This is a genomic window from Qipengyuania oceanensis, assembly GCF_009827535.1.
Taxonomy (GTDB): Bacteria; Pseudomonadota; Alphaproteobacteria; order Sphingomonadales; family Sphingomonadaceae; genus Qipengyuania_C; species Qipengyuania_C oceanensis.
Map to the genome: position 1 here is coordinate 2091444 of NZ_WTYN01000001.1, position 54592 is coordinate 2146035.

The 54592-nt window shown below is 62.9% G+C and carries 60 protein-coding genes and 1 tRNA gene (2 of these 61 only partly in view); 26 read left to right on the forward strand and 35 right to left on the reverse strand.

Going from position 1 to position 54592, the window contains the following annotated elements:
* Positions 1–1261: the 3' portion of a bifunctional phosphopantothenoylcysteine decarboxylase/phosphopantothenate synthase gene (locus GRI48_RS10155; RefSeq protein WP_419956949.1), read on the forward strand. 608 nt of this gene lie to the left of the window's left edge; 1261 of the gene's 1869 nt are visible here — the last part of the coding sequence; the start codon falls outside the window, past its left edge; the stop codon is at positions 1259–1261.
* A complete protein-coding gene (dut, locus tag GRI48_RS10160; RefSeq protein WP_160674928.1) occupies positions 1254–1718 on the forward strand; it encodes a dUTP diphosphatase in 465 nt (154 codons plus the stop codon). Before GRI48_RS10155 ends, dut begins: the two co-directional genes overlap by 8 nt.
* A gap of 28 nt (positions 1719–1746) precedes the next feature.
* Here dut and GRI48_RS10165 read toward each other — a convergent pair whose 3' ends face one another.
* Complete coding sequence (locus GRI48_RS10165; RefSeq protein ID WP_160674931.1) at positions 1747–1923, reverse strand: hypothetical protein; 177 nt, start codon at positions 1921–1923, stop codon at positions 1747–1749.
* A gap of 151 nt (positions 1924–2074) precedes the next feature.
* Between GRI48_RS10165 and GRI48_RS10170 the strand changes: the two genes are divergently transcribed.
* The 3 genes from GRI48_RS10170 (at position 2075) to GRI48_RS10180 (ending at position 4735) form a co-directional block, all read left to right on the forward strand.
* Positions 2075–2728, forward strand: a complete 654-nt coding sequence (locus GRI48_RS10170) for a TrmH family RNA methyltransferase (protein ID WP_160674934.1) — start codon at positions 2075–2077, stop codon at positions 2726–2728.
* A gap of 179 nt (positions 2729–2907) precedes the next feature.
* Positions 2908–3735 (forward strand): sterol desaturase family protein, encoded by an 828-nt coding sequence (locus GRI48_RS10175; protein ID WP_160674937.1) that lies wholly within the window; start codon positions 2908–2910, stop codon positions 3733–3735.
* A gap of 34 nt (positions 3736–3769) precedes the next feature.
* Positions 3770–4735 (forward strand): phosphatase PAP2 family protein, encoded by a 966-nt coding sequence (locus GRI48_RS10180; RefSeq protein ID WP_160674940.1) that lies wholly within the window; start codon positions 3770–3772, stop codon positions 4733–4735.
* Positions 4736–4805: 70 nt separating this feature from the next.
* On the opposite strand, the gene GRI48_RS10185 is transcribed toward GRI48_RS10180, so the two are convergent.
* From GRI48_RS10185 to secB, 4 genes are all read right to left on the reverse strand, one after another.
* Entirely contained in the window at positions 4806–5489 is a 684-nt protein-coding gene (locus tag GRI48_RS10185; protein ID WP_160674943.1) for a DUF4136 domain-containing protein, read from the reverse strand.
* Between the two features lie 156 nt (positions 5490–5645).
* Positions 5646–6677, reverse strand: a complete 1032-nt coding sequence (gene trpS / locus GRI48_RS10190) for a tryptophan--tRNA ligase (RefSeq protein ID WP_160674946.1) — start codon at positions 6675–6677, stop codon at positions 5646–5648.
* Between the two features lie 22 nt (positions 6678–6699).
* Complete coding sequence (murJ, locus tag GRI48_RS10195) at positions 6700–8310, reverse strand: murein biosynthesis integral membrane protein MurJ (RefSeq protein WP_160674949.1); 1611 nt, start codon at positions 8308–8310, stop codon at positions 6700–6702.
* A 39-nt stretch (positions 8311–8349) separates the two neighbouring features.
* Complete coding sequence (secB, locus tag GRI48_RS10200) at positions 8350–8889, reverse strand: protein-export chaperone SecB (RefSeq protein WP_160674952.1); 540 nt, start codon at positions 8887–8889, stop codon at positions 8350–8352.
* A 244-nt stretch (positions 8890–9133) separates the two neighbouring features.
* Here secB and GRI48_RS10205 point away from each other — a divergent pair, with 244 nt between their 5' ends.
* From GRI48_RS10205 to GRI48_RS10215, 3 genes are read left to right on the forward strand one after another with little or no spacing between them, the layout of a single operon-like run.
* Positions 9134–9784 (forward strand): Tim44/TimA family putative adaptor protein, encoded by a 651-nt coding sequence (locus tag GRI48_RS10205; RefSeq protein WP_337190804.1) that lies wholly within the window; start codon positions 9134–9136, stop codon positions 9782–9784.
* A gap of 11 nt (positions 9785–9795) precedes the next feature.
* Entirely contained in the window at positions 9796–11016 is a 1221-nt protein-coding gene (mltA, locus tag GRI48_RS10210) for a murein transglycosylase A (protein ID WP_160674955.1), read from the forward strand.
* A complete protein-coding gene (locus tag GRI48_RS10215) occupies positions 11013–11564 on the forward strand; it encodes a Smr/MutS family protein (RefSeq protein ID WP_337190805.1) in 552 nt (183 codons plus the stop codon). Before mltA ends, GRI48_RS10215 begins: the two co-directional genes overlap by 4 nt.
* 132 nt (positions 11565–11696) lie before the next feature.
* On the opposite strand, the gene katG is transcribed toward GRI48_RS10215, so the two are convergent.
* The 3 genes from katG to aroC form a co-directional block, all read right to left on the reverse strand.
* Positions 11697–13928, reverse strand: coding sequence for a catalase/peroxidase HPI (katG, locus tag GRI48_RS10220; protein ID WP_160674961.1), 2232 nt, complete (start codon positions 13926–13928; stop codon positions 11697–11699).
* A 254-nt stretch (positions 13929–14182) separates the two neighbouring features.
* Entirely contained in the window at positions 14183–14701 is a 519-nt protein-coding gene (locus GRI48_RS10225; protein ID WP_237451810.1) for a GNAT family N-acetyltransferase, read from the reverse strand.
* Positions 14702–14772: 71 nt separating this feature from the next.
* On the reverse strand, positions 14773–15876 hold the full coding sequence (gene aroC, locus GRI48_RS10230; protein ID WP_160674964.1) for a chorismate synthase: 1104 nt from the start codon (positions 15874–15876) through the stop codon (positions 14773–14775).
* Between the two features lie 118 nt (positions 15877–15994).
* On the opposite strand from aroC, the gene ruvA reads away from it, so the two are divergent.
* From ruvA to ruvB, 3 genes are all read left to right on the forward strand, one after another.
* Positions 15995–16600: a Holliday junction branch migration protein RuvA gene (ruvA, locus tag GRI48_RS10235; RefSeq protein WP_160674967.1), complete on the forward strand. Its 606-nt coding sequence runs from the start codon at positions 15995–15997 to the stop codon at positions 16598–16600.
* Positions 16601–16751: 151 nt separating this feature from the next.
* Entirely contained in the window at positions 16752–17114 is a 363-nt protein-coding gene (locus GRI48_RS10240; protein ID WP_160674970.1) for a hypothetical protein, read from the forward strand.
* Positions 17114–18145: a Holliday junction branch migration DNA helicase RuvB gene (ruvB, locus tag GRI48_RS10245; protein WP_160674973.1), complete on the forward strand. Its 1032-nt coding sequence runs from the start codon at positions 17114–17116 to the stop codon at positions 18143–18145. Before GRI48_RS10240 ends, ruvB begins: the two co-directional genes overlap by 1 nt.
* Here ruvB and GRI48_RS10250 read toward each other — a convergent pair.
* The 3 genes from GRI48_RS10250 to acnA all read right to left on the reverse strand — a co-directional run bounded on the left by GRI48_RS10250 (position 18128) and on the right by acnA (position 21571).
* On the reverse strand, positions 18128–18331 hold the full coding sequence (locus GRI48_RS10250) for a helix-turn-helix transcriptional regulator (protein ID WP_160674976.1): 204 nt from the start codon (positions 18329–18331) through the stop codon (positions 18128–18130). The two genes, ruvB and GRI48_RS10250, sit on opposite strands and share 18 nt — an antisense overlap.
* On the reverse strand, positions 18324–18752 hold the full coding sequence (locus tag GRI48_RS10255; protein ID WP_160674979.1) for a hypothetical protein: 429 nt from the start codon (positions 18750–18752) through the stop codon (positions 18324–18326). The genes GRI48_RS10250 and GRI48_RS10255 overlap by 8 nt, the downstream gene beginning before the upstream one ends.
* Before the next feature lie 143 nt (positions 18753–18895).
* Positions 18896–21571 (reverse strand): aconitate hydratase AcnA, encoded by a 2676-nt coding sequence (acnA, locus tag GRI48_RS10260; protein ID WP_160674982.1) that lies wholly within the window; start codon positions 21569–21571, stop codon positions 18896–18898.
* 220 nt (positions 21572–21791) lie between these two features.
* Between acnA and GRI48_RS10265 the strand changes: the two genes are divergently transcribed.
* Positions 21792–21953 carry a hypothetical protein gene (locus tag GRI48_RS10265; RefSeq protein WP_160674985.1) on the forward strand — a complete coding sequence of 54 codons (162 nt, stop codon included), beginning with the start codon at positions 21792–21794 and terminating at the stop codon, positions 21951–21953.
* Between the two features lie 2 nt (positions 21954–21955).
* Here the strand turns inward: GRI48_RS10265 and GRI48_RS10270 are convergent, their stop codons facing one another.
* Positions 21956–22873: a DMT family transporter gene (locus GRI48_RS10270; RefSeq protein ID WP_237451811.1), complete on the reverse strand. Its 918-nt coding sequence runs from the start codon at positions 22871–22873 to the stop codon at positions 21956–21958.
* 101 nt (positions 22874–22974) lie between these two features.
* On the opposite strand from GRI48_RS10270, the gene GRI48_RS10275 reads away from it, so the two are divergent.
* On the forward strand, positions 22975–24360 hold the full coding sequence (locus GRI48_RS10275) for a L,D-transpeptidase family protein (RefSeq protein ID WP_419956950.1): 1386 nt from the start codon (positions 22975–22977) through the stop codon (positions 24358–24360).
* Positions 24361–24379: 19 nt separating this feature from the next.
* On the opposite strand, the gene GRI48_RS10280 is transcribed toward GRI48_RS10275, so the two are convergent.
* The 4 genes from GRI48_RS10280 to ispG are packed head-to-tail and all read right to left on the reverse strand — an operon-like array spanning position 24380 to position 27925.
* Positions 24380–25060, reverse strand: a complete 681-nt coding sequence (locus GRI48_RS10280; RefSeq protein WP_160674989.1) for a murein L,D-transpeptidase catalytic domain-containing protein — start codon at positions 25058–25060, stop codon at positions 24380–24382.
* A gap of 42 nt (positions 25061–25102) precedes the next feature.
* Positions 25103–26044, reverse strand: coding sequence for a histone deacetylase family protein (locus GRI48_RS10285; RefSeq protein WP_160674992.1), 942 nt, complete (start codon positions 26042–26044; stop codon positions 25103–25105).
* 1 nt (position 26045) lies between these two features.
* Positions 26046–26786 (reverse strand): hypothetical protein, encoded by a 741-nt coding sequence (locus GRI48_RS10290; protein WP_160674995.1) that lies wholly within the window; start codon positions 26784–26786, stop codon positions 26046–26048.
* The gene (gene ispG, locus GRI48_RS10295) at positions 26783–27925 is read right to left on the reverse strand and encodes a flavodoxin-dependent (E)-4-hydroxy-3-methylbut-2-enyl-diphosphate synthase (protein ID WP_160675682.1); all 1143 of its coding nucleotides are present in this window, start codon (positions 27923–27925) and stop codon (positions 26783–26785) included. Before ispG ends, GRI48_RS10290 begins: the two co-directional genes overlap by 4 nt.
* A 91-nt stretch (positions 27926–28016) precedes the next feature.
* On the opposite strand from ispG, the gene GRI48_RS10300 reads away from it, so the two are divergent.
* The gene (locus GRI48_RS10300) at positions 28017–29024 is read left to right on the forward strand and encodes a zinc transporter ZntB (RefSeq protein ID WP_160674999.1); all 1008 of its coding nucleotides are present in this window, start codon (positions 28017–28019) and stop codon (positions 29022–29024) included.
* Positions 29025–29028: 4 nt separating this feature from the next.
* Here GRI48_RS10300 and GRI48_RS10305 read toward each other — a convergent pair whose 3' ends face one another.
* The 3 genes from GRI48_RS10305 to GRI48_RS10315 form a co-directional block, all read right to left on the reverse strand.
* On the reverse strand, positions 29029–29991 hold the full coding sequence (locus tag GRI48_RS10305; RefSeq protein WP_160675002.1) for an SDR family NAD(P)-dependent oxidoreductase: 963 nt from the start codon (positions 29989–29991) through the stop codon (positions 29029–29031).
* A gap of 15 nt (positions 29992–30006) precedes the next feature.
* Positions 30007–30522: a GNAT family N-acetyltransferase gene (locus GRI48_RS10310; protein WP_160675005.1), complete on the reverse strand. Its 516-nt coding sequence runs from the start codon at positions 30520–30522 to the stop codon at positions 30007–30009.
* A gap of 83 nt (positions 30523–30605) precedes the next feature.
* A complete protein-coding gene (locus GRI48_RS10315; protein ID WP_237451812.1) occupies positions 30606–31733 on the reverse strand; it encodes a mechanosensitive ion channel in 1128 nt (375 codons plus the stop codon).
* Between the two features lie 390 nt (positions 31734–32123).
* On the opposite strand from GRI48_RS10315, the gene GRI48_RS10320 reads away from it, so the two are divergent.
* On the forward strand, positions 32124–32570 hold the full coding sequence (locus GRI48_RS10320; protein ID WP_160675008.1) for a DUF2059 domain-containing protein: 447 nt from the start codon (positions 32124–32126) through the stop codon (positions 32568–32570).
* An 86-nt stretch (positions 32571–32656) separates the two neighbouring features.
* Here GRI48_RS10320 and GRI48_RS10325 read toward each other — a convergent pair whose 3' ends face one another.
* A complete protein-coding gene (locus GRI48_RS10325; protein WP_160675011.1) occupies positions 32657–33565 on the reverse strand; it encodes a prephenate dehydratase in 909 nt (302 codons plus the stop codon).
* Positions 33566–33688: 123 nt separating this feature from the next.
* Between GRI48_RS10325 and GRI48_RS10330 the strand changes: the two genes are divergently transcribed.
* Positions 33689–34384, forward strand: a complete 696-nt coding sequence (locus GRI48_RS10330; protein ID WP_160675014.1) for a c-type cytochrome — start codon at positions 33689–33691, stop codon at positions 34382–34384.
* A gap of 38 nt (positions 34385–34422) precedes the next feature.
* On the opposite strand, the gene GRI48_RS10335 is transcribed toward GRI48_RS10330, so the two are convergent.
* Both GRI48_RS10335 and GRI48_RS10340 read right to left on the reverse strand, forming a co-directional pair.
* A complete protein-coding gene (locus GRI48_RS10335; protein WP_160675017.1) occupies positions 34423–35085 on the reverse strand; it encodes an RlmE family RNA methyltransferase in 663 nt (220 codons plus the stop codon).
* A 7-nt stretch (positions 35086–35092) separates the two neighbouring features.
* Positions 35093–36286 (reverse strand): Ppx/GppA phosphatase family protein, encoded by a 1194-nt coding sequence (locus GRI48_RS10340; RefSeq protein ID WP_160675020.1) that lies wholly within the window; start codon positions 36284–36286, stop codon positions 35093–35095.
* Positions 36287–36455: 169 nt separating this feature from the next.
* On the opposite strand from GRI48_RS10340, the gene GRI48_RS10345 reads away from it, so the two are divergent.
* Positions 36456–36529: transfer RNA gene (locus GRI48_RS10345), tRNA-Gln, on the forward strand.
* A gap of 237 nt (positions 36530–36766) precedes the next feature.
* Here GRI48_RS10345 and GRI48_RS10350 read toward each other — a convergent pair.
* Positions 36767–37411 (reverse strand): hypothetical protein, encoded by a 645-nt coding sequence (locus tag GRI48_RS10350; protein ID WP_160675023.1) that lies wholly within the window; start codon positions 37409–37411, stop codon positions 36767–36769.
* Between the two features lie 365 nt (positions 37412–37776).
* Here GRI48_RS10350 and GRI48_RS10355 point away from each other — a divergent pair, with 365 nt between their 5' ends.
* The 4 genes from GRI48_RS10355 to GRI48_RS10370 all read left to right on the forward strand — a co-directional run bounded on the left by GRI48_RS10355 (position 37777) and on the right by GRI48_RS10370 (position 39553).
* Positions 37777–38040 carry a DUF1902 domain-containing protein gene (locus GRI48_RS10355; protein ID WP_160675026.1) on the forward strand — a complete coding sequence of 88 codons (264 nt, stop codon included), beginning with the start codon at positions 37777–37779 and terminating at the stop codon, positions 38038–38040.
* A gap of 67 nt (positions 38041–38107) precedes the next feature.
* Positions 38108–38242 carry a type II toxin-antitoxin system HicA family toxin gene (locus tag GRI48_RS14555; RefSeq protein WP_419956961.1) on the forward strand — a complete coding sequence of 45 codons (135 nt, stop codon included), beginning with the start codon at positions 38108–38110 and terminating at the stop codon, positions 38240–38242.
* A 504-nt stretch (positions 38243–38746) separates the two neighbouring features.
* Positions 38747–38974: a hypothetical protein gene (locus GRI48_RS14560; protein WP_160675032.1), complete on the forward strand. Its 228-nt coding sequence runs from the start codon at positions 38747–38749 to the stop codon at positions 38972–38974.
* Between the two features lie 177 nt (positions 38975–39151).
* On the forward strand, positions 39152–39553 hold the full coding sequence (locus tag GRI48_RS10370; RefSeq protein ID WP_160675035.1) for a GFA family protein: 402 nt from the start codon (positions 39152–39154) through the stop codon (positions 39551–39553).
* Between the two features lie 344 nt (positions 39554–39897).
* On the opposite strand, the gene GRI48_RS10375 is transcribed toward GRI48_RS10370, so the two are convergent.
* The 6 genes from GRI48_RS10375 to GRI48_RS10400 all read right to left on the reverse strand — a co-directional run bounded on the left by GRI48_RS10375 (position 39898) and on the right by GRI48_RS10400 (position 49546).
* Positions 39898–41943, reverse strand: coding sequence for a hypothetical protein (locus GRI48_RS10375; RefSeq protein ID WP_160675038.1), 2046 nt, complete (start codon positions 41941–41943; stop codon positions 39898–39900).
* Complete coding sequence (locus GRI48_RS10380; protein ID WP_160675041.1) at positions 41940–42794, reverse strand: hypothetical protein; 855 nt, start codon at positions 42792–42794, stop codon at positions 41940–41942. Before GRI48_RS10380 ends, GRI48_RS10375 begins: the two co-directional genes overlap by 4 nt.
* Before the next feature lie 130 nt (positions 42795–42924).
* A complete protein-coding gene (locus GRI48_RS10385) occupies positions 42925–43113 on the reverse strand; it encodes a hypothetical protein (protein WP_160675044.1) in 189 nt (62 codons plus the stop codon).
* 17 nt (positions 43114–43130) lie between these two features.
* The gene (locus GRI48_RS10390; RefSeq protein WP_160675047.1) at positions 43131–47747 is read right to left on the reverse strand and encodes a hypothetical protein; all 4617 of its coding nucleotides are present in this window, start codon (positions 47745–47747) and stop codon (positions 43131–43133) included.
* 185 nt (positions 47748–47932) lie between these two features.
* Positions 47933–48916 (reverse strand): hypothetical protein, encoded by a 984-nt coding sequence (locus tag GRI48_RS10395; RefSeq protein ID WP_160675050.1) that lies wholly within the window; start codon positions 48914–48916, stop codon positions 47933–47935.
* Between the two features lie 54 nt (positions 48917–48970).
* Positions 48971–49546 (reverse strand): hypothetical protein, encoded by a 576-nt coding sequence (locus GRI48_RS10400; protein WP_160675053.1) that lies wholly within the window; start codon positions 49544–49546, stop codon positions 48971–48973.
* Positions 49547–49653: 107 nt separating this feature from the next.
* On the opposite strand from GRI48_RS10400, the gene GRI48_RS10405 reads away from it, so the two are divergent.
* On the forward strand, positions 49654–49959 hold the full coding sequence (locus tag GRI48_RS10405) for a hypothetical protein (RefSeq protein ID WP_160675056.1): 306 nt from the start codon (positions 49654–49656) through the stop codon (positions 49957–49959).
* Here the strand turns inward: GRI48_RS10405 and GRI48_RS10410 are convergent.
* Positions 49956–50405: a hypothetical protein gene (locus tag GRI48_RS10410; protein WP_160675059.1), complete on the reverse strand. Its 450-nt coding sequence runs from the start codon at positions 50403–50405 to the stop codon at positions 49956–49958. The two genes, GRI48_RS10405 and GRI48_RS10410, sit on opposite strands and share 4 nt — an antisense overlap.
* Positions 50406–50491: 86 nt before the next feature.
* Complete coding sequence (locus GRI48_RS10415; protein WP_160675062.1) at positions 50492–50836, reverse strand: hypothetical protein; 345 nt, start codon at positions 50834–50836, stop codon at positions 50492–50494.
* A gap of 175 nt (positions 50837–51011) precedes the next feature.
* Here GRI48_RS10415 and GRI48_RS10420 point away from each other — a divergent pair, with 175 nt between their 5' ends.
* From GRI48_RS10420 to GRI48_RS10435, 4 genes are all read left to right on the forward strand, one after another.
* The gene (locus GRI48_RS10420) at positions 51012–51263 is read left to right on the forward strand and encodes a hypothetical protein (protein WP_160675065.1); all 252 of its coding nucleotides are present in this window, start codon (positions 51012–51014) and stop codon (positions 51261–51263) included.
* Positions 51260–51898, forward strand: a complete 639-nt coding sequence (locus tag GRI48_RS10425; RefSeq protein ID WP_160675068.1) for a hypothetical protein — start codon at positions 51260–51262, stop codon at positions 51896–51898. Before GRI48_RS10420 ends, GRI48_RS10425 begins: the two co-directional genes overlap by 4 nt.
* Complete coding sequence (locus GRI48_RS10430; protein ID WP_160675071.1) at positions 51898–52206, forward strand: hypothetical protein; 309 nt, start codon at positions 51898–51900, stop codon at positions 52204–52206. Before GRI48_RS10425 ends, GRI48_RS10430 begins: the two co-directional genes overlap by 1 nt.
* Before the next feature lie 80 nt (positions 52207–52286).
* Positions 52287–53069, forward strand: coding sequence for a hypothetical protein (locus GRI48_RS10435; protein WP_160675073.1), 783 nt, complete (start codon positions 52287–52289; stop codon positions 53067–53069).
* Positions 53070–53074: 5 nt separating this feature from the next.
* Here the strand turns inward: GRI48_RS10435 and GRI48_RS14565 are convergent, their stop codons facing one another.
* From GRI48_RS14565 to GRI48_RS10450, 4 genes are all read right to left on the reverse strand, one after another.
* Positions 53075–53251 (reverse strand): hypothetical protein, encoded by a 177-nt coding sequence (locus GRI48_RS14565; RefSeq protein ID WP_419956951.1) that lies wholly within the window; start codon positions 53249–53251, stop codon positions 53075–53077.
* Positions 53178–53984 (reverse strand): hypothetical protein, encoded by an 807-nt coding sequence (locus GRI48_RS10440; RefSeq protein WP_160675076.1) that lies wholly within the window; start codon positions 53982–53984, stop codon positions 53178–53180. Before GRI48_RS10440 ends, GRI48_RS14565 begins: the two co-directional genes overlap by 74 nt.
* Positions 53981–54253 (reverse strand): hypothetical protein, encoded by a 273-nt coding sequence (locus GRI48_RS10445; protein ID WP_160675079.1) that lies wholly within the window; start codon positions 54251–54253, stop codon positions 53981–53983. The genes GRI48_RS10440 and GRI48_RS10445 overlap by 4 nt, the downstream gene beginning before the upstream one ends.
* A 188-nt stretch (positions 54254–54441) precedes the next feature.
* Positions 54442–54592, reverse strand: partial view of a DUF3987 domain-containing protein gene (locus GRI48_RS10450; RefSeq protein WP_160675082.1) — the final stretch only. Its footprint extends 1352 nt past the window's final position; the window shows 151 of its 1503 coding nt (coding positions 1353–1503); its start codon lies beyond the right edge, outside the window; its stop codon occupies positions 54442–54444.

Genomic DNA, 54592 nt, shown 5'->3' on the forward strand with positions numbered 1-54592 from the left:
TCCGGTCAAGGCTGCGCCCGCACCCGCGATGGCGAAGGCCGCCAGCGACGAAGCAGTCGAGACGCTCGAGATCGAGGAACAGCAGGACGCGGACGAGAATCCCGACGCGCTGCGCAGGATCCGCGACGCCGAGCCGGAAGAAGAAATCTACGAGGAAGAACCCGTCCGCGGGACGCTCAGCAGCCTCTTGTCCGCGATCATTCCGCGCTCCACGAGGAAGCGTACCCACGAGGAAGTCGAGGAAGCCGAGATGGCCGAACTCGAAGCCTTCGAGGAAACCGAGGAAGCGCCGGTCGACGAGATCGCTGACGAACCCGTCGCCGATCTGGCCGATGGGGCCGAGCCGGATGCGGAAATCCCCGCGCCCGGTTTCTCCTCTCTGCTCGCCAGCAAGGGCGGAGCCAAGTCCGCGCCGCCGACCGATCCCGAAGCGATCAACCACGAAGTGGTCGAAGGCAAGCAGGCTCCCGAGCCGGTCGAGGGGGACGAGCATTCGATCGCTGTCGGTCCGCAACCAATCGACCTCGATGCCATTGCGCCGCACACCATCATCGAGGATCCGCTCGACGGGCAGCCTGCCTTCGACGAGAACCCCGAACACCGCCCGCTTTACGGCAAGCACGTGCTGGTCACCGCCGGCCCGACGCATGAACCGATCGACCCGGTACGCTATCTGGCCAACCGGTCGAGCGGCAAGCAGGGCTTCTCGATCGCGGCTATGGCGGCGGCGGCAGGCGCGCGCGTCACGCTGGTCTCCGGCCCGGTGCATCTCACGACCCCTCCGGGCGTCGACCGCATCGATGTCGAATCGGCGGACGAAATGGCCGCCGCGGTCAAGAAGGCGCTGCCCGCAGACGTCGCAATCATGGCGGCCGCGGTCGCCGACTGGCGCACCAAGGATCGTTCGGGCCAGAAGATGAAGAAGCGCGGATCGGCCCCGCCGGCGCTGCTGCTGACCGAGAACCCGGACATCCTCGCCAGTGTCGCGTCGGGCCGCAAGCGCCCGAAACTGCTGATCGGCTTCGCCGCCGAGACCGAGAACGTGGTCGACAACGCGCAAGCCAAGCGCAAACGCAAGGGCGTCGACTGGATCATCGCCAACGACGTGTCGGGCGATGTCATGGGCGGCGATACCAACACGATCCACATCGTGCGCCACTCCGGCGTCGAGACGCTCGACGAACTGCCGAAGATGGAAGTGGCCAGGGCGCTGATCGACAAGGTCGTCGAGAGCCTCGAAAACGGGAACGAGGATGAGTGATCCGGTCGCAGTCGAGGTCAAGCGCCTGCCGCACGGACAAGGTCTGGACCTGCCCGCCTATGCGACCGATGGTGCAGCGGGCATGGACGTCGTTTCGGCCGAGACCGTGACCATCGCGCCGGGCGCGCGCCACGCGGTCGCGACCGGGCTCGCGCTGGCCATCCCGGCCGGTTACGAAATCCAGGTACGCCCGCGTTCGGGCCTGGCGCTGAAGCACGGGATCACCGTGCCCAACACGCCGGGCACGATCGATTCCGATTATCGCGGTGAACTCAAGGTCATCCTGATCAACCACGGCGACGACAGCTTCGCCATCGCGCGCGGCGACCGCGTGGCGCAGCTGGTGCTGGCTCCGGTAGTCCAGGCGCGCTGGAACGAGGTCGAGGAACTGGCGGAGACGGAACGCGGCGCAGGCGGCTTCGGCTCGACCGGCGGCCATGCGAAACTGATCATGTAGCAAGATCCGGGGCGGGCGCGAATGTCCGCTATTGGGTGGGAAGCGGACATTCCTCATTTCCGCTGAACGCATAGACCGCAGCCCACCCTATGGCTTCCAGAACGAAGATGATGATGGCTGATGTCTTGTCGCCAAGCACCAACAGTAACAGACCGGCAACCGCACCGATGATCAGGCAGGTCTGAGCGGGCGTCGGCTTTCTCATGGCGCGATGGAAGCAGTCTGCCTGAATGTCCGCAATGAGGTCGTTAGCGGACGCTGGCTGATTTTCGCGCCCGAATGTCCGCTAATGGGTGGAAAGCGGACATTGGCCCAGAGCGATTTGAAACTCATCAGGCCGGTGATATGCCGTCATCATGGAACCGGAAGAACCAAGCAAATCGAAAACGACAGTCCGCCAGCGTGCTGACGCGATCAAGCCTTTTATCTGCAAAAATCTGATCGCAGTCATTGAAAGCCCTTCTGACGTCCAGAACATCGGGACAGTCATTCGCAACGTTAATGCTCTCGGTGTTGAGAAAGTCTATGTAGTCGATCCCCGGAAAGCACTTCCCGACGATTGGGAAGATATGCGTGGGCGAAAATCCTTGGCCCGGACCTCTGTTTCGGCTGTGAAATGGAGTTTCGTAAAGAGGTTCGACAGCACGGATGACTGCTTCGATCACCTTGAGAAAAACAACTTTCACTCGGTAGTCACATCCCCTCACATAAAGGGGCAGACCAACGTCTGGCTTCACGAAGGCGATTTCACCGAACACACCAAATTGGCCGTTTGGTTCGGCAATGAGAAGCGCGGTATAAGTGACCGCGCTGTCGAACGTAGCAATGCCTGCATCGCCATTCCGATGTTCGGTATGATCGAGAGCCTCAATCTCGGTACATCTTCAGGCATCGTGCTATATGAAGTGACTAAGCAACGGCGCGATTATCAGAGCCGCTACCGGAAGGGCAGGCGCAAGGGGAAACGCAGCGACCCCTTGCCAACGGTGATGACGAGGGACGTTGTTTGAACGCAGAAGGAACGTCCGCAATTGGGTCGTTAGCGGACGTCGACGCGTAGTTCGGCATTGATCTCCGCAATCTGTTCTTCAGCCGACATCTGACGATGGCCGGATTGCGCTGATGCTAGCCATCTTGCTCTCGAGCAGCGGCGTTGCCCGAAGACCCGCGACGCTCCATATCGGCAAGCGTGGACGACCTTATCCTCCAGCATGAGCCCGTCTTGCGGCTGGGCGCCTTCGTGGCGGTGCTCGCCGCCATGATGGTGTGGGAGCTGATCGCGCCGCGCCGGCGGCAGGAGATCCCGCGCCTGGTTCGCTGGTCCAACAATCTCGCCATGATCGCGGTCGATACGGCGATCCTGAGACTGGCGTTCCCGCTGCTGGCGGTCGGCTTTGCGGCATTCGCGCAGGAGCGCGGCTGGGGTCTGCTCAACTTGGTCGCTATCCCCAACTGGCTCACCATCGCGATCGCTTTCGTCGCGCTCGACCTCGCGATCTGGGCGCAGCATGTCGCCTTCCACAAGGTGCCGCTGTTCTGGCGTTTCCACCGGATGCACCATTCGGACACCGCCTTCGATGCGACTACCGGCGTGCGCTTCCACCCGGGCGAGATCGCACTGTCGATGGCCTACAAGCTGGCGCTCGTCGCCGCGCTCGGCGCGCCGCCGCTGGCCGTGCTGCTGTTCGAGGTCGTGCTCAATGCGACGTCGATGATCACCCATGGCAATGTCACGCTCGGGCGATTGGACCCGCTCGTGCGCTGGCTGTTCGTGACTCCCGACATGCACCGGGTCCATCATTCGGCGCAGCGGGTCGAAACGGATTCCAATTACGGATTCAACTTCTCGCTGTGGGACCGGCTGTTCGGGACCTACCGCGCGCAGCCGCAAGACGGGCACGAAGGCATGACGATCGGGATCGAACGGTTCCGCGAACCGCGCGAGGCATGGCTCGACCGGATGCTGTGGCAGCCCTTCGCACGGGGCAACGGCCCCGACCGCGCGCGCAGGCGATAAAGGCGTGTTAACCATTATCGCCTAGGCGCAAGGCATGAGCGACAGGGAATGGATCGTCCCGGCGATTATGCTGACCTGCGGGCTCGCGCTCGTCGCGATCCTGTTCACCCCGTCGATTGCGGGGCTTGCGACCAACCTCGTCATCATGCCTGCCTGGATGCTGGCGGCCACGGTGGTCGGCGCGGTCTACGGTTTCGTGCGAATGGCACTGGCCGGCGTCAGAAGCCCGACAGCGGAAATGATCCGCTTCGTGCGGGAGGAACGGTCACGGCTGCTGCCGATCGTGCTGATCGTGGGGCTGGCGGGCGCGAACATGACCGCCTTCCTGTGGGTCAAGCCGCTGCTCAACTACCTCGTGCCGTTCACCGCCGACCCGATGCTTGCGCGTGCCGATGCGCTACTGTTTTTCGGCCACGATCCCTGGCGCGTGCTCGGCTGGCTGGACGTGGCGGGGGCCGAATTCGTCTATCACAAGCTGTGGACGATCATGATGATCCTCACGCTGATCGTGGTCGCGCAAGCGCCGGCATCGCCGGAGAAATCCGCGGTCATGACGAGCTATTTCGTGCTCTGGAGCCTTGCCGGCCCGTTGATCCACATCGCGCTGCCGGCCGCCGGGCCGCTATTCTACGAGCGGATGGGTTTCGGCGAGCGCTTCGCCGGCGTGACGCCGGGCGCGGAAACGCGGGTTATGGCGGACTACCTGTGGGCGGTTTATTCATCTGGCGAGTTCGGTGCGGGCAGCGGTATTTCCGCCATGCCGTCGCTCCACGTGACCACCGCCGCGTGGATCGCGATCGCCATCCATGTCTTCGCGAAGGGCTGGTTCTGGCCGGTGGCCTCTTTCAGCGTGCTGCTGTTCCTGCTCTCGATGGGGCTGGGCTGGCACTATGCCTGGGACGGCATCGTCGGCGCCGGCGCAGCGCTGGTCAGCTACCGGGTGCTGCTCGACATCTATCGGCGCCGCTCGGCAGGCGTTCGCGCACCCGCCATCGCCTGACCTGACCAACGAAAAAGGCGGCCCCCGCGAAGGGACCGCCTTTCCTCGGTGATACGATCAGATGGTTGCGTCAGTCGAGACGACGCACCTTGTTGGCCTCTTCCGGCTTGACGGTGATCCGCACGGTTTCGCCCGAATTGCCGGGGAAATCGGTGAACATGGCGTCGACCAGGTTCGGCACGAGATACTGCAGCCGGTTCGAAGTCGAGACGGCCTGCGCCTTGCCTTCGAACAGCCGCTCGCCACCGCGACGGTCGATCTTCATGTCGATGCCACTGGTGTAGACGGTGTAGCTGGTCACTTCCGGCCCGCCGAACCACGGATCGTAGAAGCCGTAGCCCCAGCCGCGACCGTAGCCGAGGCGGCTGCGGTAGAACGGGCTGCGATAGCGGCCATAGCCATACCACGGATCGTAGAACGGATCGCGGCCGGTGGTGCGGATGCGCTCGCGGCCATCGTCGATCCCATAGTCGAAGCGGACGAGCAGGCTCGCGTCCTCGGGCGAGGCCTGGGTGTAGCCGAGGCGCGCCATCTGCGCTTCGACGAAATCGGCGTATTGCGCGAATTCGAGGCCACCGGCGAGGGCCGGATCGTCGGCTACGACGGCAAAGGTTTCGCCCTGCGGTGCGGGAAGCTGCGTCTGGTAGCGCGAGACGTCGGCCTTGAACGGCGTCGCGCAAGCCGCGAGACCGGCCAGGATCAGCGGCACGGAAGCCAGCTTCATGCTACGGGGCAGCGAGGTTTTCTTGGTCATCTTGATGTCCCTTGCGAAATAGGTCGTGCAGCCCGGCCCCCTCATTTCGGCTCGCAAGCTGTCATTGATGGGACGGGTTGTAAAGAAATCGCGGTGAACCGAGTTTGAACACCGGAGTTAGCAAAAGTTATGCCAATTCCGGCCGTTATCGGCGAGTTATCCTCTTACCAGGCCGAGAGCAGCATAGGTCGCATCGAGAGTCGGTCCGGCAATCTCGCGGGCCTTTGCCGCGCCGCGTGCAAGGATCGCGTCGAGCGATTCGCGGTCGGCCAGCAATTCGTTGAACCGTTCCGAGATTGGCCGCAGCGTCTCGACCAGCACCTCGCCGAGCGCCGGCTTGAATGTACCGAAGCCCTGGCCGCCAAAATCCGCGAGCACGCTTTCGACGCTGCCATCGGTCATCGCGGCGTAGATCGTCACCAGGTTGAGCGCTTCGGGCCGTGTCGCAAGGCCGCCTTCGTCGCCGGGCAGCGGTTCCGGGTCGGTCTTGGCCTTCTTGATCTTCTTCATGATCGTGTCGGGATCGTCGACGAGCTCGATCCGGCTCATGTCCGACGGATCGGACTTGCTCATCTTCTTCGATCCGTCGCGCAGGCTCATGATCCGCGCCGCAGCGGGCGGAATATACGGCTCGGGCAGGGTGAAGACCGGGCGATCGGAACCGTCCTCGTTCTTCGGGGCGAAGTCGTTGTTGAACTTCTGCGCGATGTCGCGCGCCAGTTCCAGATGCTGCTTCTGGTCTTCGCCGACAGGCACATGCGTCGCCTGGTAGAGCAATACGTCGGCCGCCTGCAGCACAGGATAGGTGAACAGCGCGACGCTCGCGCCTTCGCGGTTCTTGCCGGACTTGTCTTTGAACTGCGTCATCCGATTCAGCCAGCCCATCCGAGCCGTGCCGTTGAGCAGCCACTGCATCTCGGGATGGGCAGGAACCTGGGCCTGGTTGAACAATACCGAGCGCGAGGCATCGATTCCGCAGGCTACCAGGGCTGCCGCCATTTCCAGCGTCGCGCGCGACAGCTCGGCCGGATCGTGCGGCATGGAAATCGCGTGCAGGTCGGCAAGGAAGAACAGGCACTCGGATTCCTCGTCCATCTCGTCCTGCATCCGCACCCAGTTGCGGATCGCGCCCAGGTAGTTGCCGAGGTGGAGGTTGCCGGTTGGCTGGATGCCGGAGACGACGCGCATAGGAATCCTGACTGCTGCTGGCCTATTCGGAAAGGTTGGGCGGTCCCTCGGCCTTGGGGATAGCACGCTTGCGCGTCAACTGGGCGATCAGGTCCTTGTCGAGCGCTCCGATGAGAAACGCGGTGGCGAAGAAGACCGTGGCCCCAGCCACGATCAGCGCGGCAAGCGACCAGATCCGCGACAGCGCATCCCCGCGCCAGTACGGCTCCAGCGCCGGCGTCAGCCACATCAGCATCGCGCCCATCACCGCGGTCGCCAGCACCTGGCGCGCGATCCGGCCTGCCAGCTTTGCGGTGAAGCGGAACCAGCCACGCATCTGCAGGACGGTGTACAGCGCCGCGACGTTGAGAGTGGCAGTAAAGGCCGTCGCCCCTGCCAGTCCGACGATCCCGTAGCGCGGAACGACGTAGAAGTTGAGCGCGATGTTGATCGCCAGCGCACCGGCGGCGATCCAGACAGGGGTCCTCGTGTCCTCGCGGCTGAAGAAGGCCGGCTGGAAGACCTTGATGAGCACGTATGCGGGCAGGCCGCAGACCAGTGCGACCACGATCTGCCCCATCAGCGTCGTGTCTCCGACCGTCATCTTGCCGCCCTGGAAAATGCCGGTCGAGAAAGCTTCTGCGCATATGATCAGCGCCGCGGCGCAGGGCAGGCACAGCAGCATGGCGATCTCGACCGCATTCGATTGCAGCCGCTGCGCCTCGCTCCTGTTGTCGGCCTGGATATGGCGGGCGAGCATCGGGAGAATTGCCGTGCCGAGCGCGATGCCGAAGACGCCCAGCGGCATCTGGTTGAGGCGGTCGGCATATTTCAGCAGCGAGAGCGAACCCTGCGGCAGGCTGGTGGCGAAGAACGTGTCGACCAGCTGGCTGATCTGGTAAATGCCGGCTCCGAATGTCGCGGGCAGAATCAGCATTCCCAGCCGCTTGATCTCGGGCGTGAGCTTGGGCCGCGTAACCTTCAGCCGCACGCCGGCCTTGCGCGTGGCCCACCACATGTAGCCAAGCTGGCCGACCCCGGCGAGCGCGAGGCTGATGGCGAGCGACCAGGCGACCACCTGGTCATCGCCGCTGCCATTCTCGCGCAGGTAATATCCGGTCACGATCCCTGCGATCATCACGAGGTTGAGAAGAACCGGCACGAACGCGCCCGGCGCGAACCGGCTGCGGGCATTGAGAATGCCCGACAGCATCGCGACCAGGCTGACCAGCGCGAGGTAGGGGAAGGTCGTCTGCGAGAGGTTGACGGCCAGCTCGAACTTGCCGGGTACGTCCTGGTAGTCGCGCGCGAGCAGCCAGACGATTCCGGGCATCGCGATCATGCAGATGGCGGAAAAACCGAGCAGCACCCAGACGAAGATCGCCAGCACGTCGTTGGCGAACTCGTTTGCAGAAACTTCGTCGTCGCCGGTGGCGCCGAGGCGACGCGTGTACATGGGCACGAATGCGACCGAAAACGCGCCTTCGGCGAAGAGCCTGCGGAACGTGTTGGGCAGGGTGAAAGCCAGCTGCCAGGCGTCTGCTGCGAGGCCGGCGCCGAGCACCCGCGCGAGCAGCATGTCCCGAACGAAGCCGAACAGTCGGCTGAGCAGTGTCAGGGACCCGATTGTCCCGACGTTTCTGACCAGGCTCATGCTAGTTCGGGATTCGCCCGTGCAGCCTTGCGGCGCGCGTCAATTGGTCGGCTTGCCGTAGAGCTCGCTGGGCTCGATACCCTGCTCGCGACGCTGCTGGACCTGCTGCATGTAGAGGCTCTGGAAGTCGATCGGATCGAGCACCAGCGGGGGGAAGCCCGTGTCGCGAACGGCGTCGGCCACCACGCGGCGGGCGAAGGGGAACAGCAGGCGGGGAGCTTCCGCGAAGACGAAGGCATGGGCCTGGTCGTCGGGCACGTTGCGCATTCCGAACAGGCCGCAATAGCTCAGTTCGACGATGTAGAGGTTGCCCTTGTCAGTCTTGGCCGTGAGGTTGACCTTGAGTTCGACCTCGTGGAGTTCCTCGTCGATCTTTGCCGAACCGATGTTGAACTGGAGGTCGATATCGGGCGCGAGCTGCCACTGGTAACATTCGGGCGCGTTGGGATTCTCGACCGACAGGTCTTTCACATACTGCTGGATCAGCCCGATGGCGGGCTGGTTGTCGGCGCCGTTGGCCTTGCCGGCATCGCCTGCATCCATGTTAAGATCGGTGAGAATGTCGCCTTCGTCGGCCATGAGGATTCGCTTTCCCTTGGATGGTACGTGTTTCCCGGCGCGGCGCATGAAGCTGCCGGCAGGAATTGGCGGCGCGACTAGCACTGCGCGCATCCCACCGCAACGTTGCGCTTGGATCGCATCATGCCGGAAACCCAACGGCTCACCCGTTGTTCATTTGAAATCGGCTCCTATTTAGGGCAATGCGTCAAGGCAACAAAGCTAATGTCCGTCCCGCGGGACGAACAGTCAGGTGAACGGGACAGTGATCGTCGAAATCGTCATCCTTGCAATGATCGCGGCCTTCTTGGGCCTGCGTCTGTATTCTGTGCTCGGACAGCGTGCCGAGCAGGAAGAGGAGCCGGTTCCGACCCGCTTCGAACAGCCTGCCCAGCGCGATATGGCCGAGCCGATGCCGGCCAAGGTCGTCCAGCCGCCGCAGGTGCACCTCGACGGCGCGCTTCCCGCGGTCGAACGCGGCGTGCGCGAGATCGCTGCAGCCGATCGCTCGTTCGACGTGACTTCATTTGTCGACGGCGCGCGTGCAGCATATGCGATCATTCTCGATGCGTTCTGGCGCGGTGATCGCGACACGCTGCAGGAGCTTTGCGACGACGATGTATACGCGGGCTTTGCCGCTGCGATCGCAGCCCGCGAGGCTGCGGGCGAGACGCTCGACAACAAGCTCATCCGGATCGAGGAAAGCCGCATCCACGCTGCAACGCTTGACGGTCGGATGGCCCGGATCGCGATCCTGTTCGTGGCCGATATCGCTGCCGTGACGCGCGACAAGGACGGAAACGTCGTTGCCGGCTCGCTCGACGATGCAGTCGAAAGCCGCGACATCTGGACGTTCAGCCGGCCTCTCGATGCGGCTGGTCCGAACTGGCTGCTCGACGAAACCGACGAAGGATAGGGATCGCCGCCATGCGCCTGCGCGCCGTAATCATCATCGGCGCCGGGTTGCTTGCGAGCGCCTGCGTTCGGATAGTTCCCGAGGGTCCGCAGGTCGCGGTCCCGCCCACTGCAACCACCACTCCAGCTCCTTCCGCGACGCCGCTGCCGGCGCCCGTGCCCGCCACTGCCGGCCTCCTGGGCCTCGCTGCCGGGCCGTCCGTGGGATCGCTCGCCTTCGACGAGGCCGATGCGACCGGAGCGCTCGCTTCCTTCCGCGAGAGCTGTCCCAAGCTGCTTGCGCGGGGCGATGTCAGCGGGATGACCCGCACCGCCGACTGGTCGGCGACATGCGCCGCGGCAGCGACATGGCGCGGCCCTGCGCGCGATTTCTTCTCGAGCCAGTTCGAAGCCGTCCAGGTTGGCGACGGGAGAGCCTTCGCGACCGGCTATTTCGAACCGGAGATTGCGGGCTCGCGGACACCTCGACCGGGATACGAGCAACCGGTCTACGCCATTCCAGGCGACCTGGTCAGGGCGTGGCCGGCTGACGTTCCGGAAGCCGAGCGCACCGGGCGAGCGCCACTGGGCCGCTATGACGAGACCGGTGCCTTCGTTCCCTACTTCGAACGGGCCGAGATCATGGCCGGGGCCTTGGCGGACAGTGCCCCGGTGATCGCCTGGGCGGCCGATCCGGTCGAGTTCTTCTTCCTGCAGATCCAGGGCAGCGGCATGATCCGCCAGCCCGACGGCACCGTCATGCGGATCGGCTACGCGGGCCAGAACGGGCGCGAGTACACCGCCATCGGCCGCAGCATGCGCGAGGCCGGCATGATCGGCGACGGAACGCCCTATCCCACTTCGATGCAGGGCATCATAGCCTATATCCGCGCCAATCCGGACAAGGGCCGCGAGGTGATGAATCTCAACAAGAGCTGGATTTTCTTCCGCGAGCTGACCACCGATGGGCCGCTCGGCGCTCTCGAGGTGCCGGTGCGCGGACGCAGTTCGGTCGCGGTCGATCCCAATTACGTGACGATGGGTGCCCCGGTATTCCTCGACATGGAACGCAACGAAGCCGACGGGTTGTGGATCGCGCAGGATACCGGCGGCGCGATCAAGGGTGCCAACCGCTTCGACACCTTCTGGGGCAATGGCGCGGAGGCCCGCGAGATAGCGGGCGCCATGAGTTCGTCGGGAAGGGCGCTGATCCTCGTGCCGCGCGGCACGCTGGCGTTCCACGGCGTCAAGTGATGCCCCCGAGGGGGCTCAGCGAGGAAGAGGCGCACGCCTGGGCCAGGCTCGCCAGCACGGTGACGCCCTTCGCGGGCAAGCATGCACCGGTGGTCGCCGAGAGACCTGCACCGACGATCGTACCGACGCCCCCCAAGGCAGTCCGTCCGGCACGAGGGAAGGATGTCCCGTCTGCTCCGCCGGCTGCACCGAAAGCGCCTGCGAACACGCTCGATTCGCAGTGGGACCGCAAGCTCAAGTCAGGGCAGCTGCAGCCCGATTTCACGCTCGACCTGCACGGACACACGCTCGATACCGCCTATCGCCGCCTGCTGGACGGGATGCGCCAGGCGCTGGCGATGGATGCCCGCACCATCCTGCTGATCGCGGGCAAGGAGCGACCGGTCGATCCGGCGGATAGGGGGCAACGACGCGGGGCGATCAGGGCCAAGATACTGGACTGGCTTGCCGCGAGCGAATTCTCGTCCGACATCGCAGCGGTCCGTCGCGCGCACATCCGCCATGGCGGCGAGGGCGCTTTGTACCTGGTCCTCAAGCGGAGACGCTGAAGTCTTCGCCAGCTTTTTGCGCTGCAACGATCCGGAACCAAAAAGCCCCCGATAACCGTGCGGCTACCGAGGGCTTCCTGCGACCCGAAGGACCAAGGGGGGATCGGCCCTCCGGGGATCTATTGAACAGACTTACTTGTGGTATTTGGCGCAGGTCAAGTCGAAGCGGTCCGCATCCATGATCTTCGTCCACGCTTCGACGAAAGTCTTGATGAAAAGATCTTCATTGCCGTTCTCGGCGAAGACTTCGGCCACTGCGCGCAGCTGCGAATTCGAACCGAAGACGAGATCGGTGCGAGTCGCGCGCCACTTTTCTTCACCCTTCAGGCGGCACCTGCCGATGAACTCCTCGTCGCCGCTTTCGTCGACCACTTCCCAGACGGTGCCCATGTGGAGCAGGTTGGTGAAGAAGTCGTTGGTCAGCACGCCGGGCCGGTCGGTCAGCACGCCAATGCGGTTGCCGTGATCGGCATGCTTGGCGACCGCACCCAGCGCGCGCATCCCGCCGAGCAGTGCCGTCATTTCGGGCACCGACAGGCCGAGCAGGTGTGCCCGGTCGATCAGCATGTCCTCGGTCTTCACCGAAGCCTTGGTCTTGAGGTAGTTGCGGAAACCGTCGGCGAACGGCTCCAGCGGCTCGAAGCTTTCCGCATCGGTCTGCTCCTGCGTGGCATCGCCGCGGCCGGTGGTCACCGGCACGGTGATGTCATAGCCGCCGTCCTTCGCCGCCTTCTCGATCGCTGCCGAACCGGCGATCACGATCATGTCGGCCAGCGAGACGCCGCAGGTGGCATCGTCGACGATCGCCTGCAGCTTGGCAAGAACCTTCGACAGCTCCTCGGGATCGTTGACCGCCCAGTCCTTCTGCGGAGCGAGGCGGACGCGGGCGCCATTGGCACCGCCACGATGGTCCGAATTGCGGTAAGTTGAGGCCGAAGCCCAGGCTGCCTTGACCATTTCGGCCACGGTCAGTCCGCTGTCGAGCGCCGCCTTCTTGAGCGCAGCCACGTCGGCATCGCTCAGGTGCCTGCCGGCCGGAGTCGGATCCTGCCAGATCAGGTCTTCGGCAGGGACGTCCGGACCGAGGTAGCGGACCTTGGGCCCCATGTCGCGGTGGGTCAGCTTGAACCAGGCGCGAGCGAAGGCATCGTCAAGGGCCGCCTGGTCGTCACGGAAGCGTTCGGAGATTTTGCGATATTCCGGGTCGCGCTTAAGCGCCATGTCGGCGGTGGTCATCATGGTCGGGACCTTCTTGTTCGGGTCCCGCGCATCCGGCGCCATGTCTTCCGGATCGGGGTTGATCGGCTGCCACTGGTTGGCGCCTGCGGGCGACTGGACCAGTTCGTAATCGTACTTGAACAGCAGGCGGAAGTAGTCGTTGCCCCACTGCGTCGGGTTCGGGGTCCACGCGCCTTCGATGCCCGAGGTCGTGATGTGACCCTTGCCGATTTCTTCTGGATCGGTGAGCCAGCCGAAGCCCATGGTGTGGAGCTTCTCGCCTTCCGGAGCCTTGCCGAAGGTGTCTGCCGGCTTGGCACCATGCGCCTTGCCGAAAGCGTGGCCGCCGGCGGTCAGCGCGACGGTTTCCTCGTCGTTCATCGCCATGCGGGCGAAGGTTTCGCGCATGTCGCGGGCCATGCCTTCCGCATCGTGCGGATTGCCGCCCGGACCTTCCGGATTGACGTAGATGAGGCCCATCTGGATCGCGGCCAGCGGGTTTTCGAGCGCCTTGCCTTCATCCGGGTTGATGCGGGTTTCCGCGCCGGTATCGACCCACTGCTCTTCCGTGCCCCAGTAGACCGTTTCGGGCTCGAAGACGTCGGCACGACCGCCGCCGAAACCGAACACCGGGCCGCCCATCGATTCGATGGCGACGTTACCGGTGAGAACGAACAGGTCGGCCCAGCTGATGTTCTTGCCGTACTTCTGCTTGATCGGCCACAGCAGGCGGCGCGCCTTGTCGAGGTTGCCGTTGTCCGGCCAGCTGTTGAGCGGGGCGAAACGCTGCTGCCCGCTCGATGCGCCGCCGCGGCCGTCACCCGTGCGATAGGTGCCGGCGGCGTGCCAGGCCATGCGGATGAAGAACGGGCCGTAATGACCGTAGTCGGCTGGCCACCAGGGCTGGCTGTCGGTCATCAGCGCCTTGATGTCGGCTTTCAGCGCATTGTAGTCGAGCGTGTTGAACGCTTCGGCATAATCGAATTCCCCGCCAAAGGGATCGACGGTCTTGCCGTGCTGGGTGAGGATGTCGAGCTGCAGCGAATCCGGCCACCAATCGCGATTGGTGCGGCCGAACAATGCGCGCATGTCGGTGTTGCCGCTGAACGGGCAGCCTCCTGAAATCGATCCGGTTTCGGCGTCCATGTGGTCTCTCCTGAGATTGAAATTTCGAATGTGTGATGGTGACGACTCGCATCGTCCCATGTTCCGCCGGACAGGCTAGCACTCGGCCAGCCGCGCGCGAAACGAGATCATCCGATAAGGTTGAACGAATTAATCAATCACGGTTGATTGATTGAACCGTTCGATCACGGTTTCATGACGAAACGCATCGCGGAGCGGCATACAACTGGGTGGCGCTTAATGCCCGCTCTTGGGGTGGAAAGCAGCCGGAAGCATTAGGTTGCTCCGAACGCAGCGTGGTACGACACCTCTCCGGCGGCCGGTTTGCCGGTCAGCACCAAGGACTGGAAATACTCGGCAGGCACTCCAGGATACCGCAGGGCGTGGTCGCTGGTGAAGCCAAAGCGACTATAATATGTCGGATCGCCAAGCACGACGCACCCTTGCGCGTTCCGCTGCGTCAATGCCTGAAGACCCTCTTTGACCAAGGCTGAGCCCACCCCGCTTCGTTGCCGGCAGGGCGACACAGACACCGGGCCGAGACCAAACCAACCAATGTCATCGCCATCGATAAGCACTGACGAAAATCCGATATGACCAAGGATCGAACTTCCTTTTTCGGCGACAAGAGACAGGGAGAGCGCCGCGGCTTCCCTTAGAGCGTCCACTATTGCGCCCTCGGTCTGGCTGCTATGTTCGACTCCCAGAAAGGCGGCGTTAGTCAGCTTCCTGATGGAGTGAATGTCTTCGGCAGCTTCGGGTCGAATAATCATCAAACGAGTGTTGCGCGCCAAACCCGATCCAACAAGCCCGAACGTCTTTTTTGGTCGTTAGCGGACATTCGGCCACGACGTTGTGTGTCGCCTCATCGCTCGCCGACCTGGGCGCGGTCGAGCAGCTTGTGATCCGCCAGCACGAGCGCCATCATCGCTTCGACGACGGGCGCACCGCGGATGCCGACGCAGGGGTCGTGGCGGCCCTTGGTGCGGATTTCGGTCGCATTGCCTTGCGCGTCGATCGTCTCGACCGGGGTGAGGATCGACGAGGTCGGTTTGAAGGCCACGCGGCAGACCACCGGCTGGCCGGTCGAAATGCCGCCTGCCGTGCCGCCTGCATGATTGGCGAGGAATTGCGGATCGCCGGTATTCGCACCCTCTGCGGCCGGTCGCATCGGATCGGCGTTCTGCTCGCCCGATAGCCGCGCCGCGCCGAAGCCGTCGCCGATCTCCACGCCCTTGACCGCATTGATGCTCATCATGCCGGCCGCGATGTCCGCGTCCAGCTTGGCATAGACCGGCGCGCCCCAGCCGGCCGGAACACCCGTCGCCACGCATTCGACCACCGCGCCGAGCGAGGAGCCGGACTTGCGCGCCTCGTCGACCAGGCCTTCCCACCGTTTCGCCGCCCAGGCATCGGGGCAGAAGAACGGGTTGTTGCCGATTTCATCGAGGTTCATTGCCTCGCGGTCGATCGCGTCGCCGCCGATCTCGCAGACATAGGCGGTGATGGTGACCTCGGGGATGATAAGCCTCGCAACCGCGCCCGCCGCCACCCGCGCCGCCGTTTCGCGCGCGCTCGACCGGCCGCCGCCGCGATAATCGCGGAACCCGTACTTGCGATCATAGGCATAGTCGGCATGGCCGGGTCGATAGGCCTTGGCGACTTCCGAATAATCCTTCGATCGCTGGTCGGTGTTCTCGATCAGCAGGCTGATCGGCGTGCCGGTGGTGCGTTGCTTTCCATCCTGCCCGTCGAACACGCCTGACAGGATCTTCACCTGGTCCGGCTCCTGCCGCTGGGTGGTGTATTTCGATTGGCCCGGACGGCGGGCATCGAGATACGGCTGGATGTCGCGCGTCGTCAGCGCGAGGCCCGGCGGACACCCGTCGAGCACTGCGCCCAGCGCGGGGCCGTGGCTTTCGCCCCAAGTGGTGAAGCGCAGCACGCGCCCGAATGTGTTCCAGCTCATGGCGCGATTTCCTGCCCCAAGCGTGGGGAAGTGTCTAGCGACGCTGGACCAATCGATACTTTCGTTCCAAGAACAAAAGGCGCTCAAGCAGCGAAGCGGCGGCGCGAAAAGGACACGCATGATTGCCAAGCTGAAAGGCCTGCTCGACGAAACCGGCGCGGACTGGGCGGTGATCGATGTCGCCGGGGTCGGCTATCTCGTCCATTGCTCGGCCAAGACGCTGTCGGCGCTCGGCGAGACGGGGGAGGCGTGCACGGTCTATACCGACCTGCAGGTGTCCGAGAACGACATGCGATTGCTGGGCTTCGCCGAGGCGAGCGAGCGGGACTGGTTCCGCTTGCTGACGCAGGTGCAGGGCGTGGGCAGCAAGGTCGCCCTCGCGATCCTCTCCGCGCTGTCGACCGGCGAGTTGCGCGATGCCTGCGCGGGCGGCGATGCGGCCAGCGTGGCCCGGGCGCAAGGGGTCGGGCCCAAACTTGCCGGGCGCATCGTCAACGAGCTGAAGGACAAGGCCGGCGCGCTCCCGGGTGGCGGTGCCATGGCGATCGGCGGGCGCGTGGCGCCAGCGGGCGCAGCGAGCGCCGATGCCGTGTCCGCGCTCGAGAACCTCGGCTTCAAGCCGGCGGTGGCCGCACAGGCCGTCGCCCGGGCGCAGGAAGAGCTGGGCGAAGGCGCGAAGGAAGGCGAACTGATCCGCGTGGCACTGAAACGGGCGGCCGGCTGATGGCCGGCATTGCCGATACGCGGGCCGATGTCGGGGCCGGCGTCGCCTCGACCGGGCGAACGGCCATCGCCTTTCTCTGCCCGTCGAGGCAATGTGGCGAATGCGGGAAAGACCTGACTATGGCAGCAAGTAACGAGGGAGCGACCGGCTGATGGCGAGGGACTGGAGACTGGGACTGCTGATCGCCTATGCGGTGGCAGTATTCGCGATGATGGTCCACGCGGGCCAGCCCGAGGACATCGCCTGGTTCGGCACGGCCGCGCTGTTCCTGCTGTTCGCGATCGCCCCGGTCGCCCTGCTGTGCCTCACCAGATCGGACGCGCGCGCGAAAGGCATCGCCGCGGCGGTGATCGCGCTCGGCGGCCTGTTCCTCTACGTGGACGCGCTCTACATCGCCGACCCCGACCCGCAGAGCGCGCTCGTCTTCGCGGTGGTGCCGGTGCTCCAGCTTGCAGCCTCCGCGATCGTCATGCTGGCCTTGTGGCTCATGCGCAGGACGGGCAAGCGCGACTGATGGCATCATCGCCCGACCTTGCTCCCGACCGCCAGCCGGAAGACCCCGACGCAGCGCTGCGGCCCAAGAACCTGCGCGAATTCGTCGGGCAGGAAGCGGCGCGCGAGAACCTGCGCGTCTTCATCGAGGCGGCGCGCGGGCGGGGCGAGGCGATGGACCACGTCCTGTTCTTCGGCCCGCCCGGCCTCGGCAAGACCACGCTCGCGCAGATCGTCGCCAGGGAAATGGGCGTCGGCTTCCGCTCGACCAGCGGCCCGGTAATCGCCAAGGCGGGCGACCTCGCCGCGCTGCTGACCAATCTCGAGCCGAACGACGTGCTCTTCATCGACGAGATACACCGCCTCAATCCGGTGGTCGAGGAAATCCTCTATCCGGCGATGGAGGATCGCGCGCTCGACATCATCATCGGCGAGGGTCCCTCCGCCCGGAGCGTCCGGATCGACCTGCCGCCCTTCACGCTGGTCGGCGCGACCACGCGGCAGGGCCTTCTGACGACGCCGTTGCGCGATCGTTTCGGCATTCCGGTGAGGCTGAATTTTTACACGCACGACGAACTCGACAAGGTCGTGACGCGGGGTGCGCGGCTGCTCGGCCTCGCGATCGATCCAGATGGCGCGCGCGAGATCGCTCGCCGCAGCCGGGGCACGCCGCGCGTCGCCGGGCGGCTGCTGCGCCGGGTGCGCGACTTTGCCGAGGTCGCGGGCGAGGGAACGGTGACCAAGGCGATCGCGGACAGCGCATTGACCCGGCTCGAGATCGACAGGCTCGGCCTCGACGCGATGGATCGTCGCTACCTCGCCATGATCGCGACGACTTACAAGGGTGGCCCGGTCGGAGTAGAGACGCTCGCAGCGGGCTTGTCCGAGCCGCGGGACACGGTCGAGGAGGTGATCGAACCCTATCTCATCCAGCTCGGCCTCGTGGCGCGAACCGCGCGCGGGCGAATGCTCAACGATGCCGGGTGGGAGCACATGGAAATGTCCCCGCCGCAGCGCGCAAGCGACCAGGGCGGATTATTCGAGGGCAAATAGCTCCTCGACCGGTTTGCCCAGCGCCGCGGCCAGTTTCAGCGCGACGATGGTCGAAGGAACGAAGACCCCGTTCTCGACCGTGTTGATCGTCTTGCGGCTCACCCCGATCCGTTCGGCCAGTTCGCCCTGCGTCCAGCCCATCGCCTCGCGCGCCTCGCCGACGCGGTTGGTGATGCCATCAGCCATCGCCTTTCCTTTCGAGCAGCGCGAAGCGGATCAGCGCGCCGCCGATCCCGACCGATGCGACCAGGTGCCCGGCGAGCGGCGCCTCGATCGGCTCGAAAGGCGCCACCACGAACACAAGGATGGCGGTGAAGATCGCCGCTCCGAAACCGGCCATGACGCCGCGCATCCGGTTCATCGTCGAGAGTTCGTCGTTGGCCAGTTCGCGCACGCGCTTCGAACGCAGCCAGTGGCCACCGGTCAGCAGATAGGCGAGCAGGACCAGCGCGAGCACGGTCCACGCGCCCATCTTGACTGCCGACACCGCGCGACCGTCGAAGGTAAAGAAAACGCTCTGCTGGGCGAGGAATAGCAGCGCCATCAGAGACAGGAACGCCGGACGGCGCTGGCTGATGCGTTCGGCCTGTTCGAAATCGGTTTGCATGACACTGCTCCTTGTAACCTATGGGTTACATGTAACCTTGAGGTTACAACAGTGCAAGGGGATTCGCTTTCTGCGGTGCTCAATCAAAAGGGCGGCTCCCCGATGTGAGGAACCGCCCTTTCAGACTGCGTTTTCTGGCAGGATCAGTTCGAGGCTAGGCCCCGGATCACGTACTGCAGGATGCCGCCGTGCTTGTAGTATTCCATCTCGTTGGCGGTATCGATCCGGCACAGCGCGGTGAAGCTGGCAGTCGAACCGTCTTCGTGGACTACGTCGACGGTCACGTCCTGGCCTGGCTTGAGATCGGCAAGGCCACGGATGGTGAAGGTGTCGTTGCCGTCGAGGCCGAGCGTCGTGCGGCTGTCGCCGTCCTTGAACTGCAGCGGCAGCACGCCCATGCCGATCAGGTTCGAACGGTGGATCCGCTCGAAGCTCTCGACGATGACCGCCCGCACGCCGAGCAGGATCGTGCCCTTCGCCGCCCAGTCGCGGCTGGAGCCGGTGCCGTATTCCTTGCCCGCGATGACGACCAGCGGAGTGCCGTCTTCCTTGTGCTTCATCGCCGCGTCGTAGATCGGCATCTGTTCACCCTTGTAGGTGGTGATGCCGCCTTCGACGCCCGGAACCATCTCGTTCTTGATGCGGATGTTGGCGAACGTGCCGCGCATCATGACCTCGTGGTTGCCGCGGCGCGAGCCGTAGGAGTTGAAGTCCGCTTTGGAGACCTGCCGTTCATTGAGGTAGGCGCCTGCAGGCGAATCTTCCTTGATCGAACCGGCGGGCGAGATGTGGTCGGTCGTCACGCTGTCGCCCAGCACCGCGAGCGGCCTAGCGTCGACGATGTCGGCGACCGGCGCGGGCGTCATTTCCATCCCGTCGAAGAACGGCGGGCTGGCGACATAGGTGCTGGTCGGGTTCCAGCGATAGGTGTCGGAAGCCTCGACCTTTATCGCCTGCCAGTGCTCGTCACCCTTGTAGACGTCGGCATAGCGCTTCTCGAACATCGAGCGCTCGATGTTGGCAGCGCGGTTCTCGGCGATCTCCCGGTTGCTCGGCCAGATGTCCGCCAGCATCACGTCGTTGCCGTCGCGATCCTGGCCGATCGGCGTCGTCGTGATGTCCTCGGTCACCGTGCCCTTGAGCGCATAGGCGACCACCAGCGGCGGCGATGCGAGGAAGTTCGCGCGTACGTCGGGCGACACGCGGCCTTCGAAGTTGCGGTTGCCCGACAGGACGCTGGCCGCGACGATATCGTTGCCGTTGATCGCCTTGCTGATGGGCGGAGCGAGCGGGCCGGAATTGCCGATGCAGGTGGTGCAGCCGTAGCCGACCAGATCGAAGCCGATCTTGTTGAGCGAGGCCTGCAGGCCCGATTTTTCGAGATAGTCGGTGACCACCTGCGATCCCGGCGCGAGGCTGGTCTTCACCCACGGCTTGGGTGTCAGGCCCTTCTCGACCGCTTTCTGGGCGACGAGGCCGGCGGCGATCAGCACGTCGGGGTTGGAGGTATTGGTGCAGCTGGTGATCGCTGCGATCACGACGTCGCCGTCGCCGATATCGTGGTCCTTGCCTTCGACGGCGACGCGTGCGGGCGCGCTCTTGCCATAGACGCGCTCGAGATCGCCGTTGAACAGATCGTCCACGTCGGGCAGCGCGACCTTGTCCTGCGGACGCTTGGGCCCGGCGAGCGAGGGGACGACCTTGGACATGTCGAGCGACAGCGTGTTCGAGAACACCGGTTCGTTCTCCGGCGTGAACCACATGCCCTGTTCCTTGGCGTAGGCTTCGACCAGCGCGATCTGCTCTTCCGGGCGGCCGGTGAGACGCATGTATTCGATCGTCTTGTCGTCGATCCCGAAGAAGCCGCAGGTGGCGCCGTATTCCGGCGCCATGTTCGCGATCGTCGCTCGGTCGGCAAGGCTCAGGTTCGAGACGCCGGGGCCGTAGAATTCGACGAAGCGGCCCACGACGCCGACTTCGCGCAGCATCTGCACGCAGGTCAGCACGAGGTCGGTCGCGGTGACGCCTTCGGCCATCGCGTTGGTCAGCTTGAAGCCGACGACTTCGGGGATCAGCATGGAGATCGGTTGGCCGAGCATCGCCGCTTCCGCCTCGATCCCGCCGACACCCCAGCCCAGAACGCCCAGGCCGTTGATCATGGTGGTGTGGCTGTCCGTGCCGACGCAGGTGTCGGGATAGGCGACCGTCTCGCCGTTCGGGTCCGTGCTCGACCAAACGCCCTTGCCGATATGCTCGAGGTTGACCTGGTGGCAGATGCCGGTGCCGGGGGGCACGGCGGAGAAATTCTCGAAGCTCTTGGAGCCCCACTTGAGGAAGTCGTACCGCTCGGCATTGCGGGCGTATTCGAGCTCGACGTTGTGCTCGAACGCCTTGGGGTGGCCGAATTCGTCGACCATGACCGAGTGGTCGATGACGAGGTTCACCGGGACCTGCGGGTTAATCTTGGCCGTGTCGCCGCCAAGCTTGGAAATCGCGTCACGCATGGCGGCAAGGTCGACCACGCAGGGCACGCCGGTGAAGTCCTGCAGCAGCACGCGTGCAGGACGATACTGGATTTCCTGCCCGGTCACCGGGTTCTTCTGCCAGTCGGCAATCGCCTGGATGTGTTCGCGCCCGACGGTGAAGCCGTCGTCCTCGAAGCGGAGCATGTTTTCCAGCAGCACTTTCATGCTGAACGGCAATTTCGACACGTCGCCAATGGCCTCGGCCGCCTTGGCGAGCGAGTAATAGGCGATCGTTTTGCCGCCTACGTTCATGGTGCTGCGGGTTCCGAGCGTGTCCTTGCCGACCTGGGTCATGCTGGCTTTCGTCCTTTTCTGTCTGGAGCCGTCATCCGACCAATGGGCGGGACGGGTAAATGTGTCGCGCACCTGCGCGGAAACGGGCGAATCGTCAAGGGTAGAGCCGCTTGTCGGGGGCGAAGCGGAACCTGAACACCGGGTTACGCATTGGTTATGCAAAGGGACGAAGGCGGCGACTTTTCAGGTCCGCGAAACGACCGTCCTGCGGAGACAGACGATGAATACTCTTCTGACGGCGAGCGCTCGCTCGCATGGCCCCGTTCGTGCGGCCGTTCTTGCAGCCAGCCTGGCCATCGTGGCCTGTTTCGGTGCGGCGTTGAGCCTCGATGGCAATGCGGCGATAGCAGCCGACGTGCAAGCCACGCAGACTGCCGAGTAATCTCAGACCGAGCTTTGTTCGGGGCGGCGCCGGGTCGCCAATAAGCAACCGATAACGATAAGAGCTGCCCCGACAATCACGCTCAAGGTCACGGCTTCGCGCCAGAAAAGCCATCCGAACAGGGCGGCCCATAGAAACCCAGTATATTCGATCGGAACCAGCACCTGCGCCTCGGCGCGGGCGTAGGCCCATGCCATGGTAAGGGCGCCGACCACCGTCAGCCCCGCAGCGATGGCGACGTTGGCCAGCTGCCCCGTCTCGGGCATGTGAGCCAGGAAAGGGGTGGCGGGCACGTATGCCAGCATCGCGACGCCCATGTAGAAGGTCGCGACCTCCACCGGCTTCGCGACCAGCGCCTGTTGTCGTTGCAGCACGAGGTTCCAGGCATAGAGAAGCGCCGACAGGATGATCGAGGCGAGGCCGAGCGCCGTGTCCTCGTTCAGATTGCCGCGATCGAACTTGCCGCCGACGATCACCAGCGTGCCGACAAAGCCCAGGATGGCCCCCAGGATCGCCTCGCGCCGGATCGTCTCGCCGAGCACGATCGAGGCGAGATACAGCGAAACCACGGGCGCGATGAAGGAAATCGCGATGGTTTCGGCCAGCGGGAGCTTCGTCAGGGCGAAGAAGAAGGTCACCGCCATCAGCGATCCGACCACGCCGCGGGTGACATGGACTTTCAGAACCGTGCGCGCAGGCCATTTGCCGCGCGTCGCAAGCCAGATCGGGGCGACGATCGCGAACGCCATCATCGCTCGCAACAGCGCGGCGGTATAGGCGCCCATGTCGAGCGCGGCGTTCTTCATGAACGCATCCATCAACGACAGCACGCCGATCCCGCATAGCGTTGCGAGAACCGGGAGGAGGTGAGGGCGGCCGTTCATCGCCAGCGCACTAGGCCGGATGTTGCAGCGCGTCATCACACAACCGCCAATTCAGCCTGTGGTCAGCCGCCGGCCTTGAAGATGGATCCCATGTTCCGGTAGATTCCGGCTCGACGTACCAGAAAGAAGAGACCTCGGTGGACGCTTTGAATTTCAAGACCCTCATCCTCGGCGCGAGCGCATTGGCGCTGGCCGTTCCTGCTGCCGCGCAGACCGCTGCGCCGACCAATCTTCTCGTGCAGGAGCAGGACGCGCCGGCACAGAAAGCCTCGGATCGCGGCAGCGTTGACCAGGCTTTCGAGGGTACCGAATTCGTCAGCCAGGAAGTGACGCAGGACCTGTCGCCGCCGGTTGCGCCGTGGAGCATCACGGCCGCCCAGAAGCTCGTCGCGGCGCTAGAAGGCGTGCGCGCTGAAGGCCTCAACCCGGCCGATTACGAGATCGCGGCGCTGAAGTCGCTGATCGCCTCGGGGCCGGGCGAACGGCTCGATGCCGCCGCCAGCCGCAATTTCATCTGGCTGGTCGAGGACATGCGCGACGGGCGCACGCCGATGGAAGCGCGCCGCCAGTGGTTCGTGGTCGACCCCGATCCCGATCTCTATCGCTCGACCGACCTGCTCGCCATGGCCGCCGAAACCGGCGACATCGCCGGGGTTCTCGATACGATCCGCCCGACCCATCCGGACTACGCCCGCCTGGTCAAGGCGCTCGGCACGACGCCGAAGGCCGACAGCAAGAAGCGCAAGCTGATCATGGCCAACCTCGATCGCTGGCGCTGGTTGCCGCGCGATCTGGGCAAGCAGTACCTGATGACCAACGTGCCCGAGTACCAGCTGCGCCTGACGGTCAACGACAAGATCATCTCCACCTACCGCACGATCGTCGGCAAGCCCGGTCGAACGGCAACGCCTCAACTGGCCGAAAAGGTGGAGGGCGTGGTTTTCAACCCGACCTGGACCGTGCCCCAGTCGATCGTGAAGGGCGAGGGGCTCGGCGCGAAAGTGCTCAACAACCCGACCTGGGCGCGCAACGCCGGATACAAGGCGACCAAGGGCGAGAACGGCTGGATCACGGTCGTGCAGCAGCCCGGGCCGACCAACTCGCTCGGCATGATGAAGCTCGACATGCCCAATCCGCACGCGATCTTCCTGCACGACACGCCGAGCCGGCACCTGTTCGCCAACGAGCAGCGCGCGCTGTCGCATGGCTGCATCCGGACCGAGCGTGCGCTCGAACTGGCGATGACCATGGCGATCGTGGGCAAGGGCGCAACCAAGGAAGAAGCGATCGCGATCTCCACCTCGGGCGAGTATACGAAGGTGCCGTTGCAGCGCGAGTTTCCGGTCTACATCACCTATTTCACCATGGCGACCGACATCGACGGCAAGCTGCGGAGCTTTGCCGATATCTACGATCGGGATGCGCCCGTCCTCGCCGCGCTCGACCAGCCACGCCAGGCTGACCGCGCGCGCAAGACGAGCGAGGAAGTGGTCGAGATCGTCGACGATCTCCAGACCAGCTAACTAATGGAAAAGCCCGCGCTCAGGATGGGCGCGGGTATTCCGCCGACAGCATCCTGAGGCTTTCCGGCATCGGCGAATGCGTCCCGTCGGGCGAAAGGCCGATCACGTCGGCATAGAGCAGCCGTCCGCCCGACAGCTGCAGCAGCGCCTTGCGGAAATCCTCCTTGCCGAGCGCAAAGCACCCGTTCGACCGACCGAGACGGCCCCACTGCGCGACATGCTCCGGCTCCGCATAGGCGGCTGAATGCATCACGATGTAGCGTCGCAGCGCGGCATCGTTGGTCGGATCCAGCCCGCCCAGCCGCACCGAAGTGCCGTATTTGCCGGTGTACCATTCCCACGTGACGTAGGCGCCACGGCTCGTGGCGTTCGACCCTTCGACGTTGGAAAACCGGTTGAGATAGCCGTCATGCTCCGGGTCGGAGCCCGTGCCGTGCGCGACGAGGAAACTTTCCACCCGCTGCTGACCCAGATTGACGAAGTGGAACCGCGGCATAGCCGAATGCAGGCCGAAATCAGCAATGCCGACGATGTCCTTGCGCCAGATGGCGTTGCCGGCCTTGGCAAGTTCGCGGTTGGCGATCTCGAACAGCCGGCGATCGCGCATAGAGCCGATCAGCGGTTGGGCAAACACGCGCGCAGGCAGTGCGGCAGCGGCTCCGGCTGCCAGCCCGCCCTTGATGAGATCGCGCCGGTTCATGTCCTGCCTTTTTAGCACAAAATTCTTAACGCCAACGGACAATCATGTTTCCGTCTTATCGACCGGGCGCATATGTCGGGCGTTCTCCCGCGCCATTGCCACCATCGAGCGTGCGTGGCGTTCGGCGACCGGGCGCGGATCGCTGCCATAGCCACCGCCGAGCGCGCTTGCGACCGGGATGCCCCGGCACCGCGCTTGCCCGACGACGAAGGCGTCGCGTGTCTGCAGCCCTGCGTCTGTGAGCGCGAGCCGGCCCAGCCTGTCTTCCTCGTGCGGGTCGACGCCTGCCTGGTAGAGCACGATGTCCGGCGCGAAACTGTCGATCACCTGCGGGACGTGACGCTCGAGCTCGGCCATGTAGGCCGCATCGTCGGTGCCGTCGGGAAGGGCGATGTCGAGAGTGGAGCGGGCTTTCCGCGCCGGGAAATTCTTCTCTGCGTGGACCGACAGGGTAAAGACGTCCTCGCGCCCTGCCATCAGGCTCGCCGTGCCGTCGCCCTGGTGCACGTCGCAGTCGACAATCAGCACGCGCCGGACCACGCCTTCGCCGATCAGCCGGTTGGCCGTGACCGCGAGGTCGTTGAATACGCAATAGCCAGCGCCGGTGTCGTGCAGTGCGTGGTGGCTCCCTGCCGCGCTGTTGGCGGCATAACCGTGTTCCATCGCGAGCCTTGCAGCGAGCCAGGTGCCGCCATTGGTGTGCTGGACCCGCTGCGCGATGTGCGGGGTCACCGGAAAGCCGATCCGTCGCTCCTTCTCGCGCGGCACCTCGGCGCGAAGGACCTGATCGACGTAGTCGGGGCAGTGGACCGCTTCCAGCCATTCGCGCGGGCACGGATCGGGAGCGTGTTCGGTCAGGTCGATCTCGCCGCGCCCGGCAAGGTCGCGCAGCACGACCATCACGAGCATGTACTTGTCGAAGCGGAACGTCCCGCGCGTAGGAGCGGGAGCCATGTAGTCGACGTGGTGGACGACGTGGAGCATGTCAGGCGGTGGCCGGGACCTCGTCTGTCACCGGCGGCCTGCCGAGCCAGTATGCCGCAGCGATTGCTGCGCCGATGCAGCAGGCCATGATCCCGACCAGCAGCGTGTCCCAGATCATGAGCCCCCACACGAGCGCAGTGCTCTGCCCCATCGCCAGCGTGTGATTGTACTGGTGGAGCAATTGCGCCGGCATGTAAGCGACTGCCACGAACAGGACCAGCAGGGCAGCGGCGGCCCAGCCGATCGTGAAGGCGCGTTTGAGCGTCATTGTCGCGTCGCCCAGAAGCGGTCCGATGAAATAGATGATCAGCGGCAGAGTCGCGAGCTGGATCGCGAGATCGATGGCGCTCGGGAGTTGTCCACCAGACGCTTGTTCGATGGCCCAGTATGCGGCCGATAGGATCGCGTTGGCGACGAGCGCCAGGAGTAGGTGCTTCCAAGCGATGGTGCGCAGGTCCCACCAGCGTTTGCCGGCCCCGCCGACAAAGCGGGCCGCAGCGAACACCGCGATGACCAGTCCGGCGATCTTGGTGTAGCCGAAAGCCCAGCGGGTGTCCGACATGGCCATTGCGTTGAACGCTTCCTCGCTTGCGAACATGCCGGACCGGATCTCGAAAACATGTTGCACGAATTCGGGTATCATCACCAGCAGCGGAATGATCGGTGCAAGCCTGAACAGGGACAATCCTTCGAGGAACGTGACCTTGATTCCGCTCGCGAGCCGCGCAAGCACTTCCCTCATTCGGCGGCTTCCACCGCGTGGGGATCGAATGCCGTGGCCTCGCCAGCCTCGATCGCTGCGGCCTTTTCCTCGACGAGCCGCACGATGTGGTCGAGCATGTCGTCCGACTGCACGTGGTGATCGGTCACGCCCGACAGATAGACCATGTGCTTGCCCGCACCGCCACCGGTGAGGCCGATGTCGGTCTCGCGCGCTTCGCCCGGGCCATTGACCACGCAGCCGAGAACCGAGAGGCTCATCGGCGTCTTGATATGTTCGAGCCGCTTCTCGAGCGCCTCGACCGTGCGGATGACGTCGAAACCCTGGCGCGAGCAGCTGGGGCATGAGACGACCCGCACGCCGCGCGTCCTGAGGCCCAGCGCCTTGAGGATTTCGAAGCCGACCTTCACTTCCTGTTCCGGCTCGGCGGAGAGCGACACGCGGATCGTGTCGCCGATCCCTGCCCACAGCAGGCTGCCGATGCCGATCGAGGATTTGACCGTGCCGCCGATCAGGCCGCCCGCCTCGGTAATGCCGAGATGGAGCGGGCAATCGACCGTTTCGGCCAGCGCGTGATAAGCCGCGACCGCGAGGAACACGTCGGAGGCCTTCACCGCCACCTTGTAATCGTGGAAATCGTGGTCCTGCAGCAGCTTGATATGATCGAGCGCGCTTTCGACCAGCGCGTCCGGGCATGGCTCGCCGTATTTTTCCAGCAGGTCCTTTTCCAGGCTGCCGGCGTTGACGCCGATGCGGATCGCACAGCCATTTGCCTTGGCCGCACGGACGACTTCGGCGACCCGTTCGGACGAGCCGATATTGCCCGGGTTGATGCGCAGGCAGGCAGCGCCCTTGTCAGCCGCTTCGAGCGCGCGCTTGTAGTGAAAATGGATGTCGGCGACGATCGGGACGTTGGCAGCCTTGGTGATCTTGTCGAAATGTTCGGTCGCCTCGGGGGTGGGGCAGGACACGCGGATGATGTCAGCGCCCGCATCCTCGCACCGGCGGATCTGGTCGATGGTCGCGCCGACGTCTTCGGTCGGCGTATTGGTCATCGTCTGGACCGTGATCGGCGCACCGCCGCCCACGGGGACATTGCCGACCATGATCTGGCGGGACTGGCGGCGCATGATTTCGCGCCACGGGCGGATCGAACTCAGTGTGTCGGAGGACATGATGGGTCACGATATAGTCGCGCGTCGATGAAGGAGCAATGACAGCGCGTTGCGATTGCGGCATAGGTGCGCGCCGATGATCGACAACACCACAACCGATCGGGTGCCGCAGGATGGTCCACTGCTGTTCGGGCGCGTGCTCGACGGCAAGGGTGGCGGCCGGAAAATCACCTGGCAGCAAGTGCAGGGCTGGAAGCCCGCCAGCCCCGACGAGGTGCTCTGGCTGCATTTGTGCCGCACGGTCGAGGGCACGTATGAATGGCTGCAGGACGAACTCGGCATCCCCGAGCCGACTGCCGAGCTGCTGACGAGCGACCAGACGCGCCCGCGCGCCTTTGCGGAAGGCAATGCACTGGTGGCGACCTTGCGCGGCATCAATTTCAACGCCGGGGCGGAACCCGAAGACATGGTGTCGATGCAGTTGTGGTCGGACGGCAACCGGCTGATCACGCTGCGACGCCACCCGCTCCAGACACCGCGCGACACGCTGGCCGAGATCGACGCCGGGCGCGGGCCGCTCGATGCGGGCGCGCTGATAACCTCGCTGACCGAGCTCATGGTGCATCGCATGAACCAGGCGATCGTCGACATGAACGAGCATATCGACCTGCTCGAAGACATGGACCAGGACGACCACGCGGAGGAAATGCTGGCGAAGATCGCCTCGATCCGCCGCAATTGCCTCGGCCTGCAGCGCCACATGGGTCCGCAGCACGTCGCGCTCGAGATGATCAGCCGCGAAGCGCCCCCGTGGTTCGAGGACCACGACCGGCGCGAGATCGCGGAAACCATCGCGCTGTTGCGCCGCTTCCTCGACGATATCGACATCAGCAAGGAAAGCGCGGTCGTTCTGCAGGACGAGCTGCGCGCCCGCAGCCTCGCCTCGAGCGAACACGCGACCTACATGCTGACAATCGTCGCCGGCATCTTCCTGCCGCTCAGTTTCCTGACCGGCCTGCTCGGGATCAACGTGGCGGGCGTTCCCGGAACCGACGACCCGAATGCCTTCTGGGGCGTCGTTGCGCTGTGCGGCCTTCTGCTCGTTGCCCTGCTGGTGGTATTCCGCCGCCTGAAGTGGCTCTAGCGGATCAGCCGGCGAAGCGTTCGCCGACCAGTTCCTCGCTCAGTTGCCACAGCCGCTCCGCGTTCTCCGGGTCGATCGCGTAGGAACGCACGCTGCCCGTCGGATCCTCGTCGTCGCGATCGGCCACGTGGCAATCCTCGAGATAATAACCGCCCTTGCCCTCCAGATCCGGTGAAGTCGCTGCATAGCAGGTCGTGGCCGCACCCTGAGGGATCGTCTTGAAGCCGCCGCCGGAACCCGGTTCGCGTTCGGCCGAAATCGTCATCCGCTTGCGCAGATTGGCGATGTCCTCCTCGCTCAGATGACGGCCGAGATTGGTCTGGATCCCGCCGGGGTGGACGGCATAGGCGTGGATGCCGCGATTGCCGAAGCGTTTCTCCAGCCCGACGCTGAAGAGCACGTTGGCGGTCTTCGACTGGCCGTAGGCTTCCCACTTGTCGTACTCGCGGTCGGAGTAGTTCGGATCGTCAAAATGCACCTGGTCGAGGTGATGACCGCGGCTGGAGAGGTTCACGATCCGCGGATGGTCGCCCTTCTCGACAAGCGGCATCAGTTTGGAGGTGAGCAGGAAGTGGCCGAGGTGATTGGTACCGAACTGCCGTTCGAACCCGTCGACAGTCTCGCCCCTCGGGCAGGCCATCACGCCCGCGTTGTTGATGAGCAGGTCGATCTTGTCGAACCGTTCGTTAGCTTCCTTGCCTGCAGAGCGGATACTGTCGAGCGAGGCCAGATCGCACACGAGCGTGTCGACCGTGGCGCCTGTCTCTCCGGCGATTTCTTCCGCCGCGCCGGCCAGCTTGGCTTCGTCACGTCCGGAAAGGATGAGGTGCGCACCTTTCGCCGCCATGGCGCGGGCGGTTTCCTTGCCCAGACCCGAATACCCGCCGGTGACGAACACGGTGCGCCCCGACAGGTCACGTTCGGCCAGCACCTCGTCTGCCGTCGATGAAAATCCGAAATCCGCCATGTCCGTCTCTCCCGTTTACGTGAGTCGTACCTCGTAGAGGTATTCGTCGTCGCGATGGTTGCCGACCCAGAAGTCGATGTCGGCGATCTTTTCGAAGCCGTAGCGCTGGTAGAACCGCTGTGCGCCGTGATTCTCGCTCCAGACCGAAAGCTGGATCGCATCGTGACCGCGCTCGCGCGCCTCGCCGAAAGCCCAGTCCATCAGCGCCGCGCCGATGCCCATGCCGGTCTTGCCCGGAGCGGTGTAGAGCTGGCCGAGCGCTATGGGATTTGCCGCGTCGGAATGCTCGGCATAGGAACTCGGCGCGCGCAGCTTGCAGTAGCCGGCAAGCCCGTCATCGTCCTCGGCGAGGCGATGGATACACTCGGGCCCTGCGACTTCCTCGCCGACCGCCCTTTCGGAATAGGCCTGCTCCAGGAAGCGATCGAGGTCCTCGGTGCGGTAGAGATGCTCGAAGGCGGCGCAGAAACTGTCACGACCCAGTTTTGCAAGTGCCGGGACATCGTCGAGTGAAGCGGGGCGCAGGATCATGTCCGACGCCGTAACCCCGTTTGCGACACGGTTCCAGCCCGCCGCGGTAACAAGGGGCCCGCAGGGTGCGGGCCCCGTTGTAATCACGCTCCGGGAGGGAGCGGCGTGTCGTCGGTCCGCGCTTGCGAGGCATGCGAGCGGGTCTTCGCGTCGATTTCCTCCAGCTTGCGACCGGCCCAGTCGCGCCCGCCGAGGCCGAACGCGAGTGCGGCGGCGACTGCCCCGCCGATGACCAGCGCGCTGAAGGCCGTCTGCACGATCTGCTCTCCCACGCCCATGAACTGCAGGCCCATGAAGGTGAACAGGATGATCGTTGCCCAGCGAACGACCGTGGCAGCGGTGCCGGTATCCTCCGCTCCGCCGATGATCCGGGAAAGGACGTTGGCGATCAGGAAACCGACACCGATGACGACGGCGCCGAAGACGACCTGACCACCCAGCTCCAGCACCTCGTTGAGGATCGCCGTCAGTTCGGGAAACCCGAGCAGGCGAGTGGCTGCGATGGCGAAGAACAGGATGATCGCTATCTGGACGACGCGGGCTATGATCGACGACGCGCGCGTCCCTTCGCTCACGAGACCGCTGCTCGAAAGGGCGCGGTCGACGCCCAGCCCGGGCAGGACTTCCTTGATGAGATGCACCACGAAGCGGCTCACGAGATAGCCGATGCCCAGCAGGATCGCCGCGATCAGTACATTCGGGATAGCCAGCAGGATCTTGCGCAGCATTTCACTGGCGGGTTCGCTTATTGCTGCAATGCTCAGCACGTCGAGGGCGGCGATCGATACCACGATCACGATGATCGCGTAGACGATCGTGCCGATGGTGTCGGAGATGCGCGTGTTGCCGGTCGCCTCGTCGACCCCGCCGCGATTGGCCCACTTGTCGAAATCGACCGTGCGCAGCGTCGTGACCACCAGATCGCGGGCGATCTTGGCAATCATCAGGCCGATGAAGAAGATCAGTCCGGCCCCGATGAGATTGGGAATGAAGGCAACCACGCCATCGAGGAAGTTGTCGATCGGACCGGCGACGGCGCCCAGGCCCAGGACCTGCAGGATTATCATCAGACCGAACAGCCAGATCAGCAGGCTGACGATCTTCCCGAGCGATTCCCCCAGCGTCATTCCTTCGCCCGTGGCGCGCCGGAACAAGCCGACATTGTCGACGAGCTTGGCGAAGGCCCACTTGGCCGCTTTGGCCAGGGCCATGTGACGACAAGGACGATGAGCGCGAGCCCGACTTTCTCGAGGATCTCGACCGCGAGATTCTCGTCGAAACGGTAATTGCCTATTTGCATGGCCTTCTCTCCCCAGAACAAGACACGGGCAAGCTATCATGCCGTAAGGGAATGCGGAAACGCCGCCCCGGGGCGCGGTGGATAAGTCCTCCGCGAGTCGTCCCAAGGGCCATCTCGTGCCGTTTCGAGGGGCGCCAGCAAGCGATTCCAGTGGCTTGCTGCCCCGGTTTGACTCATCGTCCTGCAAGGCGCAGCTTCGCGGCAGCGCTTGGGGGATCAGTAGACATCGGCGGGCCGCATGGCCCCTCGCGTGCAACCGCAGGCCGGGCAAATCGTCCGGTCGCATCAAAGGAGCACGTCTATGAACAAGACAATCGCAACCGTACTTGCCGCCAGCTGCCTCGCGTTCGCCGCACCGGTCGCCGCGCAGGACGATCCCTATCCGATGGAAGCCGGCGAGTACGTCGAAGTGACCGGGATCGAAGTGGACGATGGTGCCGGCCTCAAATACGCACAGTGGCTGGCTGGCGAATGGCGCGCCAATTCCGATTTCGCAGTCAGCCAGGGCTGGCTGAACAGCTACGAACTGCTGGTGAACATGTATCCGCGCAAGGGCGAACCGGACATCTATATCATCCGCCGCTTTCCCGCCTTCATCGACAATGCCGAGGGCGATCGCCGCAACAAGATCATGATGGCCCGCTACAAGCGCAGCGAGGAAAAGCTGCAGTCGGAAAGCGCCGACCGTGCGAGCTATCGCAGTGTCGGAAACGAGATGCTGCTGCGCAAGATGGAATGGAAGGACTGACCGTCCCCATCGCCTGAATGGAATCAGCACAGGAGGGGCGGGCGGCGACGTCCGCCCTTCTCATGCCGGCGTTGCCGGCGTTCGTCTCAGCCGCGCTTGCGCGCCTGGCGATAGCTGCCGAGGATCCGCAGTTCCTTGCAGTGAAAGGCGAGTTCCTCAAGCGCCCGGTCGACCGCCGGTGCCCCGGGCGCGCCGATGATGTCGGCATAGAACATGGTGGCCGCGAAGCTCGCGCCCTTCTGATAGCTTTCCAGCTTGGTCATGTTCACGCCATTGGTAGCGAACCCGCCCATCGCTTTATAGAGCGCGGCGGGGATGTTCTTCACCTCGAATACGAAGGTAGTCATCGCAGGCTCGGGGCCGACGCTCGCCGGATCGAGCGGCTCGGGCGCGAGGACCACGAAACGCGTCATGTTGTCGGCCGCGTCCTCGACGCCTTCTTCGGCGATCTTCAGGCCGTACAGATCCGCGGCCAAGGCAGGGGCGATCGACGCGATCGCGGGGTCTCCGCGCTCCGCCACATAGGCGGCCGAGCCTGCCGTATCGGCATGGCTGAGCGGGACTATACCGCGCTCGCGCAGGAATTTGCGCGACTGGCCGAGCGCCTGCGGGTGACTGTAGGCCGCCTCGAACGGGCCCAGCGAGCCGTCCGGATGCGGAACTCCCATCAGCGCATGGCGGATCGGCATGAAATGTTCGGCAACGATCGCCAGCCCGCTTTCCGGGAGCAGGAAGTGGATGTCGGCCACCCGGCCATGTTGCGAATTCTCGATCGGGATGATCGCGCTTCCCGCCTTGCCGCTTTTCACCGCGTCCAGTGCATCTTCGAAACTGAAACACGGCAGTGGCAGCGCTTCGGGCGCGAACTCGCCAGCCGCACGGTGCGAATTCGATCCGGGAGCGCCCTGGAAGGCGATCGCGCGGGCCGGATCTTCGGCGGCGGCCTCGCGCATGGTTTCGACCAGTGCAAGGGCGGGGAGCGGGAAACTGTGCATCGCGCCTAGCGCCTAGTGGGAGGCAAGGCTGCGGGCAAGTGGCATCGGCCCTTGCCTATGGCCCATCACCTGACTAGAGCGACGCGCGAAACAGACCTCGCCAAACTCGCGGATTCTCGACGCATGCAAGACAATACCAACACCACTTTCGGCTGGATCCTCGGCTCGGGGATCGTCGCGCTCGGCCTGTCGATCGTCAGCGGAATGTATTTCGGTGCCGACAAGCCCCACCATCTCGAAGAGGGCGGCTTGCCGGTGGAAGACGCCGACGCGGGTGCGGCCGCCGAGGATGGTCCCTCGCTCGCGACCTTGCTGGCGCAAGGCGATGCCGCCGCCGGCGAAAAGATCTTTGCCAAGTGCACCGCCTGCCACTCGATCGAGCAGGGCGGCGCGAACGGTATCGGGCCGAACCTGTGGGGCGTGCTCGGCAAGCCAGTCGGCAAGCATGCGGCAGGCTTCGCGTACAGCTCGGCACTTTCGGGCCATGGCGGCGACTGGACGTACGAGAACATGAACGAATGGCTCAAGAGCCCGCGCGGCTTCGCCAACGGCACCAAGATGAGCTTTGCCGGCCTTTCAAGCGGCGAGGACCGGGCCAACATCATGCTCTACATGCGTGACATGGGCGGCGGTCCGCCGCTGCCGACGCCCGAGGAACCTACCGCCGAGGCAGGTGCCGAAGGCGAAGCGGTCGACGATGGCGTCGCGGGCGGCGAAGCTTCGCCGGTCGAGGCCGCCGGTGCTACGGGCGATCTCGATCCGGTCGCGTCGAGCAACGCGGCAACCGATGCCGGTGGTGCAGCCAAGCCGGGCGAATGAGCAGGGGTTTCATCGGCTGACGCGGGCCTGAAGGCCGGTCAGCGACCCTTGAATTCCTGAGCGATGACGTACCATTCCGACGAGCCCTTGCGGCTCGCCGGCGGCTTTGCATGCTTTACCTTGCGGAAATGCTTCTTGAGCAGCGCAAGCAGGTCGTTGTCCGCCCCGCCTGCCAAAACCTTCGCGACGAAGGCACCACCTTCCTCCAGCGTCTCGATCGCGAAATACGCGGCTGCTTCCACGAGGCCCATCGTGCGCAAATGGTCGGTCTGCTTGTGGCCGACCGTGTTGGCTGCCATGTCCGAAAGCACCAGGTCCGGCGGCCCGTCGAGCGCCTCGGTCAGCCGCGTGGGCGCCTCGTCGGCCATGAAATCCATCTGCAGGATGGCCACGCCCTCGATCGGGTCGGTTTCGAGCAGATCGATCCCGACGACCGAGGCCTTCGGGACCTGCTTGCGGACGACCTGGCTCCACCCGCCCGGCGCTATGCCTAGGTCGACGATGCGCCGCGCGCCTTTCAGAAGCGCGAATTTCTCGTCCAGCTCGATCAGCTTGTAGGCGGCGCGGCTGCGATAACCGTCGGCTTTCGCCTGCCGCACGTAAGGGTCGTTGAGCTGCCGCTCGAGCCAGCGGGTCGAGGATGCCGTGCGCCGCTTGGCGGTCCTGACCCGCTTGTCTGGATTTCGCCCGGATCGGGTCATGGCTGGCCTAGTCGACCCCGCGCACTTCGCGCAGGGCCCTTTGCGCGCGTTCGCCCTGGGTATCGGCGGCGATCAGACTGCGCAGGATTCCCTCGCGGATGCCCCGATCGGCGACGGCGAGCTCGGCCGCCGGCCAGATGTCGAGGATCGCCTCGAGTATCGCGCAGCCAGCGACCACCAGCTCGGCGCGGTCGGGTCCGATGCACGGCAGCGTTCCGCGTTCGGCCATCGGCATGGCCGACAGCCGGGTACTGATATCCCGCATAGAGGCCGCCGGGACGATCAGCCCGTCGACCGCGCGGCGGTCGTACTGCGGCAGTTCGAGATGCACGCTGGCCAGCGTCGTTACCGTGCCGCTCGTGCCGAGCAGGCGGATGTGGCTCGCCTCGTTGCGGTAATCGGCTATGCGCGTCGTGAAGGGGGCAAAGCTGTCGAGGATCGTCTGGCGCATCGCGGCATAGCGTTTCTTGCGATCGTCCTCGCCCGGACCGATCCTTGGCACGGTGTCGGAAAGCGAAACGACGCCGTACGGCACGCTCTGCCAGTCGAGAATGCGCGGTACCGGACCACCCGGCTCGATCAGGACGAGTTCGGTCGATCCGCCGCCGATGTCGAAGATGACGGCCGGGCCTTCGCCGCTCTCGAGCAGGATATGGCAGCCGAGCACGGCCAGTCGCGCCTCTTCCTGCGCGGAGATTATATCCAGCGCGATGCCGGTTTCCTGGCGCACGCGCTCGATGAATTCCGCCCCGTTGACCGCGCGGCGGCATGCCTCGGTGGCCACCGACCGCGCCAGCCGGACATTGCGCCGCTTGAGCTTCTCGGCGCAAATCTTGAGAGCGCCGAGCGCCCGGTCCATGGATTCGTCGGAGAGCCGACCCGATTGCGCGAGGCCCTCGCCAAGCCGCACCACGCGGCTGAAGGCATCGATGACGGTAAAATTCTCGCCCGACGGCCTGGCGATCAGCAGGCGGCAATTGTTGGTCCCCAGGTCGAGCGCGGCGTAGGCCTGGCGACTGCGGCGCGCGCTGTCCGAAGCGAGCGCGGCATGCTCGTCACGCGCCTTTCCAGCAACCGCAGTGGGCCTGCCTTGCTTGGGCCGGGCGGGATGCCTGTACCGAAAATCGGCTACCTTGCCGGACTTGGCACCCCGTTTCTGTCCCGTCCGCTGATGGACGTCCGGCGGAGTGTAGTCCGCCATTTCAATCGCTTTCTTCTCTTTACCACGCCTTGAGCGGCGTGGAGACCTGACCCGATGCTAGCCGCGACGGGCGCAAGCGGCAAGTGGGCGCGATTTAGCTGTCGATCCGGCCTTGACCTCGGGCAGGCGCAAAACTAGATGCGCAGCCTCGCGAAAGCCGCGGCCCGATTGCCCCGTCGTCTAATGGTAAGACTACGGACTCTGACTCCGTCAATTGAGGTTCGAATCCTCACGGGGCATCCAGCCAATTCGCGTTAACTCCCGAAAACAAAAGAGAAATTGGGCGAGCGTTTCTGACGCTCCCTCATTCGTTCCCCCATTCGGATTTTTTTCGTCCGTGAGGGTTGTTCCGCGCCCAAACAGGTCGCCATCACCTGTTTGCTATTCTGTGGGGCTGTCGCAGCCTACGCAAATGGAGCGGTTGCCGGTATCGATGGGCTTAGGGTTGGCAGCTTCCGCACTCGGTCCGGACCTGAGAGCCTACTCTAAGAGGTAATCAACGAATGACTCGTTGAACCTGAAGTGCCTAACATTCCCCGATGTGATCTCCCTCACCGCGCCATAGTTTTCTAGAATCGCCACGAGGCTGTCGAGGTTCGCATGGGTGTTGTAGTAGTACACGAACTGCGGCTCGCTTCCGGCCCCGTAAGAAAAGCGCTTATCCAAGAGGGCAAAGCGTCTAACCGTTGCATCGGTTTTCATGTCTTCCCGCATTTCAGCGACGAGTGCGGATGCCTTCCTTTCCATTGCAGCAAAAGGAGATCCTGGCACGACACGGAAGCCTTTGGCTTCCAACCCAGCAATTTGCTCGGCAGTGTCGCGGTAATCTCGAAGCACAGCCGCAGTGTATGTTAGCTCATCGTCATCGATCAGCTTGGCGTGATTCTGGCAAAGCCATATCCCGTTTTCAATGGATGCTCGTTGAGCGGAACTAATCGTGTCGTCATAGCGAGGACCATCGGGCGAAGCCGCAGTGATGTGAGCCGCAACGCCTGTGTCGGTCGTTCCCTTTTCTGCATCCGGCCCCGATGTTGGCGCGCGGCACTGTGGGAATGAGCATCGCATACCGACACGACGTGCAAGCCGGTCGCGAGTTCGTTTTGAGAAGTTATCACGAGTTGCCATCAAGCCGAGATAGCGCCCAGCGCAAATTTATCCCAGTCCGACGAACCTCTACTGGCTGTTTTTGCGAAGGCGCTGGCCGATCAAGGTTGACCAGGCAGCGCGCCGCTTTCGATGCCAGAAGTGCGGTGTGCGGAACTCAGAGATCCAGCAGGGTGGATTGGCGTAGGATGGCGAGGACCTTTGAGTTATCTAGCGCTGCCGAAAACCTTCAGCCTGTTTGCAAAATTTTATTGCCAGTGGGCCATGGCCGCATTGGAACTTTGTTATTTGCATTTTTACCCTTCAGGCATATATCCAGAACGTTCGTTACGCCGGTGACAGGGGCATGTGGTCAAATCCGACCACGTTTGAAAGGCGTTATTTTTATGAAGCACACCGCAAGTTTTTCGATTCAGGTTAAGGCTGAATTGGACGACGAAGCGGGTGTCTGGGTTGCCACCTCAGACGATGTTCCGGGCCTTGTGGCCGAGCACAAGGATCTACGGAAACTCATGGATATGGTGGCGGAACTGCTGCCTGTTTTGGTCGTCGAGAATGGCATGCTGCCGAACCTGAACGAGGCAAAAGAGATCCCAGTTCACATCGCGGCGAATGCGCTCGCGAAGCGCAATGTCTTGATTCCAGCTTGATAGCTTGGCGGACTACAGGCGCGACGTTCGGAAGATTTTAGAGGCCAACGGTTGTTCGTTTGTCCGGATGGCAAACGGCAGCCACGAGCTTTGGGAAAGCCCAATCTCCGGAAATCGTTTCGTGGTTCAAAAGAACCTCAAATCCAAGATCTCTGCAAATAACATCATGAAGCAAGCTGGGGTGGATCACAAATTTAAGTGATCGCAGAACTTGGCAACCTGAGCTGGAATAAGAAAACCCCGCCAGAGCATGTGGCGGGGTTTCCAGTTCCGGCTCCTGTTGCGGACTGAGAGCCGAGGACCGTCTGCTTCGATAGCGATCGCGTGAGCAATGTAAATGCCGTGGTCCAGACTGGCTCAGGTCTGGGTAGCTCGAATGTCCGCTAACGACCCAATTGCAGACATTCATGGCCGCTGTTAGGCTTGAATGATGGCTTTCAAAAATCGAATAACTCCGAAGAGTTGCCTCCTCACAGCCATCCTCGGACTCATCGCCATCTATGCGCTTTATCGCCTCCTCATTTGGTGGGGAGTTGCCTTCTCTTTCAGTATGTAATGGGCGTCCACTTTCCACCCACTTCGTGACCGATTTTCCTTGCTGGCGCTGTGCCAGGAACGGACTGTCAGCTAACGACCCGATTGCGGACTTTCGCCTGACCGCGCTTCGATGGTAGTGTTTCGCCGCCGAGTGCAGCGGGATGAGCGGATGGAACTGATAAGAAGCGTCACAAGTAGGGATGGCAAGTACCGCATCGACTTCGAACGAGATGCAGACGGCTTCTACCGATACGTCACCTTTAACGACCGCTATCGAGATCACGAGGATTTTCACAATCCGCCCTTCTGGACCATTGCGAAGTTCTCCGGCCTTTACGACACGACAGAGGCAGTTGAGGCAGACGCGAGATCAGAATTTTCTTGGCTTCGTGAATGACCGCAGCCGACGGTAAGGATCGGACGACGTCCGCTTTCCACCCATTAGCGGACCTTTGGGCCCGAAAATCAGCGAACGTCCGCTAACGACCCAATTGCGGACCTTACGGCGTTGACCTGACTTGGCCGAGAGCGGACTATTCGATATGAACGTTCTGCATCATTAAGGGTCAATGCAATGAAAGCTTCGTGCCAATGTGGACAATTGCGCGTTGAAGTGCCGGGGCCGACGATCGCCGTAGTCGCCTGTCATTGTATTGCCTGCCAAAAGCGATCCGGATCACCATTCGGAGAAGCAGCTTACTACCCGCACGATCAGGTCGAAATAAAAGGAAATGCCAAGCAATTCTCGCGCCCAACAGATTTGGGCGGCACATTCGACCAGTTCTTCTGCCCAGACTGCGGAACCACGGTGTTTATGCGCGGCACCAAAAACCCAGACGTGACCGGCATCCCGATCGGTCTTTTCGACGAGGGGCACAAAATGCAGCCGGTTCGATCGGTATGGGAAGATCGTAAGCACCCGTGGGTCGAGATACCCACCGCGATGCAGCATTTTCCAGAAGCCAGGGTCGACTGACACAGTCCTCGGCTCAAACAGGGTAGGCGTCAGCAAACCTCTAGGATTGGTCTCAAACCTGCCATTCTGTTCCCCACCCAATAGCGGACATTCGGTATTTGAGGTGGCGCTACCTCTAAAAGGTACGTGCGTTACAATGCCGCTTAACGAAAAAGCCCCCGCCGGTTAGGGCGGGGGCTAAGGCCAGAAGGCTGCGAATCAAGGCAGTCCTTCGGGTCGCGCGCGATCTCCTGATCCGTTAACCATCTGACGCCAAGCGAAATCTAAGGGCAGGCCGCTCGTAATCGGGCGTTATGCGCCTGGATTTCAGCGAGCGAGGCTTGCGATCCAGCAGGCTCTCCGGCCTAGCGGGCGTAGATCGTCAGCGTAACGTCATCATGGTAGCTGTCGTTATTCGTGCCTGAGGTGCGGTCCATCCTGTGCAGAATGTCGATATTGCGCGAGCCGCTATTGGCCGCTGCCGATAGGCTGCGCCGCATCCAATATTGGTTCATGCCCAGGAACGTGACAGCGCCGTAATTCGTCGCCAGCGTGGTCGGGGTTCCGTTCAAGTAGCGGATGCCCATTGTGCCGGGGTCGGCAGTCTCATCGAAGTTGGTCTGCCACCATCGCGCGGTCGCCCACAGGTCGCCAGATGCAATCTTGCTGTCGATCTCGCCGGTTGAAAGGCCGGTTGCCGTCGCGATACTGAAGCGCTGCCGCGCCACCGTCGCCGCATTCGGGCCGCCGAAGAAATAGGCAGTGTTCGCCACCCCTTCCTCATATCGCGGATCGGGGTTGCTCGTTCGCGTGGACAGGCCGCCACTTTCACTCGTCCAGCCCGTTGTGCCGCTCTCAGCGCCGGGGTTGGTGATGGTCACATTGTAGGCAGTCAATGTGTTCGGCTCGTAAGTCCCGGCTTCAAGCGCCGCCAGTTCGGCTGCACTGAACGTGCTGTCCTTCATCGCCACTGATCGGATGCTTGCCAGCGCAAAGCCGTTGGCCCAGCCAGCACTTGCAGCCGGAGGACCGCCGATGCTGATTTGTCCGGGCATGATCGTCGGGGACACGCCATTCAGATCGTCAAAGAACAGGCCGTCCAGCCAGAACTCCCAATTGCCCGCGCCATCGTAATCGATCCGAATGTCACGCTCGACCGGCTTATTGTCAGTCAGTGGCGACCTCCAGTAAGCCAAGAAGCCCTCGTTATCGATCACTGCGTCCCGGCCTTCAGTCCCCACCCAGCATTCGTTTGTCGTCGGATGGAACTTGATGTCTTCAGGATATTGGCTTGGCCCCTGATGCGTCCGGAGGATGGCCAGCGTGCCGCCGTCCGGAGTCGAGGTGATAGCCGCCGAAATGTTGGCAACGTCGATCGGACATGTGTTGGCCGAGGTCGAGTTGGTGTTGTGTGAAAGGTAAAGCAGTCCGTCCGACTGGCGGAGCGTAATGCCCTGACATTGCCGCCCCAGCACGAACCGCTTGTGACGGTTCGCAATGGCGAAGGTTGCTCCGTCCGCAATCTGCGTGGTCGGGATAACGTAAAGCCAAGTGGTGCTGGATCCGATATAGAGGGCAATCAGCACATATTCAGTGCCGGAAACCGTCACGAACTCGATGCCGGTCAAGACGTTGGTTCCAAGGTTCGACAGGTTCCACGTGGTGTTGATTACTGCCGTGCCGCTCGCGAAGGATGCATCCAGATCGATCTCTAGCGCATCGTCGGTTTCGTAATCGACGCACCAGACCTCCCCATTTGCGCGGCGCGCCCATGCAGCAACGTGACGATATGTTGAAAGTCCGAAGGTAAAGCTTCCCAGAACCGTGCCATCGGTCAGGTCGATCTTGTAAACCCGGCTTTCGGTGTCGTTGTAGTGGCCGGAAACCAAGATTGTATCGCTGTCGAGAAACAGCAGGCCTTGCGGTCGGACTGTCTCACCATTGGCGGTCAGGCCAACCGTGGGCCAACGCAGCCCGTATCGCCAGTTGGCAATCCCGAAGTAGCGGGTCGTGATCGATCCATTATAGGTCCGCAGCCCGAAGACGGGCGTGTTCCTCATCTCGTCGTCGTCGAAAATGCCGATTTCGAGTTTCGGATTGGCAGTCGCGTCGTCGTTACCGATCGATAGCAGAACGTCCCGCGTGGTGTGGCGCGTGTTCGCCCACACTTTAGCCCGAAGGTTCACCGACAGGGCATTGGTTGACGATGCCAACCAAGCCGGGAGCGAAGTGGTCTTGAGCCTGTTCTGGAACCCATCGGCCTCGAACCCCGACGGGGTTATCGCCATGCCGCCCGATCGCGTCAGGGCATATGCCCCATCCTTGTCGGTTTCATCATAGGTCAGCGGGTAGACGAGCAGGTTCGCATAGTCCTCCGCAGCCGCTGGGTACGGCATCGTCTGAATAATCATGCCGTCCTCTTCAGCGCGGCAGCAACAAGCCCGGTCACGGAACTGGCGCTAACTTTCAGCCACGCACCTGCTTCGAGAGTTATCGGGCTGGTGGCGCTAGAGAATGTGCCTGGAGCTGCCGCCGTGGACTTCTCGTAGGCAATCGTGCCGGTGCCGCTCGTCGATTGATGCGTAAGGGTCATTGCCACATCTGCATAAAAGCGGGCCTCGCCATCGTCGGAGAAATTGAAAACAGGCACCTCGTTCAAGACGAAGCTGCGCACCTGCGCTGCTGTCAGTTCTTGGATTGCCCCAGTGCCAGCGCCGGTTCGGCCCAGGACACGGGCAGACGACATGGTAAGGCCCGAGGCGGTCACATCGCCGGTAGGAGCACCGGCCTCGACCGCCGTTTCCAGCTCTTGCAGGGCATTCAGAACAGAACTGTTGTCGCTGATCGTCGAGCCGGTAAACGTGCCTAGATCCTGCGCGTTCGTAGCGGTCCCCAGCAGCGCATCGTGGTTATCGACGCGCACCCCTAGGGCGCTCAGGTCGGAGTTGACCTCGCCGCCAGTGATCTCGACATCATCGATAGCCCACTTTGGGCCGCCGCCGTAGCTGATCTGAATGACGACACTGTTTTCGTTCGTCCAGAACTCGAAAAAGCCATTCGTGCGCGTCGTGACCCGCTCCCCGCCAGCCTGATCGATCAACGTTATGCCGTCGTCCGAGTAGATCGTGGCATAGGTTCCAGACGTGACCGTGGTGTGATCTGCGCTGAGAGTCGCGCCGGCCTCGTAGACCTGGATGGTCGCACCTACCACCGGGCGACCCGTAACAAGGTCTTCGACCGTATCAAATTTGTGGCCAGCCATCAGTCTCGCGCCCCCGTCTTGGCGCGCAGGGCTCTCTGCTCCGCGCGTTCCTTATCCGTCAGATCAATCCGGATCGGTCCAATGCGGACCCCCAGATTGCCCCTGTGTTTGCCGGTTTCGTTGCTCAGTTTCATTCCTCGCCCCCTCCCCGGTGCAACCCGGGCCAAATCTCGTTGATGTCGAATGCGTCAAAATCCCCATCCACCATGCGCGCAGGATCAAAGGCGGTTTCCTCGTCTTCGAGAAAGGCCGGAGGAACAGGGACAACAGGGCCAATAGGGACACTAGGTCCGAAGACATCGCCAAGGATGACGGCCATGAGGGGCGAAACCGGCTTCATCGCTGCGCCCCAAACAAGCGCTGGGGCTTAGCCGCGCCGCCAAGCCTCGGGGCACCGTTCCAGTCGGGAAACTGCGCATGTAAATGCCCATCGTGCACCAGAAGCCGCGCGTCGGGTTCCTGCTTGGCGACCTGCGCCCGCAGCCACCCCAGGCTGCGCCCCGGTGGCGGCAGCATGTCCAGCGTGTCGCCATTCATATGCGTTGAATTGTCGGAGGCCTGATAACCGCGCCGCTTGAGGCTCTGGTTATACTCGTAGTCGCGGAAGCCGGAGGTGTATTGAATGCCCGGGATTGCCGCACTCAGTCCGCCCATGACATCGCGGTCAGCAACCGGCTTACCCGGCCAGTCCTGTTTCGGTGCAGAAGGCGTGGCGCGCTTACCCGGCCAAGCCGCTTCAGGCCCTGCGGCAGCGCCCTTCGCCGGAAGCTGATAGTCCGGATCATCGATATACTCGCGCGCCGTCTTGCGAGCCGCTGCAACGGCCTTCTTGGCCGCTTTGCGTTTGCCCTTCTCGTCGGCCTGCAAATAGTCTTCCGAGCCTACCAGACCCAACAGGCTTATGTAGGTCAGCCTGCCTGCAATCTCGTGATAGCGATCATACTGTTCCGGCGTGTAATCGATGCGCTCGCCATCTTCGGTGAACGACTTGCCCGGCGCGCTAACGCTGGCTTCGATCCGCAGCATCTCAGCCACGACAGGATCGTCCTTGCCCTTCGATTGCCAGAAGGGAGAAATGAAATCAGGGCCAAGGCTATCGTTCTCGATAGCCTCGCCAAACACGTCGCGGCGCGGCATCAGTTCGTCTGTCATGCCGGGAATGCGCGCCTGCACAGCCTCCCCAATGCTCTCGCGCTTGCGGGAGACTGGATCGATAGCACGGGCTACGCCAGCGACACCGGCAGGGACAGCGAACGAGCTAACCGTGCGCTCAACCCAATTGTCGGCATAGCGCCCCGGGTCGGACAGCGCTTCAGTGAACGAGGATGCGCCCGACAGCCAGGTCTTGCTGGCAAGGTTGCCCATGATCGAGGCAACCAGCATCACGGCCATGTCGTCGCGCTGCCGGTCGCTCAGCCCCTTGGGCAGCGTGGCCATATCGGCTGCAACGCCAATCGTGGTCGAAAACGGATCAAGCCGCGAATAGCTCACATAGCGGTCGCCAGCCTTGATCGAGTAGGGCTGCCAGCCATCGGCATACATCAGCCGCGCCTTCTTCGGGTCGGGCGGAACAGCGCCGGTAATGGTGCCATCAAGTGCGGCCTGATAGATCAAGGTCGCGAAGCCTGTGCCGAGCATGGCCTTGGCAACGGCAAGGTCGCGCCGCTCACCACCCGCGTTGAAGTCCTGTCGCCATTCCTTCAGCAGCGGGGCCGCAAGGGAACGTTCGGTCGCGAACTTCATCAGGTTGATGGGAGTCCGCACGAACGGCACCACCACCTTGGCCATCAGGTTATTGCTGGTGGCATTGGAAATCGCTTGGCCGAACGGACCCAGCTTGCGCTGGAACGTCAGATAACGCCCATACTCCAGTGCCTTCTCGAACATTTCGTCGGTGGGATTGGCGACAAGCTCTGCAACGCGGCGCTGTCTGGCCTCGCCCTTCAAGCCCTCGCGGTTCGCAATCCGCATGGCCTCGCCGTTCAATTCCATCCGGCGCGCAATGCCCTTGAACAGCTGATCTTCCGCCGTGAGCAATCGCGTAGGAACTCGGATAACCTCGCCCTTGAAACCCTCGATCGCCTTGTATTGTTCGCCCTCGACCTTGGATGCGAAGTCGTCAGCCTCGCCAGTGCGAAGGGCCTTGCCGAACAGGCGGAAGCCTTCCTTGGCACCCTGGATCAAGCCGAACGTGCGCGCACCAACCTCGCTGGCCGCAATCCGTTCTGCCGCCTTGTCCCGGAACAGCGCCTTGCGTCCTGCGCCAACCACCGAGGCAGTGGCATATTCGGGAATCTGCGCAATAGAGGTGAGGCTGTTCGACACCATGTTGACCACGTGCGTGGGCGGGTTCGACAGCAGGAAGTTGATATACAGTTCGCTGATCTTGTTTTGCCACTTCGGCTTCGTCAGCTTCTCTGCCAGCGCATTGAACTTACCCGGTTCGAGCTCGACAGCATCGAGCAGCGCACCCGCCGCATCCTGCAAGTCATCCTTGCCGCCACCGCCACGAACGAGGCTATTCAGGACTTCGCCCCGAATAGCCCGCGCATCGGCTCCCATACGGAACTGTTGCAGCGCTCGGCCTGCTTCCGCAGTTGCCCCAGCCACTTGCTCCTGGATGGCAACGTGCCGCAGCCACTTCTGGCGAAACTCTGCCAATAGCTCATCGCCGGGATCGTCCAGCGCCTTGATGCGCTTTGCCGCGTTGACCAGTTCGTTGCCCGACTTAGCGAGCAGCTGACGCGCTGCCAGTGCTTCCTCGGCATTGAAGGCCTGACCCTTGCGACGGGACAGCAACTGGTCCGGAGTCATGTTGAGTTCGGAGGCTAGGCGTTCCGTTTCCGCCTGCGCGACCCGCCCACGGGTGGCAGCGTCGAAGCCCGTCCTGCGCTCACTCTGGACAAGCGCCCGTGAAATGTCCTGCGGGCTGTCGAGCTTGTCGAGGCGAATGTTTCCGGCAAAGTCTGGGGCAGTCGGCCCCCAGTCCTCATAGGCCTGCACAGGCGGATAAGGCGCATCATCGGCAGGGACCGAGCGGTCCTGCCAGATCTGCCCGCCTTCCTCGAATTGCTGTTGTTCCAGCGCATATCGATCGGCGCGCATCCCCTCGAATTGATCGAGTTCCGCCATATCGTCGGGGTGGAAGCGACGGCCTGGACCGCCCTCATAGGTTTCCCGCAGCGCGTCCAGAAACTCGCTGACACTTGGACGTTCGGCATGGTCGGGGAAATAGCCTGCCTCCCATGCAGCGTGTGCAGCATCGTCGAGGCTTGCGCCGCCCTCGTTGACCAGCGGACCAAATCGCGCCTCTTGCCCGACATGCTCGATCCCGCGACGGGCTGCATTTGTCAGGCCCATGTGATCGAGTTCGCCGCCCTGGTTCTTCAATCCGCCCTGAAGCCGAAGCCAACCGACCATATCGACCGGGCCGACCTTAGGGACGGGCTGACCGACCCAGTTTGTAATCGTGCGGGTTTCCAGTGCGCCGCGTTCGTTCGGAGCCTTGGCCTCGACAAATCGGCCGGCATCCATCGCCGCCGCTTCGTCGACACCATCAACAAAGGTGGACGGCATGGGCAATACATCGGCGGGCCCAATTCGAGCCGCAGCGGCTTGACGTTCCACGGCAGTCGCCGGATCCATCATGGGACGCGGGCGCATCGCTCCCATGTCAAGGTAATCGCGCCGACGAGCAGAGGAAGACACCGAGGCCCCCGGCGCATCCATGGCCATAGAACGCCCAGAAACGCGCTCAGGAAGCGTGGAGGCCGCATCAAAGGCGGTTTCATCCGCATAGCCCTCTGCGACCTCAGCAGTGGCTCTGGCTGCACTCCTGCCGTCCTTGCCGGTAAAGGCCCGATAAGCGCGAGCAGCAGCCGGAACGGCATATTCCAGCGCCTTGCCGCCAGCAGCGTTGATGGCAGCACCAACAGGCGCACCAACCATCGCCCCTTTAGTCCGATCGATCCAATCGCCATCGGTCCCTAGTCCGCCTTCGGCTGCGCCATACGCAGCACCGACCTTTGCAAGCTGGGGGACGGTGCGAGCGCCAGCGCCCCAAGGCAGGGCGAATCCGGAGGTGATCGCTCCGCCTAGCTGGCCAACAGTGGATGCGGTTGGGTGTGCGCTGTCATCGTAACCGAGGATGGACTGGTTCTGATAAAGGTTCGTGGCCAGTATGTCCGCCAATCGCCTGTCGCTGTTCCAGACATTCTCGCGACCGGACGTTCCGCCTAGCGCATCGGCAACTGCCCCAGCTTCATCGAGGCCCCCGGCAAGGAAGCCGGAAGCAAAGCCGCGAACCCCTGCGCCTGTCGAACCATCCTCTGCATCAGTGAGGATACGAGGTCCCTGCTGATAGTTCGGATAGACAGGGAAGGATTGGCCCTTGGCTGCCGCCTTGTCGCGAGCAGTGGTCCATTCCTCGACCTGTTCGCGGTCCATCCCGAAGCCCTGCGACGTGCCGAAGTCGTAAATCTGTTGAGCGGTCCCGGAGCGTAGGAGGCCGACATATTCGGCTTCCGCTTCGGGCCGCATCCCCTGGAACGGCGTGGGCGTGTCGAAGAACTGTGCAACGGTCTGGCGATCGGGCTGCCAGTCGGGCTGCTTGCGGAATTGATCTGGCGGCAGGGTAAGCGTCTGGTGCTGGCCAAGGCGGTTCATCCGCGCCAGTCGTTCGGCCTCCATGTAATCGAACCGACGCTGCGGAGCGTCTTTCAGGTAATCGGGAGCCGCCAAGGATTGACCGGCACGGATCGAGGATAGGCCAGCGTCCCGATCGCCTAGAGTTACCGGACCAACCGTGCGGCCATAGGACTTGCCCACGATCTGGGCGAGGTTTGCGCCAGTGTTGAGGATCTCGCCCTGGAGGTAGCGGGTCGAGTTTTCGCCAATGCGAACAGGCTGCCCCGAACGTCGATAACCGACTTGATCCTTTTCCGGAGCGTCCATGCCCCAGATGCGAACGCGCGTGTCCTCGCTCGCAATCGTATCGCCATCGACGGCGACAGGATCTGCAAGAGGTCCGGGCTGCCGATCCTCTCCACCTTCCGGCCAGTCGGTTTCCTTTGCAGGTGTTCCGGGCCATGCAGGCTTCGCGGTCGGCCCCGACACACGCTGTCCGGGCCAAGGCGAGTTCATCGCGTGAAGACCTCCCCGTCAGGGGTGCGATACTTCGTTCCCGGTTTCAGCTTTGCAGCTTCAGCAGGAGTGCTGACTTCGACCAGACCGCCGCTTGCCTTCTTGCCCCCACCACCAGAGCCTCCAGTGCGCGAGCGAACGGGTGGCGGGTTTGCATTCCGGTAGCTGACCATGCCTTGCCGATTGCTTTGGCGCAGGCGCTCCATGCCGACGCGATTACCGTAGCGCAGGTTCTCAAGTGAGCGGTCGTTGTCCGTGCGATGGTCGTCCAGTTCGACATCACGCTCATGCGCCGAGGGACCGGAAGAACGCAGCACATAGTCCTGCACCGCGTTGTAATACTCGTCCGACCCCGGCTCCAGGCCAAGCTGGCGTGCATAGTTCTCGAAGTCGTCTGCGCCGTCGTAGATGACTTGAGCCTGCCCGGAGGCCGGATTGTATTGAACGCGGTCGCGGCCAATCGTGAAAGGCGCAGCTGCGCGAAGGTCCGCGCGGTTCTGATCCTGCCAAGCACCATGCCGCCAACCCAAGACAGTTTCGGCAGCATCTTGATTGCGCCCCTCTTGCGCCGCCTTCATCTGCAACAGCATCGGGACCATTCGAGATTGGCCGGAGATTGCATCAGCAAGACCGGCCGCCATGAATTTCCACGGTCCAAACTTCTTCTGTTTCCCGCGCAGCGTCTCAAGCGCGGAGTTCATATCGAAGGGCTGGCGCATCGAGCCGCCGAGCGGCCCTTGCGATGCTGGTTGCGGAGCCTGCCGGGGCATCGCTTCGCGCATCTGATCCATGCCGCCAACGGTCCAATGCCCGGGCGAGCTTTCGCTTGCATCCAACGGATGCTGGGCGACTGGCATCTGCTCGCCATTGGCGTTGCTGCCATCCCCAAAGCCTGGAGTTGCATAGTCTGGGCGCGAGCCAAACAGTCCGAAGGGACTGCGCCTTGCGGAAGGGCCGACCATGATCGGCTGAATGTTCATTGGTCGATTGCGCTGTGCCGCTACCGGAGTTCCAAACAGCATTTTCCTGCCCCCTCAAGCCTGCATGAGTTTGGTGATGTGCTGCGCGGCAGCGGTGACACCTTGGCCGAAGCCATCGACCAGATGTGGCAGGTTCTCTGCGGCAAGGTCCGAACCCTCCCCGCCCATGTCCGCAACCTTTGCGATGCGCGCGATGGCCTCGGCAGCGTCAGCCTCGTACCCGCCTTCATCACCAGCGATGGAGAGAAGCAGCGAGACGATGGAAATGACCAAGCCTTGATCGGCAACCTCGCCATGGGCCGCCGCCAAGCGGGCAAACACCAATCCTTCAATCAGGCAGCGGAGCGGATCATTTACCAGCTCGCCGTTATTCGTGGTAAACGCCGCATCGATGGCTGCATTGGCCAGATCGCGCTGAGCCTGGAGACTGCCACGCGCAGCAGGCGCAAGCGCTGCGTACGGGTTGAAGTCCTCCGACACCTTCTGCGAAGCACCAGCCTTCGCAAGTCGATCCTCGACTGCCTGCCTCAGAAACTCGGATTTGCTGACACCATCAGCCCCTGCTGCAGCTTCGACAGCTTCGGAGAACTGTGCACTTGCTCGGAACCCAACGAATTGCGACCGCGCCACAGGTCACCCCCTCTAATCGTTAAACGCGATCAGTATAACATCATTAATCGGAAAAGTCAATCTTTGATCCCGTTTCGAACTTGGTTCGTTTGTGGCATGTTCACGATATGAGCCGCCGCAGCCCGCGCCAGAAAGACATCGACGAACGAGCCTTCCCGGTGCGGGTGAAGATAGCCGTCCCCGGATGCGGGTTAGGCAATCTGGTTGTCGAGATCGCCGATTGGCTTAGCGAGCGGGTCGATCGGCACGACTATGCGCAACACGCCGACAGGGGAGCGAGTGGCCATGCGATAGCGTTCTATTTTCGTGACGTGGAAACCGCTCTGGCATTCGTGCGGGCCTTCCCGCAGGCCGAACTGGCAGATGGAACGCGCAACCGAGACTACACCCGGCAGGGGCAGTCGGTCATCTAGGGCGTTTTTTTGCGGGGCTTCTTGCGCGGTGCTGAAACCTGCCGACGATTGCGCTCTCTAAGGCGTTCGATGTGTTGGATGCCCTCAAAGAGTTCGCGGCTGCCGCGAGCAACTTGCGTAGGCTGATGCGCCAGTTCCGAAGCAGCTATTTGCAGCGAACCGGCTACAATCGTAGCCTGCGCCAAAGTGAACTCGTCCCAATGCTCTTGATCGATCGACAGGGCTTCTTGGATCTCGCCGGACGAAGGATAGTAGCCGACCACGCTCTTGTAATTCTCGAACACGTCGATGACAGCGGCAGCCTGGATTCCCACTTCGTAAGGCTTCCCAGCGCCACGGACCACGCGCATGAGATTGGATGCGAGCTGTCGGAGCGGATAGCGCAAAAGCTCTTCCGCCCGCATCCGGGCCAAGTCTTCTTCCGAGTTCTCAGAAACGATGCGCACAGCAATGTTGTGCGATCAAAACTGGCGCAGGTCAATTATTCAGGAACGGTCGCGGCAATCGGGCCATCATCTAGGCGACATACCGATCAGACCGAAGCCTTGAGCTTGAGTGCATCATCCATTGCGACGACTGCATTCAACACTTCGCACTCGTCGTCTGTGAGCAACTCGCGGTCGCGATCCAACCAGTCTCGGCAGATTGCCGATAACGTCCAGACCTCGTCCCTCGATTCCGTTAGCGAAACCTTGAAGGCTTCAGCATCCGAGTACTCGTCGAGATCGCCATAATCGGTTCGCTGGTAAGCTTCCCACAAGACGCTCACCGCCCTGTCGCAAGCCTCTTGCGCCTGCTGGCCCAATCCCGCGATCGATGCGCGCTCCTTGAGCCGCTGCCGAAAGCGCTTCTGCCGCTCTGCATTCGATAAAACCATGCTGTTACGTAACTTGGCCCGGATGCAAATGCAATAGCGTTACGTAACACTGTTGACAGCGCTTAATGCGTCCGTTACGTAACGAAACAGCCAAGGCATTCCGCCGAGGCGGGCCGAGTGAGGGTGCAACCTCAACCCGGCCCTGTTCCAACCCTTCCGTTGAAAGGGCAGACATATGATCCTTATAGCTACAGGCCAGCCAACCGCAAAGGCGGACGAGGCAGGCGAAACCATCACGCTTCGCATCCCGAGCGGCGACCGCGAATGCGTCAAAGTCGATCTGACGCTAAATCAGTGCTTCATGCTGGAGCAGCGCCTGCGTCGAGCAGCAATCAAAATGCTTGAGGCAAGCCGTGAGGCGACCGAATGGCGCGCTAACAATGTGCTGGCCTTCCCCTTCGATCGTACGCGGAGGGCTGAAGCATGAGCACCCGCCGCAACTTCATCGCAGGCAGCGCCGTTGCCTCTGTCGCCCTCACGCTTCCCGCCGCAATTGCAGCGAAAGCGGTAACCGATCGATCGGCATGGGACATCGCCATGCGGGCCTACAAGAAACTGAAAGCGCAGGAGGAGGCTTTCACGCCCGAATATATGCGCGTCTATGAGGCTTGGAAGGCAGGTCGCCCTTCTATGGACAGCATAGACTGGAGCGAGTTTCGCTTTTCGGATCGCCACCACATTGCGTTCTCGCTGGACCTCGAGGAAGCGCGCCAGCAGTTTCTCGACGGCGAGAACAAGTGGTGGTTTGGCGGTAGCGCCGAAGCCGTCGAGCGAATGAAGGAGAACAACCGCGCAGCCATCGACAGTGTGCAGGATTTCCGCGATGCCAACGCAAAGCACGACCGCGAAAGCGGCATGGATGCGATGGACAAGCGGAGCGACGAACTGGCCGACGCTATCAGCGCCGCTGTCAATGTTCTGCTGGCAATGCCCGCGCCTGATGGACCGGCCCTGCGCTGGAAGCTCGACTATCTCGCAGAGGACGGGCTTGGGGCCTACAACGACGAGTTTGCGGCCCAGACCCGCAAGGACATCGCCCGCATTCTGGGGGAGGCAGGTTGATGGTCAGCGCACCACTCTGGGGGAGGGCTTCGGCTCTCCCCCTCGACCTGATCGCACAGGCCATCCCGAAGCTGTCTCGACATGATCTAGAGGCGCTGGCGGAAAGGCTGATTGACCACCTGGACGTATCCGACGCTCCGAGCGAGGATCTGGAACCCGAACAGGATTGCTGCGGCGCTTATGACGACCGAGGCTCCCGCTTCTCGATCGCCACCCGCTACGAGCATGGCACGGCGATCTGCGACGACCACGACATGCCGTGTCCTGACTGGGGTACGGATCAGCGGCAAGTCATCCTGCCACACTGACAAGCATCAATCCGTCTCACAACCTTGGCCCTCGCTACGGCGAGGGCCTTTCTGTGCCTGCACACGCCATAGGCAAACAGTTGAGTTTCGCGGAAGCCGCTTTGGATACCAAGCTTGCGAGCAAAAAGATCGGTGATAGGCTGTCCAGAAAGGGGGGCACCATGACTGGAAAATCGGCGGCGAGTCTTATTGCGACGGGGGCGCTTGTGCTTGCGCTATCGAGCCACGCGCACGCTCAAGTGCGAACTTCGGGCACATTGCGACCTTCAGCGCAGCAGCTCGCTCAGGAACGCGAGGCTCAGGCAGAGCGCGAAGCCGTCGCGGAAGCGAATGAGCGTTCTGCGATGCCAGATGAATCTCAACAGAGAGAAGCCGAGCAGCAGCCAGCGAACGATGCGCCAAGGGCCGAACAGGGTAATCGACTAGACCTAATTTGCTTTGGTGCCGGCGCTGCAAACAAGGCGGTAGTCGGCACAGCCTGGGGAACGAGTACCGGAACGGCATTCGGGTCGAACGGTGGTTGGGCCATGGGCTCCGGCAGCAGCAGCACCACGATTGTTGGAACTCGGTCGCAAGGCTTCGAGGATCAAGTGAGCCTGTACCTCATTGGCGCGACCGGTCGATTGCGGATGCCAAGAACTATGCTTCCATCAATTAGGGGCGGAGAGGACGGCTGGTTCGAGCTTCGTAACGTCGCGATCAAGGATAACGAGATCACCGGCACAGTCGCTGTTAGCATCATCAATAAGCCCAAGTTTCGACTGGACCGGTACACAGGTACAATCAGCATCTCTGGGAAGGCGGGTGACTACACCGGCCAGTGCCAAAGATACGATCCCGCGCAAATGGAGCGGCAATTCTAACAGCCTTACCGCGTTCGATCGATAAGGCCCGATGCTGCATCCTCGACCATCCGCGCCAACTCCAAGATCGACTTATGCTCCCTCGATCGCTCGCCATGCTTCCATGCGTTACGATTCCCCTTTGGTGCTCCCGCACCCACTGTCTTGCCGCCGTGCAGATTGCACCGGCTCCGGTCCTTCATCGCTGGTCGCTGGCATGGCGTACCCGCGCGCGTCGTAGCCAAGCACCTCGGGGCCGCATGGGCCTTCGATATGTTGTTCATGGGGTTTGAACGCCGTGAACCCGGTTTTCTGCCCCCCTGCGTTGATTGTCCCTGCGACAATTGCCTGCCCTCCTTCGTAGACATGAACGTGCCGGACCACCTGTTCCCCGCCGCGCCGCCAGTCTGACAACGCCTTCATCTGCGCAGCAAAGGTCCGCGTCATTTTCGTGGCCTGATTGCCATAAGCCTGCATGCCTTCGACGGTTTTTGCCTTTCGCGCCCGACGCAGCAATTCCAGTGAGAGTTCGTGCACGGATGCCATCTGGACCGCCAGAGCCGCCTCAAGCTCGTTCTGGGGCTGGATCGCACCAATCAGAGCCAGATCCCTATTGAGGCCCTCGCAAGAGCCAGCGAACCCATCGCCTGATCCGTTGTCGCTAGTCATGTTGGCGAGATGGACCAGCGAGCGCGAAACAAAGGGCTCGGATGAGGTTGCAAAGACATCGGCCAGGTGATCCGCGTTGCCCTCGTCGTCAGAATGCGGGCTTTCCAATCGCACGGTGCCGCCGTCTCGCTCGCGCTCATTGTATTGGACGCGGACAGGTCGGTTGCTCCGACGTTCGCGGGCTGCATCGATCGCTACAGCCTCGGCCTCTGTTGGCTCGCGCCGTTCGTCAGCCTCAACTGCTGAGACTTCCTGTGTCTTGCTCATGGATTGATCTCCCACCATGCGGTTAGGTCCGGCCACGTGCCGCGATAGTATGTGCGCGGGCCGTAGAACGACGATTCCCAGTTGAAGCAGTCGCCTTCGAGGGTCAGGCTCCGGCAGTCGCCAAGACGATCGACTAAGCCACCCCAATGCTCTTTCTGTGGAAGCAGGCCGAACAGGTCGGACGTTGACCAGCCTTCACGGGCAGCGCGCTTGCCGAATGCCTCCAGAAAATACACCGACGTATCGAACAAGGTCTGCCAACGCCCCATCGTGAATCCGGGATGAGGCCGACAGGGATCGAGGGCGACTAAAGCATCCCGCCAGTCGCGAAGCAGCGAAAGCGGAGGCGGGACACTAGGGACGCTAGAGCCATTAGCGCTATCCTCAGGGGTTCTGTCCCTAATGTCCCTATCGCCCCCGCCGCCTAAGGCTTCTTCAGCCATCGCGCGCCAGTTGCTCATTTCAGCACCTGCGGATTGACGGCATAGTCTTTGCGCGGCTGCCCCGGCCCACCGTCGCGATCGAATTGCGGGCGGATCCAGCTTGCGTCTTCGAGCGCCTCGACAGCCTCTTCCAACGCACCCCTGTCTTGTAGCGGCTTGAGGTGA

Coding starts and splice junctions, on each gene's coding strand:
- ruvB (WP_160674973.1), top strand. CDS start 17,114: ATGGCATCATCGCCCGACCTTGCTCCCGACCGCCAGCCGGAAGACCCC.
- katG (WP_160674961.1), bottom strand. CDS start 13,928: ATGGACGCCGAAACCGGATCGATTTCAGGAGGCTGCCCGTTCAGCGGC.
- GRI48_RS10445 (WP_160675079.1), bottom strand. CDS start 54,253: ATGGGGCGTTGGCAGACCTTGTTCGATACGTCGGTGTATTTTCTGGAG.
- murJ (WP_160674949.1), bottom strand. CDS start 8,310: ATGAGCCTGGTCAGAAACGTCGGGACAATCGGGTCCCTGACACTGCTC.
- GRI48_RS10255 (WP_160674979.1), bottom strand. CDS start 18,752: ATGCAAACCGATTTCGAACAGGCCGAACGCATCAGCCAGCGCCGTCCG.
- GRI48_RS10315 (WP_237451812.1), bottom strand. CDS start 31,733: ATGGCCCTGGCCAAAGCGGCCAAGTGGGCCTTCGCCAAGCTCGTCGAC.
- GRI48_RS10415 (WP_160675062.1), bottom strand. CDS start 50,836: ATGGTTTTATCGAATGCAGAGCGGCAGAAGCGCTTTCGGCAGCGGCTC.
- GRI48_RS14560 (WP_160675032.1), top strand. CDS start 38,747: ATGGAACTGATAAGAAGCGTCACAAGTAGGGATGGCAAGTACCGCATC.
- ruvA (WP_160674967.1), top strand. CDS start 15,995: ATGATTGCCAAGCTGAAAGGCCTGCTCGACGAAACCGGCGCGGACTGG.
- GRI48_RS10330 (WP_160675014.1), top strand. CDS start 33,689: ATGCAAGACAATACCAACACCACTTTCGGCTGGATCCTCGGCTCGGGG.
- GRI48_RS10285 (WP_160674992.1), bottom strand. CDS start 26,044: ATGCTCCACGTCGTCCACCACGTCGACTACATGGCTCCCGCTCCTACG.
- GRI48_RS10270 (WP_237451811.1), bottom strand. CDS start 22,873: ATGACGCGCTGCAACATCCGGCCTAGTGCGCTGGCGATGAACGGCCGC.
- GRI48_RS10265 (WP_160674985.1), top strand. CDS start 21,792: ATGAATACTCTTCTGACGGCGAGCGCTCGCTCGCATGGCCCCGTTCGT.
- GRI48_RS10380 (WP_160675041.1), bottom strand. CDS start 42,794: ATGGCTGGCCACAAATTTGATACGGTCGAAGACCTTGTTACGGGTCGC.
- GRI48_RS10180 (WP_160674940.1), top strand. CDS start 3,770: ATGAGCGACAGGGAATGGATCGTCCCGGCGATTATGCTGACCTGCGGG.
- trpS (WP_160674946.1), bottom strand. CDS start 6,677: ATGCGCGTCGTCTCCGGCATCCAGCCAACCGGCAACCTCCACCTCGGC.
- GRI48_RS10185 (WP_160674943.1), bottom strand. CDS start 5,489: ATGACCAAGAAAACCTCGCTGCCCCGTAGCATGAAGCTGGCTTCCGTG.
- GRI48_RS14565 (WP_419956951.1), bottom strand. CDS start 53,251: ATGAAGGACCGGAGCCGGTGCAATCTGCACGGCGGCAAGACAGTGGGT.
- GRI48_RS10280 (WP_160674989.1), bottom strand. CDS start 25,060: ATGAACCGGCGCGATCTCATCAAGGGCGGGCTGGCAGCCGGAGCCGCT.
- GRI48_RS10325 (WP_160675011.1), bottom strand. CDS start 33,565: ATGCACAGTTTCCCGCTCCCCGCCCTTGCACTGGTCGAAACCATGCGC.
- dut (WP_160674928.1), top strand. CDS start 1,254: ATGAGTGATCCGGTCGCAGTCGAGGTCAAGCGCCTGCCGCACGGACAA.
- GRI48_RS10165 (WP_160674931.1), bottom strand. CDS start 1,923: ATGAGAAAGCCGACGCCCGCTCAGACCTGCCTGATCATCGGTGCGGTT.
- GRI48_RS10355 (WP_160675026.1), top strand. CDS start 37,777: ATGAAGCACACCGCAAGTTTTTCGATTCAGGTTAAGGCTGAATTGGAC.
- GRI48_RS10320 (WP_160675008.1), top strand. CDS start 32,124: ATGAACAAGACAATCGCAACCGTACTTGCCGCCAGCTGCCTCGCGTTC.
- GRI48_RS10290 (WP_160674995.1), bottom strand. CDS start 26,786: ATGAGGGAAGTGCTTGCGCGGCTCGCGAGCGGAATCAAGGTCACGTTC.
- GRI48_RS10425 (WP_160675068.1), top strand. CDS start 51,260: ATGAGCACCCGCCGCAACTTCATCGCAGGCAGCGCCGTTGCCTCTGTC.
- GRI48_RS10310 (WP_160675005.1), bottom strand. CDS start 30,522: ATGATCCTGCGCCCCGCTTCACTCGACGATGTCCCGGCACTTGCAAAA.
- GRI48_RS10240 (WP_160674970.1), top strand. CDS start 16,752: ATGGCGAGGGACTGGAGACTGGGACTGCTGATCGCCTATGCGGTGGCA.
- acnA (WP_160674982.1), bottom strand. CDS start 21,571: ATGACCCAGGTCGGCAAGGACACGCTCGGAACCCGCAGCACCATGAAC.
- GRI48_RS10305 (WP_160675002.1), bottom strand. CDS start 29,991: ATGGCGGATTTCGGATTTTCATCGACGGCAGACGAGGTGCTGGCCGAA.
- GRI48_RS10420 (WP_160675065.1), top strand. CDS start 51,012: ATGATCCTTATAGCTACAGGCCAGCCAACCGCAAAGGCGGACGAGGCA.
- mltA (WP_160674955.1), top strand. CDS start 9,796: ATGCGCCTGCGCGCCGTAATCATCATCGGCGCCGGGTTGCTTGCGAGC.
- GRI48_RS10440 (WP_160675076.1), bottom strand. CDS start 53,984: ATGAGCAAGACACAGGAAGTCTCAGCAGTTGAGGCTGACGAACGGCGC.
- GRI48_RS10370 (WP_160675035.1), top strand. CDS start 39,152: ATGAAAGCTTCGTGCCAATGTGGACAATTGCGCGTTGAAGTGCCGGGG.
- GRI48_RS10170 (WP_160674934.1), top strand. CDS start 2,075: ATGGAACCGGAAGAACCAAGCAAATCGAAAACGACAGTCCGCCAGCGT.
- aroC (WP_160674964.1), bottom strand. CDS start 15,876: ATGAGCTGGAACACATTCGGGCGCGTGCTGCGCTTCACCACTTGGGGC.
- GRI48_RS10300 (WP_160674999.1), top strand. CDS start 28,017: ATGATCGACAACACCACAACCGATCGGGTGCCGCAGGATGGTCCACTG.
- secB (WP_160674952.1), bottom strand. CDS start 8,889: ATGGCCGACGAAGGCGACATTCTCACCGATCTTAACATGGATGCAGGC.
- GRI48_RS10385 (WP_160675044.1), bottom strand. CDS start 43,113: ATGGCCGTCATCCTTGGCGATGTCTTCGGACCTAGTGTCCCTATTGGC.
- GRI48_RS10395 (WP_160675050.1), bottom strand. CDS start 48,916: ATGAACATTCAGCCGATCATGGTCGGCCCTTCCGCAAGGCGCAGTCCC.
- GRI48_RS10335 (WP_160675017.1), bottom strand. CDS start 35,085: ATGACCCGATCCGGGCGAAATCCAGACAAGCGGGTCAGGACCGCCAAG.
- GRI48_RS10350 (WP_160675023.1), bottom strand. CDS start 37,411: ATGGCAACTCGTGATAACTTCTCAAAACGAACTCGCGACCGGCTTGCA.
- GRI48_RS10405 (WP_160675056.1), top strand. CDS start 49,654: ATGAGCCGCCGCAGCCCGCGCCAGAAAGACATCGACGAACGAGCCTTC.
- GRI48_RS10375 (WP_160675038.1), bottom strand. CDS start 41,943: ATGATTATTCAGACGATGCCGTACCCAGCGGCTGCGGAGGACTATGCG.
- GRI48_RS10340 (WP_160675020.1), bottom strand. CDS start 36,286: ATGGCGGACTACACTCCGCCGGACGTCCATCAGCGGACGGGACAGAAA.
- GRI48_RS14555 (WP_419956961.1), top strand. CDS start 38,108: ATGGCAAACGGCAGCCACGAGCTTTGGGAAAGCCCAATCTCCGGAAAT.
- GRI48_RS10430 (WP_160675071.1), top strand. CDS start 51,898: ATGGTCAGCGCACCACTCTGGGGGAGGGCTTCGGCTCTCCCCCTCGAC.
- GRI48_RS10390 (WP_160675047.1), bottom strand. CDS start 47,747: ATGGACGCTCCGGAAAAGGATCAAGTCGGTTATCGACGTTCGGGGCAG.
- GRI48_RS10250 (WP_160674976.1), bottom strand. CDS start 18,331: ATGGCTGATGGCATCACCAACCGCGTCGGCGAGGCGCGCGAGGCGATG.